41 protein-coding genes (2 of these 41 cut by a window edge) are annotated in these 57,671 nt (G+C 71.1%); 23 read left to right on the top strand and 18 right to left on the bottom strand.

Translation table 11 applies throughout. The features are described 5' to 3' along the window. Together IE212_RS22155 and IE212_RS22160 are read right to left on the bottom strand one after the other, a co-directional pair. On the bottom strand, positions 1-651 hold the beginning of the coding sequence (locus IE212_RS22155) for a SpoIIE family protein phosphatase (protein ID WP_190199640.1). The gene continues 1,758 nt to the left of window position 1, outside the view; 651 of the gene's 2,409 nt are visible here — the first part of the coding sequence; its start codon is at positions 649-651; the stop codon falls past the left edge of the window. Positions 652-799: 148 nt separating this feature from the next. After that, positions 800-1,423 carry a LysE family translocator gene (locus IE212_RS22160; RefSeq protein WP_190199641.1) on the bottom strand — a complete coding sequence of 208 codons (624 nt, stop codon included), beginning with the start codon at positions 1,421-1,423 and terminating at the stop codon, positions 800-802. Between the two features lie 111 nt (positions 1,424-1,534). Between IE212_RS22160 and IE212_RS22165 the strand changes: the two genes are divergently transcribed. The 3 genes from IE212_RS22165 (at position 1,535) to IE212_RS22175 (ending at position 4,082) form a co-directional block, all read left to right on the top strand. Next, a complete protein-coding gene (locus tag IE212_RS22165; protein WP_190199642.1) occupies positions 1,535-1,990 on the top strand; it encodes an Lrp/AsnC family transcriptional regulator in 456 nt (151 codons plus the stop codon). A 143-nt stretch (positions 1,991-2,133) separates the two neighbouring features. Beyond that, positions 2,134-2,970 (top strand): alpha/beta fold hydrolase, encoded by an 837-nt coding sequence (locus IE212_RS22170; protein WP_190199643.1) that lies wholly within the window; start codon positions 2,134-2,136, stop codon positions 2,968-2,970. A gap of 125 nt (positions 2,971-3,095) precedes the next feature. Further along, positions 3,096-4,082, top strand: coding sequence for an AraC-like ligand-binding domain-containing protein (locus tag IE212_RS22175; protein WP_190199644.1), 987 nt, complete (start codon positions 3,096-3,098; stop codon positions 4,080-4,082). 201 nt (positions 4,083-4,283) lie between these two features. On the opposite strand, the gene IE212_RS22180 is transcribed toward IE212_RS22175, so the two are convergent. Beyond that, on the bottom strand, positions 4,284-5,780 hold the full coding sequence (locus IE212_RS22180) for an MFS transporter (protein ID WP_190199645.1): 1,497 nt from the start codon (positions 5,778-5,780) through the stop codon (positions 4,284-4,286). 214 nt (positions 5,781-5,994) lie between these two features. Between IE212_RS22180 and IE212_RS22185 the strand changes: the two genes are divergently transcribed. Beyond that, positions 5,995-7,506: an MFS transporter gene (locus IE212_RS22185; protein ID WP_190199646.1), complete on the top strand. Its 1,512-nt coding sequence runs from the start codon at positions 5,995-5,997 to the stop codon at positions 7,504-7,506. Between the two features lie 33 nt (positions 7,507-7,539). Here IE212_RS22185 and IE212_RS22190 read toward each other — a convergent pair whose 3' ends face one another. Further along, complete coding sequence (locus IE212_RS22190; RefSeq protein ID WP_190199647.1) at positions 7,540-8,055, bottom strand: ATP-binding protein; 516 nt, start codon at positions 8,053-8,055, stop codon at positions 7,540-7,542. Between the two features lie 215 nt (positions 8,056-8,270). Between IE212_RS22190 and IE212_RS22195 the strand changes: the two genes are divergently transcribed. The 3 genes from IE212_RS22195 (at position 8,271) to IE212_RS35010 (ending at position 10,919) form a co-directional block, all read left to right on the top strand. Beyond that, a complete protein-coding gene (locus IE212_RS22195; protein ID WP_190199648.1) occupies positions 8,271-10,007 on the top strand; it encodes a SpoIIE family protein phosphatase in 1,737 nt (578 codons plus the stop codon). A gap of 218 nt (positions 10,008-10,225) precedes the next feature. After that, positions 10,226-10,561: an enolase C-terminal domain-like protein gene (locus tag IE212_RS35645; RefSeq protein WP_373301419.1), complete on the top strand. Its 336-nt coding sequence runs from the start codon at positions 10,226-10,228 to the stop codon at positions 10,559-10,561. Further along, positions 10,455-10,919, top strand: coding sequence for a PfkB family carbohydrate kinase (locus IE212_RS35010; RefSeq protein WP_229864506.1), 465 nt, complete (start codon positions 10,455-10,457; stop codon positions 10,917-10,919). The genes IE212_RS35645 and IE212_RS35010 overlap by 107 nt, the downstream gene beginning before the upstream one ends. 54 nt (positions 10,920-10,973) lie before the next feature. Here the strand turns inward: IE212_RS35010 and IE212_RS22210 are convergent, their stop codons facing one another. Beyond that, a complete protein-coding gene (locus IE212_RS22210) occupies positions 10,974-13,661 on the bottom strand; it encodes a carbohydrate-binding protein (RefSeq protein ID WP_190199649.1) in 2,688 nt (895 codons plus the stop codon). Between the two features lie 243 nt (positions 13,662-13,904). Here IE212_RS22210 and IE212_RS22215 point away from each other — a divergent pair, with 243 nt between their 5' ends. The 5 genes from IE212_RS22215 (at position 13,905) to IE212_RS22235 (ending at position 19,941) form a co-directional block, all read left to right on the top strand. Then, positions 13,905-14,951 (top strand): LacI family DNA-binding transcriptional regulator, encoded by a 1,047-nt coding sequence (locus IE212_RS22215; RefSeq protein ID WP_190199650.1) that lies wholly within the window; start codon positions 13,905-13,907, stop codon positions 14,949-14,951. 134 nt (positions 14,952-15,085) lie between these two features. Next, positions 15,086-16,330 (top strand): sugar ABC transporter substrate-binding protein, encoded by a 1,245-nt coding sequence (locus tag IE212_RS22220; RefSeq protein ID WP_190199651.1) that lies wholly within the window; start codon positions 15,086-15,088, stop codon positions 16,328-16,330. After that, positions 16,327-17,274, top strand: coding sequence for a carbohydrate ABC transporter permease (locus IE212_RS22225; RefSeq protein ID WP_229864508.1), 948 nt, complete (start codon positions 16,327-16,329; stop codon positions 17,272-17,274). Before IE212_RS22220 ends, IE212_RS22225 begins: the two co-directional genes overlap by 4 nt. Next, the gene (locus tag IE212_RS22230; RefSeq protein ID WP_190199652.1) at positions 17,271-18,095 is read left to right on the top strand and encodes a carbohydrate ABC transporter permease; all 825 of its coding nucleotides are present in this window, start codon (positions 17,271-17,273) and stop codon (positions 18,093-18,095) included. Before IE212_RS22225 ends, IE212_RS22230 begins: the two co-directional genes overlap by 4 nt. Positions 18,096-18,138: 43 nt before the next feature. Next, positions 18,139-19,941 (top strand): amylo-alpha-1,6-glucosidase, encoded by a 1,803-nt coding sequence (locus IE212_RS22235; RefSeq protein WP_190199653.1) that lies wholly within the window; start codon positions 18,139-18,141, stop codon positions 19,939-19,941. Here the strand turns inward: IE212_RS22235 and IE212_RS22240 are convergent. The 8 genes from IE212_RS22240 to IE212_RS22275 form a co-directional block, all read right to left on the bottom strand. Further along, on the bottom strand, positions 19,917-21,779 hold the full coding sequence (locus tag IE212_RS22240) for an ABC transporter ATP-binding protein (RefSeq protein WP_190199654.1): 1,863 nt from the start codon (positions 21,777-21,779) through the stop codon (positions 19,917-19,919). The two genes, IE212_RS22235 and IE212_RS22240, sit on opposite strands and share 25 nt — an antisense overlap. Beyond that, entirely contained in the window at positions 21,776-22,213 is a 438-nt protein-coding gene (locus tag IE212_RS22245) for a lasso peptide biosynthesis B2 protein (protein WP_190199655.1), read from the bottom strand. Before IE212_RS22245 ends, IE212_RS22240 begins: the two co-directional genes overlap by 4 nt. After that, entirely contained in the window at positions 22,210-22,464 is a 255-nt protein-coding gene (locus tag IE212_RS22250) for a lasso peptide biosynthesis PqqD family chaperone (RefSeq protein WP_190199656.1), read from the bottom strand. Before IE212_RS22250 ends, IE212_RS22245 begins: the two co-directional genes overlap by 4 nt. Positions 22,465-22,544: 80 nt before the next feature. Further along, the gene (locus IE212_RS22255; RefSeq protein ID WP_190199657.1) at positions 22,545-24,395 is read right to left on the bottom strand and encodes a lasso peptide isopeptide bond-forming cyclase; all 1,851 of its coding nucleotides are present in this window, start codon (positions 24,393-24,395) and stop codon (positions 22,545-22,547) included. 24 nt (positions 24,396-24,419) lie between these two features. Continuing rightward, entirely contained in the window at positions 24,420-24,530 is a 111-nt protein-coding gene (locus tag IE212_RS22260) for a keywimysin-related RiPP (RefSeq protein WP_190199658.1), read from the bottom strand. Positions 24,531-24,986: 456 nt separating this feature from the next. After that, positions 24,987-26,204, bottom strand: coding sequence for a phospholipase D-like domain-containing protein (locus tag IE212_RS22265; protein ID WP_190199659.1), 1,218 nt, complete (start codon positions 26,202-26,204; stop codon positions 24,987-24,989). A gap of 141 nt (positions 26,205-26,345) precedes the next feature. Then, positions 26,346-26,843 (bottom strand): hemerythrin domain-containing protein, encoded by a 498-nt coding sequence (locus IE212_RS22270; RefSeq protein ID WP_190199660.1) that lies wholly within the window; start codon positions 26,841-26,843, stop codon positions 26,346-26,348. Between the two features lie 101 nt (positions 26,844-26,944). After that, positions 26,945-27,826 carry a LysR family transcriptional regulator gene (locus IE212_RS22275; protein ID WP_190199661.1) on the bottom strand — a complete coding sequence of 294 codons (882 nt, stop codon included), beginning with the start codon at positions 27,824-27,826 and terminating at the stop codon, positions 26,945-26,947. Positions 27,827-27,897: 71 nt separating this feature from the next. Between IE212_RS22275 and IE212_RS22280 the strand changes: the two genes are divergently transcribed. Genes IE212_RS22280 through IE212_RS22290 form a run of 3 tightly spaced genes read left to right on the top strand, consistent with a single transcriptional unit; the run spans position 27,898 to position 30,454 of the window. Beyond that, a complete protein-coding gene (locus IE212_RS22280) occupies positions 27,898-29,103 on the top strand; it encodes a thiolase family protein (RefSeq protein WP_190199662.1) in 1,206 nt (401 codons plus the stop codon). Next, positions 29,100-29,795 (top strand): 3-oxoacid CoA-transferase subunit A, encoded by a 696-nt coding sequence (locus IE212_RS22285; protein WP_190199663.1) that lies wholly within the window; start codon positions 29,100-29,102, stop codon positions 29,793-29,795. Before IE212_RS22280 ends, IE212_RS22285 begins: the two co-directional genes overlap by 4 nt. 44 nt (positions 29,796-29,839) lie before the next feature. After that, a complete protein-coding gene (locus IE212_RS22290; RefSeq protein WP_373301420.1) occupies positions 29,840-30,454 on the top strand; it encodes a 3-oxoacid CoA-transferase subunit B in 615 nt (204 codons plus the stop codon). Positions 30,455-30,524: 70 nt separating this feature from the next. Here IE212_RS22290 and IE212_RS22295 read toward each other — a convergent pair whose 3' ends face one another. Together IE212_RS22295 and IE212_RS22300 are read right to left on the bottom strand one after the other, a co-directional pair. Next, complete coding sequence (locus IE212_RS22295) at positions 30,525-33,041, bottom strand: SpoIIE family protein phosphatase (RefSeq protein ID WP_229864510.1); 2,517 nt, start codon at positions 33,039-33,041, stop codon at positions 30,525-30,527. Positions 33,042-33,138: 97 nt separating this feature from the next. After that, positions 33,139-37,410, bottom strand: coding sequence for a HAMP domain-containing protein (locus tag IE212_RS22300; protein ID WP_190199665.1), 4,272 nt, complete (start codon positions 37,408-37,410; stop codon positions 33,139-33,141). Positions 37,411-37,717: 307 nt separating this feature from the next. Here IE212_RS22300 and IE212_RS22305 point away from each other — a divergent pair, with 307 nt between their 5' ends. Then, a complete protein-coding gene (locus IE212_RS22305; protein ID WP_190199666.1) occupies positions 37,718-38,143 on the top strand; it encodes a DUF6003 family protein in 426 nt (141 codons plus the stop codon). 110 nt (positions 38,144-38,253) lie between these two features. Here the strand turns inward: IE212_RS22305 and IE212_RS22310 are convergent, their stop codons facing one another. Beyond that, a complete protein-coding gene (locus IE212_RS22310; RefSeq protein WP_190199667.1) occupies positions 38,254-40,707 on the bottom strand; it encodes an ATP-binding SpoIIE family protein phosphatase in 2,454 nt (817 codons plus the stop codon). A 443-nt stretch (positions 40,708-41,150) separates the two neighbouring features. Here IE212_RS22310 and IE212_RS22315 point away from each other — a divergent pair, with 443 nt between their 5' ends. The 3 genes from IE212_RS22315 to IE212_RS22325 all read left to right on the top strand — a co-directional run bounded on the left by IE212_RS22315 (position 41,151) and on the right by IE212_RS22325 (position 46,748). Next, positions 41,151-42,797, top strand: coding sequence for a glycoside hydrolase family 27 protein (locus IE212_RS22315; protein ID WP_190199668.1), 1,647 nt, complete (start codon positions 41,151-41,153; stop codon positions 42,795-42,797). A 419-nt stretch (positions 42,798-43,216) separates the two neighbouring features. After that, entirely contained in the window at positions 43,217-45,649 is a 2,433-nt protein-coding gene (locus tag IE212_RS22320; RefSeq protein WP_190199669.1) for a SpoIIE family protein phosphatase, read from the top strand. A 397-nt stretch (positions 45,650-46,046) separates the two neighbouring features. Beyond that, a complete protein-coding gene (locus tag IE212_RS22325) occupies positions 46,047-46,748 on the top strand; it encodes a hypothetical protein (RefSeq protein WP_190199670.1) in 702 nt (233 codons plus the stop codon). 239 nt (positions 46,749-46,987) lie between these two features. Here IE212_RS22325 and IE212_RS22330 read toward each other — a convergent pair whose 3' ends face one another. Continuing rightward, positions 46,988-48,457: a non-reducing end alpha-L-arabinofuranosidase family hydrolase gene (locus tag IE212_RS22330; protein ID WP_190199671.1), complete on the bottom strand. Its 1,470-nt coding sequence runs from the start codon at positions 48,455-48,457 to the stop codon at positions 46,988-46,990. Between the two features lie 567 nt (positions 48,458-49,024). Between IE212_RS22330 and IE212_RS22335 the strand changes: the two genes are divergently transcribed. From IE212_RS22335 to IE212_RS22350, 4 genes are all read left to right on the top strand, one after another. Beyond that, positions 49,025-50,455, top strand: a complete 1,431-nt coding sequence (locus IE212_RS22335; protein WP_190199672.1) for an endo-1,4-beta-xylanase — start codon at positions 49,025-49,027, stop codon at positions 50,453-50,455. Positions 50,456-50,555: 100 nt separating this feature from the next. Next, positions 50,556-51,857: an RICIN domain-containing protein gene (locus tag IE212_RS22340; protein ID WP_190199688.1), complete on the top strand. Its 1,302-nt coding sequence runs from the start codon at positions 50,556-50,558 to the stop codon at positions 51,855-51,857. A gap of 324 nt (positions 51,858-52,181) precedes the next feature. Continuing rightward, on the top strand, positions 52,182-55,019 hold the full coding sequence (locus IE212_RS22345) for a ricin-type beta-trefoil lectin domain protein (RefSeq protein ID WP_190199673.1): 2,838 nt from the start codon (positions 52,182-52,184) through the stop codon (positions 55,017-55,019). 29 nt (positions 55,020-55,048) lie between these two features. Beyond that, positions 55,049-56,755 (top strand): ThuA domain-containing protein, encoded by a 1,707-nt coding sequence (locus IE212_RS22350; RefSeq protein WP_190199674.1) that lies wholly within the window; start codon positions 55,049-55,051, stop codon positions 56,753-56,755. A 56-nt stretch (positions 56,756-56,811) separates the two neighbouring features. Here IE212_RS22350 and IE212_RS22355 read toward each other — a convergent pair whose 3' ends face one another. Further along, positions 56,812-57,671: the 3' portion of an extracellular catalytic domain type 1 short-chain-length polyhydroxyalkanoate depolymerase gene (locus IE212_RS22355; protein WP_190199675.1), read on the bottom strand. 91 nt of this gene lie beyond the right edge of the window; 860 of the gene's 951 nt are visible here — the last part of the coding sequence; its start codon lies off the right edge, out of view; it ends in the stop codon at positions 56,812-56,814.

Genomic DNA, 57,671 nt, shown 5'->3' on the forward strand with positions numbered 1-57,671 from the left:
CGCGCCGGTCTCGTCCTTCAGCGGCGACAGGAACATCGACCAGGCGTGCGTCCGGGTCTCGCCCGGGGCCTTGCCGTGCTCCTCGTGGAAGATCATCTCGCCGGTGCGCAGCACCTGCCGCTGGAGGCGGTCGTACTCGTCGAAGGGCGGACTGGGCTCGATCTCCCACAGTGTCAGGCCCTTCATCTCCTCTTCGGACCTGCCCATCACCTGGGTCATGATCTCGTTGGCGGCCACGAGCCGGGCCTCGCGGTCGTAGACCGCCACCGGCACGGGCAGCTGGGCCAGCGTGAGGTCCCACAGGGCCAGAGCCTGGTGCTCGGCCCGCGGGACCGTCGGCGCCGGTGTCGCGCCCGTCACGATCCAGAGCCGCCCGCCGTCCGCTGCCGGCAGCGGCGCGCCCTGCAGCCGGACCACGACCCGGTCGCCGTCCCGGTGCCGGAGCGCCACCTCACTGGCCCACCGCCGTCCGTCGGCCACATGGCGCCGCGTGGACTCGGGCAGGCCGGCCGCGAGCAGGCTGGTGGCCGGCCTGCCCACGATGTCGGCGGGTGCGTATCCGAGCAGCCGGTGAGCGCCGTCGCTCCACGCCGTGACCGCCCCACCGGCGTCGACGACGACCGTCACATCCTCCGGTACGCGTCCCTCCACGGTGCCTCCGCACGTGACGCACCTACGGCTTCCCCGGCCATCATGTCAGGGAAGGGGCCCGGGCACCCTGCCGGGCAGCGCAGGGCTCCCGGCAGCGCGGCTCGGACGCGCCGGGCGCGAGGTTGTGGGCCGGGCCCCGAGGCGGCCGTCATCCTTGCGCGGCCAGGCGTTCCACCAGCAGGAATCCGCCGATGGCGATCATCAGCACACCGGAGGCGCGGGTGACCGCCCGGGCCGCGGCGGGCCTGGTACTCAGAACGGTGCGGGCCAGGACGCCGATGGCGAGGTAGACGGCGGCGCAGGCGGTCATGTGCAGTGCGCCGAGCAGTCCGGTCTGGGTGGCGACCGGCCAGGCGCCCGAGGGGTCGATGAACTGCGGGAACAGCGAGAAGTACAGCAGCAGCGCCTTCGGGTTGAGCCCGCTGGTCCCGGCTCCCCTGAGCATGACCCGCAACCGGGAGGAGCCCAGCTCCCGCGCGGAGGCCGTCAGGGCGGCCGGCTGCCTGAGGACGCCCCAGCCGAGCCACACCAGGTAGCCGGCCCCGGCCACGGTCAGGGCGGTGAGCAGCGTCGCCGAGCTCGCCACGATCACCACCAGGCCCGCGACCGCCAGCAGGGTGTAACCCGCGTACCCGGCCACCAGCCCGGCGACCGCCGGGACGACCGACCGGTCCCTGAGGCCCGCCGCGATCGCGTACGCCCAGTCCGCGCCGGGGGTGAACACCAGCAGCAGATCCACCGCCAGAAACGCGGCCAGGGTCGTCGTGTCCATCGGTGGTTCCCTCTCACATGCCTTGTTGCGAGAGGAAGGGTAGGCCGGATCGGCCCGAAGGTGTTCCCTTGTTTCCCCCTTGATCGCGGTTTCTGGGGCAGAATCTTCTCCATGGATGCCCTGGACCGGAAAATTCTTACCGAGCTCCAGCTGGACGGCCGTCTCACGGTCACCGAGCTGGCCGCGCGCGTGAAGCTGAGCGTCTCGCCCTGCCACCGCCGACTGCGCGACCTCGAACGTGAGGGCGCGATCCGCGGCTACCGGGCGGTCGTGGACCCGGCCGCCGTGGGCCTCACCTTCGAGGCCCTCGTCTTCGTCACCCTGCGCTGGGAGGACGCCGACACGGTCTCGGCGTTCGAGGAGTCGGTGGCCGCCGTCCCGCACGTGCTCCAGGCCCAGCGCCTGTTCGGCGACCCCGACTACCTGCTGCGGGTCGCCACCGCCGACCTGGCCGCCTTCCAGCAGCTCTACGACCAGCAGCTCGCCCGGCTGCCCGGCGTCCAGCGCCTGAACTCCACCCTCGTCATGAAGCACGTCGTCGACGACCGGCCCCTTCCCGAGGCGTGACCGCTTGACGGTCTCCGAACGCGTTCGGTCCCCTGTGCGCTCTCGGTCACGTACCGGTGCGCTGCCCGGCAACCCGCCGTCCGGGGGCCGCCCTAGCGTGGCCCCGTCCCCTCAGCCAGCCATCCGGAACGAGGAAACAGCGCATGCCGTACGTCACCGTGGGCCAGGAGAACTCCACCGCCATCGACCTCTACTACGAGGACCACGGATCCGGGCAGCCGGTCGTCCTCATCCACGGCTTTCCGCTCGACGGCCACTCCTGGGAGCGGCAGACCGCCGCGCTGCTCGACGCCGGCCACCGCGTGATCACGTACGACCGGCGCGGTTTCGGCCAGTCCTCCCAGCCGACGACCGGCTACGACTACGACACCTTCGCGGCCGATCTGAACACCGTGCTGGAGACTCTCGACCTGCGCGACGCCGTCCTGGTCGGATTCTCCATGGGGACCGGCGAGGTCGCCCGGTACGTGTCCAGGTACGGCTCCGCCCGGATCGCCAAGGTCGCCTTCCTCGCCTCGCTGGAGCCCTGCCTGCTCAAGTCCGACGACAACCCCGAGGGGGTCGCCCCGAAGGAGTTCTTCGACGGCATCGTCGGAGCCGTCAAGGCGGACCGCTACGCGTACTACACCGACTTCTACAAGGACTTCTACAACCTCGACGAGAACCTCGGCACCCGGATCAGCGAGGAGGCCGTCCGCAACAGCTGGAACGTCGCCGCGGGCGGCGGCTTCCACGCGGCGGCCGCAGCCCCCTCCACCTGGTACACCGACTTCCGGGCCGACATCCCGGCGATCGACGTCCCGGCGCTGATCCTGCACGGCACCGGCGACCGCATCCTGCCCGTGGACGGCACCGCGCGGCAGTTCCGCAAGGCCCTGCCGGGCGCGGACTACGTGGAGATCGACGGCGCCCCGCACGGTCTGCTGTGGACGCACGCGGACGAGGTCAACTCCGCGCTGCTCGCCTTCCTGGCGAAGTAGGCGAGTCCTTCCCCGGTTCTTCCTGCGATTCCTCCTGGACCGCCCCGGACCGGGACGATGACAATCATCGGGGCCGGCAGCGGAACGCGTGCTGCCGGCCTCGATGACGCCCAGGGGGGAACCGAGTGTCCGTTGTACTTTCCACCGCGTCACTGCCGGCGGCCGACCGGGGTGAGCGCTGGCACCACGCGGTGTCGCGCACCTTCATACCGCTCGATGTGCGGCTCCACGAGGACGATCCGACGCCCGGAAGGATCGTCAGCCACCAGCTGGGCTCCTTACGGGTGGCACATGTCCAGGCGGGCCCGCAGACGGTGACGCGCAACAAGCGGCTGATCCGGGACGGGAAGGAGTTCGTCATCCTCACCCTTCAGCACCGGGGCACCGCCATCAAGGAGCAGGACGGGAGGCAGGCCCGGATCGGGCCGGGGGACTTCTCGCTCTCCGATTCCTCCCGGCTGTTCAGGAAGCAGGTGCAGAGCAGGTTCAGCTTCACCTCGTTCCACTTCCCCCGCGAGGACCTTCGCGTCCGGGACGAGGACCTGCGGGCGCTGACCGCCACGGCGTTCACCGGCCGGGAGGGCGGTGCCGCCCTCGTGGCCACCTATTTCGCGCGCCTGGCCCGCGAGGCGGCGGGGCTCGACGCCCCCGCCGGCCGCCAGTTCGCCGCCACCGCCCTCGACCTGCTGGCGCTGCTGGTCAACGAGCGCCGCGGCCGCCTCGCCCCCCGGGCTCCGGAGGCCGCCGCGGCCACCCTGGTCCGCGTCAAGGACCACATCCTGCGCAACCTCTCCGACCCGGATCTGTCACCACCCGGGATCGCCGCCGCGCACTTCATGTCGGTCCGCTACCTGCACAAGCTGTTCCAGCTGGAAGGGGTGACGGTCGGGGAGTGGATCCGCACGCAGCGACTGGAGCGGTGCAGGCGGGACCTGCTGCTGTCCCCGGCGCTGGGACAGGGGGTCGCGACCGTCGCCCGGCGCTGGGGATTCGTCAGTCCCAGCCACTTCAGCCGTTCCTTCCGGGCGGCGTACGGAAGGACCCCGCGTGAGTGGCAGACGCACGGCCTGTCCGGCGAAGCGCGGACGGAGCCTCGCCGGGGGCGGCGGTGACCTCGGCGATGTCGGCCATGCGTGTGAGCCTCTCCGCGCGGGAACGGTGACCGGATCCGGTCCGCTCCTCACGCCAGGCAGACCACGCGGGCCCCGAGGGGGTTCGGGGCAGGCCGCGCGCGGTGGGGACAGCTGACGTGCAGCGAGGGGCAACGGTGGTGCCGCGACCGCGAGTTCGGCGAGCCCGGACGGGCCAGGACCTCAGAACCTCGGTCGAGGCGCCTGCGCCTCGACGAGCCGCGCCGCCTCCGCCTCCGTCTCGACCGAAGGCGGGGAACCGGCCAGTGGCTTGTTCGCGGTCTCCCGCATGCACAGCACGGCGATGACGCCGATGACGGCGGCCCCCGTGGCGTAGTAGGCGGGCATGAGCGTGGTGCCGAAGGCACTGATCAGAGCGGTGATCACCAGGGGAGTGGTGCCACCGAACACCGAGGTGGCCACGTTGTAGGCGACCGACAGGGACCCGTACCGCACATGGGTGGGAAAGATCGCCGGGAGCGCCGCCGACATCGTGCCGAGCATCGCCACCAGGGACAGGCCCAGCAGCAGCAGGCCCACGGTGATGAGGACGACACCGCCCTGCCGGATGAGCAGGAACGACGGCAGGGACAGGAAGAGGAATCCGAGCATCCCCGCCATCAGCAGCGGCTTGCGCCCGAAGCGGTCCGAGAGCCGCCCCACCTGGTTGACGACGCACATCTGGAGCACCATCACGATGAGCAGGATCAGCAGCCCGTGGTTGGTGCCGTAACCCAGCTCGTCGGACAGGTACGTCGGCATGTAGGACAACAGCATGTAGTCGGTGATGTTGTACGCCGCGACCAGCGCGAGGCACAGCAGCAGCGGCCGCCAGTGGCGGGTGAAGATCTTGCCGAGGTCCGCCGCGGCCGAGGTCTCCACGGAGTCGGCGGCCTCGCTCGCCTTCACCTGGCCGCCCTCCAGTTTCCGGAAGGCGGGCGTCTCGTCCAGCCTGAGCCGCAGGTAGAGGCCGATGAGGCCGAGCGGTGCCGCGACCAGGAACGGGACGCGCCAGCCCCACGCCAGCATCTGGTCGTCACTGAGGAGGCTCTGGAGGACGACGACGAGGCCGGAGGCCCCGACATAGCCGGCGAGCGTACCCAGCTCCAGGAAGCTGCCGAAGTAACCCCGGCGCTTGTCGGGCGCGTACTCCGCGATGAACGTCGACGCGCCGCCGTACTCCCCGCCGGTGGAGAAGCCCTGCACCAGCCGGAAGAAGATCAGCAGGGCCGGGGCCCAGAGGCCTATCACGGCGTGCGAGGGGACGAGGCCGATGGCGAAGGTCCCCACCGCCATCATGATCATGGTGAGGGAGAGGATCCGCTTGCGGCCGACCTTGTCGCCGAGCGGACCGAACACCATCCCGCCCAGCGGACGCACCAGGAAGGCCACCGCGAACGTCGCGAAGGAGCTGAGCAGTTGGGCGGTGTCGTTCCCCGAGGGGAAGAAGACCCTCCCGATGGTCGAGGCCAGATAGCTGTAGATGCCGAAGTCGTACCACTCCATCGCGTTGCCGAGGGCGGCGGCCTTCGTGGCGCGCTTGACCGCGGTCTCGTCGGTCACGGTGATGTCGCTGCGGCGCAGCCTGGGGTTCCGTCGTTTCTCGACCGCCCGGAAGAGCATCCGGTGTCGCCTCACGGCTTCGGGGTCCACCGAGTCTTCGCTGCCGGGCGCCGCCATCACGTCGTTCCTTTCGCCGGTCGTCCTTTCCAAGCACAACGCCTGCACGGATACGGCCCGCTCAAACGAGCCCCTTCGCGCGGCACGCGGGTGACTACCCACGGTGACGGCCGGGTGCTGGGGGGAGCGGCGACCGCCCGCACCCCGGGGTGTGTCCCGGGCATCGGCGGGGAACTTGGTTCGCCGTGGTGCGCACCTGGTGAGAGGAGCCCATGTGACGGCATCAGCGGCGGGCGGCCGGGACCAGGGCGCACAGGAGGCGGGACACGAGCCGGACCCCCGCCGGTGGCGGGCCCTGTGGGTGACGCTGGTGGCCGGCTTCATGAGCCTGCTCGACGTCTCGATCGTGGTGGTCGCCCTGCCGTCCGTCCAGCGCGGCCTGCACGCCTCTCCCGCGCAGGTGCAGTGGGTGGTCTCCGGATACGCCCTCGCCTTCGCGCTGGCGCTGGTCACCGCCGGCCGCCTCGGGGACGCGCTGGACCGGCGCCGCATCTTCCTGCTGGCCCTCAGCGGCTTCGTGCTCTTCAGCGCCGCCTGCGGGGCGGCTCCCAGCATCACGCTGCTGGTGGTGGCCCGGCTCGCCCAGGGACTGGCGGCCGGCTTCATGGCCCCGCAGAACTCCGCGCTCATCCAGCAGATGTTCCGGGGCGGTGAACGGGGCCGCGCCTTCGGCTTCTTCGGCGCCACCGTGGGGATCTCCTCCGCCGTCGGCCCCCTCGCGGGCGGTGTCATCCTCGCCCTGGCCTCCGGCACCGAGGGCTGGCGGTGGGTCTTCTACGTCAACGTCCCGATCGGCATCCTCGCCGTCCTCCTGGGCCGCCGTCTGCTGCCCCGCACCCGGCCTTCCGGGCGGCAGCACGTGGACCTGCCCGGCGTCCTGCTGCTCGGGCTCGGGGTCCTCGCGCTCATGTACCCGCTCGTGCAGGCGGGCGCCGGTGGCATCGGCCGGCTGTGGTGGATGTTCCCCGCCGGCGCCGTGATCCTCGCCGCGTTCGCCTGGTGGCAGCGCCGCCTGGTGGCCCGGGACAGCCAGCCGCTGCTCGACCCGCGGCTGTTCACGACGGTGCGCGGTTACGCGGTCGGTGCGGGCGTCGGCACGCTCTACTTCGTCGGCTTCAGCGGCGTCTGGCTGGTGTTCGCGCTCTTCTACCAGGACGGCCTCGGCTTCTCCCCGCTCCGGTCCGGCCTCGCCGTGACACCCTTCGCCGTCGGCTCGGCCGTCGCGGCCGCCGTCGCCGGCCGACTGGTGGACCGGCTCGGCCGCGTGCTCACCGTGGCCGGTCTCACGGCCGTGATCGCCGGGCTGGGCGGCACCGCGCTGCTGCTCCGCTTCGCACCCCTCGACACAGCGCCCTGGGTCGCCGCCCCGGTGCTGTTCCTCGGTGGCGTGGGCAGCGGCTGCGTGATCTCCCCCAACATCACCATGACACTGCGGGAGGTGCCGGTACGCATGGCGGGCGCGGCGGGGGGCGCCCTCCAGACCGGGCAGCGGCTCGGCGCCGCGGTGGGCACCGCCGCGCTGCCCGGCCTCTTCTACCTCGTGCTCGGCGGCGGTGACGACTACCGCAGCGCGCTCGTCGCCGCGCTGGGCGCCGGACTCGTCGGCATGGCGGCGTCCCTCGCCCTCGCGGCATCCGATGTACGGCGCGACCGCCAACGGTGCCGGCCGCACGCGACCTGCCCGGACGACGTCGCCAACACCCCCGTACACGCCCGGCAGAACTGACCCCCGGCGCTCCGGCCGGGTACCGGACGGAGGTCAGCCGGTCGCCAGCACGGCCTCCTGCGCTCCCTCATGCGCCTCGTCGCGTGCCTCGCATGCCTCGGGGGCCAGCCGCAGATAGGCGGTGATCTGCTTCCCACTGGCGCGGCGTGCCACAGCGACCCGGTCGCTGACCGTGTGCACCAGGTGCAGCCCGTGGCCTCCGACCCGGAACCGGTCACCCTTGCGCACCGTCGGCTCCATTGCCGAGGTGTCCCGCACCGTGATGGCCAGCCTTCCCCGGAACAGCCGGAGGATCAGCTCACACGGGCCCGGAGCGTGCCGGACCGCGTTGGTGACCAGCTCGCTGACGACGAGCTCTGCGTCCCCGGCCAGCGAGGCCGGAATCAGCGAGGGGGCGGTGTGCGGACCATGGGCGAGGAAGGCGCGCAGGGCCAGACGTGCGTCGACGGCGCTCGCTGCGCCGTCGCCCCATGCCGCGCCGAAGCGCAGCATGGCGTGCTCGTCCGCGCCCTGCCGATCTGCCGCCTGCTTCCCAAGCGGAGTGATCATGCGGAGGCTCTTTCGTTGTCTTCGCCCCGGCCGGGGCAGCTTTCGACGTGCGCTTACCCGGGTGCGGATCACCCATACCCGGGCGCCTCCCGAGTGGCCCTACTCACAGGTGGCTGGTTTCGGCCTCAGGGGGCACACGGGAATGACGCCCGAGGGCGTCCGCGGAGGACAAGCCGGCAGTCGGCAGGGCGGGCGATCAGCGAGGAGGCGACGACATGGCAGGGCCGGAGCGTACGGAGACCGCCCCACAGCCCTCCCCGGCCGTAGCCGACGCCTCGCTGACTCGTGTGCTGGAGGCCATCGGAACCGGCGCCTATGTCGTGGACGAGGAAGGCCGCATCCTCGCCGTCAACGCCCGCGCCCAGGACGTGCTGGCCCGGCCCGCCGAGGACCTGCTCGGTCAGGACGCGCACGACCTGCTGCACCGGGACGCCCACGGCCAGCCGCTGCCGAGGACCCGGTGCAGAATGCGGCAGGCCTTCCACGCCGGACGGACCGCCCAGGCCGCGGAGGACCACTTCGCCCGCGGAGACGGTTCCGTGCTGCCCATCTCCTGGCTGATCACCCCGTACGGCACCGGAGGCGACGGAGCCGGCACGCTGGTGCTCTTCCACATCGCCGAGCAGCCGGAAGAAACCGGCCCGGAGCCGGAACCGGTGGCCGGGCCGCTGCCGGAGCTCGAACGGCTCGCCCTGCTGGCCGAGGCCACCGCGCAGCTGACCTCCACGCTCGACGTGGACGAGGCACTGGAACACCTCGTGCGGCTGGTCGTGCCCCGGCTGGCGGACTGGGTGGTCATCGACCTGATCACCGAGCGCGACGAGGTGTGGCGTGCTGCCGTCGTCCACGCCGAAGACGGCACCCTCGTGCACCAGGACGACCTGCAGGGCCCCATGCCGCCCGTCCCGGAGGAGTCGCCGATGCCCCTGTCCCGGGCCCTGCGCGGTGTGGCCTCCACGGTGACGGGGCCCGGCACGTACCGGCGTACCCCGGATTCCGGCATCGCGGTCGAGCAACGCCGGCTGTTCGACAGCACCGGGATGCACTCGGCGGCCATCGCGCCCATCCGCAGCACGCGCGCGGTCCTGGGCGCCCTCACCCTGGGCCGCGCCGAGGACCCCGTCCCCTTCACCCCCGCCGACCTCCCCCTGGTGGAGGACATCGCGCGCCGGGCCGGCCTCGCCCTGGACAACGCCCGTCTGTACCAGCGTCAGCGCAAGGTCGCCGAGACCATGCAGAACCATCTCCTGCCCCAGATGCCGACGGTCCCGGACCTGCAGATGACCGTCCGTTACCTGCCCGCGCCCGACGCCTCACAGGTCGGTGGTGACTGGTACGACGCCTTCCCGCTGTCCGACGGATCCACCGCCCTGGCCGTCGGGGACGTCGTCGGGCACGACCTGGAGGCGGCGGCCGGCATGGCACAGGTGCGCAACATGCTCCGGGCCTACGCCTGGTCCCAGCACGAACCCCCCAGCCGGATCGTCGCACGGCTGGACGAGGCGCTCCAGCACATCACGGACGTCGCCATGGCCACGATGGTCTTCGCCCGCATCGAACCGGCGGCCGACGGCCAGTGGCAGCTGTCCTGGACCAACGCCGGTCACCCGCCGCCCCTGCTCATCACCCGCGACGGCCTGGCGAGCTATCTCACCGAGGGGCACGGCATCGTCCTGGGCGCCGGGGCCGGCGCCCCACGCCCGGATGCCATCACCCTGCTCCCGCCCGGCTCCACCCTCGTGCTGTACACCGACGGTCTCATCGAGGCACCCGGCCACACTCTCGACGAGGGGCTGAACCGGCTGCGCCAGCACGCCGCCGCGCTCGCCCACCGCCCCCTGGCCTCCTTCACCGACCATCTGCTGCGCCGCGTCCGCCCCACCGACAACGACGACGACGTCGCCCTCCTTGCCCTGCGCACCCCCTCCGCCGGTCCACCCGCCCCGCGGTGACCGACAGGCCCCGGGATTTCGTCAGCCCGGGGCCACTCCGCCTCCATCCCCGTACATCAGGAACTGCTGCACGCGGTCGCGGCAGGCGCCCCGGACGCCGCCGCGGCCGCCGTGGAGTCGCTCCTGGCGCAGGCGTCCGACGACCTGGCGGCCGTGCGGGCGCGGGAAGACCCCGGTCGCACGCCGGCGGTATCTCCGAGGTCCGCCGCATCGCCGCCATGGCCGAGGCGCACGACGTCACGATGGCCCCCCACTGCCCCCTCGGCCCCGTCGCCCCGGCCGCCAGCCTCCAGATCGCCTTCTGCGTACCGAACTTCCTCAGCCAGGGACAGATGATGCCCCACGTCGACCTGCTCATAGCGTCCGAGTACGAACTGCCCCTGGTGGCGGCCCGGCCTCAACGAATTCGAAGCCGTGCGGGAGGCGCTGGCCACCGGAGTGGGGGAGGTGGTCGTCAAGCGGGGCGCCCGTGGCGCGACGGGCTTCACCGCCGGCGGGACGACCGACCGCCCCGCCCGGCAGGTCGACGCGGTCGATCTGGTCGGCGCCGGTGACGCCTTCGTCGCGGGATACCTCTCCGGACTCCTCGACGGCGCGGACGCCACGCCCGTCTGCACCGGGCCGTCACCACCGCGGCGTTCGCCGTCGCCACCCGGGGCGACTGGGAGGGCCTTCCCACGTGGGACGAACTCGGCCTGCTCGACCAGCCCGACGGCACGGCCGTTCGCTGAGCCGGGAAATGTGGTCATCGGGACGGTTTCCCCGGCTCAGTTTCGAACCGGGGAAACCTCGCGATGGCAGCTCCCGGGATCCGACCGCCGCGTGCGCTCAACGGTACTCGCCCTCGCAGCGATGGCGTGGCTCCGGGTTTCGGCTCGGTGGCCGCTGACCCGGCCTGGGGGCCGCCGGTGACGCCGGTGCGGTGGCGGGCCGCCGATGTCGATTCCCGGACCCGGGCGTCCGCGGTCACTCCTGGGCGAGCGGTGTGACGGCGATCCGGTCGATGACCGGTGCGTACGGGGACCGCTGGCCGTACCGATTGTAGGTGTCCCCGTCGAAGTCGGGCAGCTCCTGCGCGGTGAAGACGAGCCGGTTCGTTCCCTTCTTCAGGGTCACCGGGACGGTGAGGTCCCAGAAGTTGTTGAAGTGGAAGGTGGTCGGGAACAGCACCCGGCGCGCGGGCCCGCCGTTGACGGACAGGTCCGCGTGGCGGGCGATCGGGTCGGGGTTGTAGTGGGTGGCCGGGGCCTGCTCGGCGTTGGAGTAGCGGATCGTCAGCGCGTGGCGGCCGGGTCGCTCGGCGACGACGTCGATGGTGAGGGCGTTGGCCTTGCCCTTTCCGACACCGGTCACCGCCTTGCCGCCGGAGGCGAAGAGGTAGGCGTCGGTCACTTCGGCGGCGCCGCTGACCGTACCGTCTTCGGCCTGGTAGACCCTCGTCACCAGGGTGCCGCCGGACGGTGCGACGCGCAGGCGGTCGAGCAGCAACGTGCCCGAGGTTCCGGTGACGGTCAGCTTGTTGATGCCGCCGGACAGGAACAGCCGGACGTCGTGGGTGCCCTTCCTGCCGCCCCCGGCTTCGGGCACGTCGAGCCGGTCGCCGTTGAGGGAGAGGCTCGCCCGGCCGCCGCCGAGGTGGTCGACGGACACGGTCGACTCGCCGTCGGCGGGCGCGTACACCCAGAAGGTGGCGGAGGCACCCCTGGCCAGCTTCACCGTGCCGGCGCCGGACGCGGCGGGACGGGTGTAGTCGGGACGGGCGCCGGAGAGCGTCGCGTACTCGGCTTCATAGATCGCGGGCGCGGTCACCTTCTCGTCGCGCAGGGCGAGATCGACCTTGTCGATGATCGCGTCGCCCCGGGTCACGCCGAGGTCGGGGTCCTGCGCGGCGAGCGTGATCCGGTGCTTACCGGCGGTCAGCCTCACCGTGGTGTCGGTGTGCCCCCACACCACCCACTTGTAGCCCAGTGGCAGCCGGAGTTCGCGCGGCTCCCTGCCGTCGACCCGCAGGAAGACGTTGGTGGGGCCCTGTTCCTTCACCAGGTCGTACAGGTTGTAGGAGTTGGCGAAGACGCTCAGATCGTAGCTGCCGTCCCGCGGGACCTCGACGTCGAAGGCGAGTACGCCGTCGGAGCCGGTGCGCAGGCCGCCGACGTCGTAGGCGCCGGAGGTGGCGAACCTGCCGACGTCCTGCGGCGAGCCCTCGGGCCCGTTCTTCGAGTACCCGCGCCCGGTGTAGGTGGCGTTCTCGGCCTCGTACGTCTTCCGCCAGCTCACCGACGGTCCGGCCGGTGCTCCGCCGCTGCCGCCAGGAGAGAGGATGATCTGGTAGGCGGACATCTCGTTCATGCCGGCCATGGGGAGACTCACGGTGCCGTCCGCGCCGACCCTGACCTCCTGGTCCGCGAGCCGCAGCGGTTGCGCCGAGTCGCCGACCTGCCCGGTCCACGGGATCTCCTGCACGGTGGCGCGCACGGTGGTGCCGAACACCTCGGGGTCGACGTTCTCGAAGACGATGTCGGCGTCGCCGCTCTTGCCGCCGAAGAGGGTCCGGGCCTGCCTCTTGTCCTTGTCGAGGGTGGCCACACCCTGGAGGGTGTACTGCTGGTTGGGGTGCGGGGCGGTCACCTCCACGGTGTGCCCGGTCATCTGGCCGTAGGCGTTGAACAGCCACCACTGGCCGTTGCCCTTGTTGGCCTCCACGGCCGAGTCGTTGAGGTTGCCGTCGATGTTCCAGTACGCCAGATCGGCGTCGATCTTGGCCTCCTCGATGGCGGAGACCCACTGGATGACCTGGCCGGGCACGGACAGGTGGTAGTTGTGGCCGTACTCGTTCACGTTGACGGGCAGCGGGCCGACGCCCACGTCCTTCTCCATCCGCCGGTACCTCGCCACGCTGGTGCGGACCGCCGCGGGACTGGACAGCTCGTGCCAGGTCATCACGTCGGGGACGACGTCGTTGGCCTTGGCGTACCGCAGGAAGCCCTCGACCTGGCCGTAGAGGACGCTGGTGTTGGGCCCGGCGATCCGGGCGCCGGGGTGGAGGCTCCTGATGAGCCGGTGGACTTCCTTCCAGGCCGCGAAGTAGTGCCGCGGGTCGTCCAGCCAGGAGACCTTGTTGTAGCTCCACTCGCCGGTGCCGAACATGTTCCCTTCGGGCTCGTTGAAGGGCACGTAGACGACGTGGTCCTTGTACTCGCCCATGGTCAGGACCTGCCGGACCTGTTTCTCGATCTTCTCCTTGAAGTCCGCGAGCCGTGCCGGACCGTCCGCGCCCGGCCACTGGTAGGGGAAGCCGCGGTAGATGTCGGTCATGTAGATGTAGACGTCCCTGCCGCCCGAGTCCACGAACGGCGGCAGGATCTCCAGGGCGTCCGCGCCCGGGTGCTGGGGTCCGTCCTGGGCCTTCGTCGACACCGTGCGGACATGCATGCCCTCCAGGAGGGTGCGGCTGGGCACTCCGTCGCCGTAGATGCCGTACAGCGAGCCGGAGGCACCGCCGTGGAACGCGCCGGTGTCGGTGCCGAGATCCACGACGAGCCGTTCCGCCTCGGCCGCGCCGGCCGTGCCGGGAGTGGTGGCGAGCGCGGTGGCCAGGACCGCCGCCGCCACGGCCGCCGCGCCTGCTCCCGTGGTTCTTCTCCTGCGTCGCACTGGGGCCTCCGTGTCGTCAGTGAGGGGCGAGGCCGGTGAGGACGAACCGGTTCGACGGAAGCTAGCACCGGCGAATCGGAGCGGCAATACTCCGTGCGCGAGGCGCCTCCCCGGTATCCGCTGGGCTTCTGGCGGGTTTCCGGAACATCGCGCCAGGCATTGACACCCTGACGGTCAGCTCCTACGTTCCCCTTCACGCGAACCGGTTCGACGCCGTCGAACGAACTCGACGAAGGAGTGCCCGTGAACATCGGTGAGATCGCCAAGCGGGCCGGTGTCTCACGGAGCACCGTGTCGTACGCGCTGAGTGGCAAGCGCCCGGTGTCGGAGGAGACCCGCGAGAGGATCCAGCGGGTCATCGCGGACCTGGGCTACCGGCCCAACGCCAGCGCACGGGCCCTGGCCAACGGCCGGACCAGCACCATCGGCCTGGTCTTCCCGCCCGCCGGCAACCACTACACCGGGATGCAACTCGACTTCATCGGCAGTGTGGTGGAGGCCGCGGCCGACTACGACTACGACGTCCTGCTCTCCCCGAGCGGTGTGGACAGCGACCGCTCGTTCCAGCGGCTGCTGGGTGAGCGCCGCGTCGACGGCGCGATCCTGATGGAGATCAGACTCCACGACGACCGGGTCGAACACCTCCTGGCGAAGAACTTCCCCTCCGTCTGCATCGGCCGCACCGCGCGGCCGGAGAACGACTGGTGGGTCGGCCTCGACCACACCGCGCTGACCGCGGCCTGTGTCCACCACCTCGCGGACCTGGGCCACCGCAGCATCGCCTTCGTCAACCGGCCGGAGCGTCTCCTGCGCGCCGGCTACGAGTCCGCGCACCGGGGACTCGACGGTTTCACCAAGGCCGCCGCCGAGCGCGGACTCACCGTCCGTACGTACACCTGCGGGGACGACGCACCCTCGGGGCAGGCCTGTGTGGAGCGGATCCTGCACGACGACCCCGCCACCACGGCCCTCGTCACGCTGAACGAGGCCGCGCTGGGCGGTCTCTACCGGGGCCTGGCCCATGCGGGTCGCCATGTGCCGCGTGACTTCTCCGTCACCGGCGTCGTCGCGGCCCGGTGGGCCGAGACGGTGACGCCGCAGCTCACGGCGGCCGACGTGCCGGCGGCGGAGCTGGGCCGGCTGGCCGTCGAACTGCTCGTCGAGCGGCTCGGTCAGCCGGAGGCGCCGCCCCGCCACCAGTTGCTCGCTCCGCCCATCTCTCTGCGTGCCAGCACCGGTCCCGCGGCTGCGGGTGCGCCCGTGAGTCCCGACTCCGCTCCGAGCGCCTGACCGGCTGCCCCGGACTGAGTCACGCCTGTCCCCGCCGGGGACGCTCACGGCCCGCCGTCGTTGATCTATTGACGTGCTCATGCTCATTCTTCGTGTCCATGCAAGCGAGCCCGGACCCTTCTGAAGGACATCCCATGAAGAGACCCACCGGACGCCGTCTCACCGTCACCGCCATGACCGTCGCCGGTCTCGTCGTCGGCGCCACCGCATGCTCCTCCGGTGGCGGCACCTCCTCCTCGCAGGCGGCGGACAGCGGCAGCTACACCGTCTGGGACCCTTACCCGCAGTTCGCCGGGGACTCGGCGTGGGTGAAGCTGCTGGACGGCTGCGGCAGCAGGGCCGGGGTCAAGGTCGAACGCAGGGCCTTCGACACCACTGACCTGACGAACAAGGCGCTGCTGGCCGCGCAGCAGGACAACGCCCCGGATGTCCTCATCCTCGACAACCCGGTGGTGTCGACACTCGCCGAGGCCGGGGTGCTCACCACGACCGACGAGAACAAGGTGGACACCTCGAAGGTGGACCCCAACCTGCTCGCGGCCGGTCAGTCGGGCGGGAAGACGTACGGCACGCCCATCGGCGCCAACACCCTCGCCCTCTACTACAACAAGGACGTCCTGACGGAGGCCGGTGTCGACATCTCCTCGGTCAAGGACTGGAAGTCGCTGACCACGGCGCTGGACAAGGTGAGGAAGGCCGGCAAGAAGGGCATCACCTTCTCCGCGACCGGAACGGAGGAGGGCAGCTTCCAGTTCCTGCCCTGGTTCTGGGGCTCGGGCGCGAAGCTCACCGAACTCGACTCCGCCCAGGGCGTGTCGGCCCTGTCCCTGTGGCGCGACTGGCTCGAGAAGGGGTACGCCCCCGACTCGGTCATCAACAACACCCAGACCACCAGCTGGCAGGAGTTCGCGAGCGGAGAGTACGCGTTCGCCGAGAACGGCACCTGGCAGCTGGCGGGCGCGGAGAAGGCCGGCTTCGACTACGGCGTCCTGCCGATCCCCGGCGCCGACGGGGGCAGCGCCGCGGCCCCGACCGGTGGCGAGTTCGTCACCGTCCCGGTGCAGGGCGACAGCGGCCGGTACGCCACCACACGGAAGCTGGTCTCCTGCCTGACCAGTGCCGAGAACCTCTACGACACCGACACCACTCTGTCCTACGTGGCCCCCACCGCCGGGGTCCGGGCGAAACAGACGGCGGCGAAGCCCGAGTTGAAGCCGTGGGTCGACGCGGTCAAGGCGGCCAAGGGACGGACCAGCGACGACCTCGGCACCAGGTACCCCAGGATCTCGGAGCAGATGTGGAAGGCGGTCCAGTCCGCCCTCAGCGGGTCCCAGTCGCCGAAGGGCGCGCTCACCGCGGCGCAGGACGCAGTCGAGTGACCGTCAGGATCGTGGCCCGGGGCGCGTCGACGAACCGCACGACACGCCCGCCGGACCGGCGCCCTGCCTCGCGGCAGTGGTCCGCCTGGGCCTTCCTCGCGCCGGTGACCCTCTACCTCGCCCTCTTCTACGCCTACCCGCTCTACCGCAACGCCGACCTGAGCCTGCGCGACTACACCGTCCGCTCCTTCGTCCAGGGCGACGCGCCGTTCACCGGACTGGAGAACTACCGCAAGGTCTTCGACGATCCGGCCTTCGGGCCCGCCCTGACGCACACCATCGTGTTCACCGCCGTGTGCCTGGTCTTCCAGTACGCCATAGGCCTGGCCCTGGCGGTCTTCTTCCACCAGCGCTTCCGGCTGTCGGCGACCCTGCGGGCCCTGTTCCTGGTGCCCTGGCTGCTGCCGCTGATCGTGTCGGCCTCCTCCTGGTCGTGGATGCTCAACAGCGATTCCGGCGTCGTCAACGCAGCCCTGCACGTCATCGGCGTCGGCCCGGTGCACTGGCTGACCTCGCCGTCCTGGTCGCTGACTTCCGTGATCATCGCCAACATCTGGATCGGCGTCCCGTTCAACCTGGTCCTGCTGCACAGCGGCCTGCAGTCGATTCCCCGCAACCTGTACGAGGCCGCCGCCCTCGACGGCGCGAGCGCCTGGCAGCGCTTCTGGCGCATCACCTTCCCGCTGCTGCGACCGGTCTCCGCCGTCACCCTGCTGCTGGGCCTGGTCTACACGCTCAAGGTCTTCGACATCATCTGGATCATGACCAAGGGCGGCCCGGCGGGCTCCTCCACCACCTTCGCCACCTGGTCCTACCGGCTCGGCTTCGGCAGCCTTCTGCCCGCCTTCGGCCCCGGCGCGGCCGTCGGCAACCTGCTCGTCGTCGCGGCACTGGCCTTCGGACTGGTGTACCTGCGCCTCCAGCGGAAGCAGGCCCTGTCATGACCCGGGCCCCAGACCGTACGTGGTGGCAGACGGCCGTCGGTCTGCTGCTGACCGCGATCATGCTGTTCCCGGTCTACTGGATGCTCAACGTGTCCTTCACACGCGACCAGGACATGCGCAAGTCACCGCCCGACTGGTTCCCCGTCCACGGCACCCTGGACGGCTACCGTGCCGTGCTCGACCAGCAACTGCCCTACCTCGCCACGAGCTTGGTCATCGCCCTGGGCACGGTCGTGCTGACGGTGGCGCTGGCCGCGCCGGCCGGCTACGCCCTGGCGAAACTGCGCCCACGCGGCGGCGGGGTGCTCGGCTTCCTCCTCCTGGTCGCCCAGATGATTCCCGGCATCATCATGGCGATGGGCTTCTACGCCATCTACCTCCAGCTCGGCCTGCTCCAGTCCGTGCCCGGCCTGATCGTCGCCGACTCCACCCTGGCCGTCCCGTTCGCGGTGCTGATCTTCACCGCGTTCATGTCCGGCATCCCCGGCGAACTGCTCCAGGCCGCGCAGATGGACGGAGCGAGGGCCCTGCGCACCTTCTGGTCCGTCGTGCTGCCGATGAGCCGCAACGCCGTCGTCACGGTGTCGCTGTTCGCGTTCCTGTGGTCCTGGTCCGACTTCGTCTTCGCCAGCACCCTCGCGGGCGGCGGCACCCACGAGCCGATCACGCTCGGCATCTACCACTACATCGGCAACAACAACCAGGAGTGGAACGCCGTCATGGCCACCGCCGTCGTGGCCTCGCTGCCCGCCACGGTGATCCTCGTCCTCGCCCAGCGCTACGTCGCCGCAGGCGTCACGGCCGGAGCCGTCAAGGACTGAGCCGCTCGCCGACCACCACCGCCCAGGAAACGAGAGCCCCTTGATGACCGCCGACCGATCCGGCCCGGCCTTCTCCGTCCACGACATCCCGTTCAGCACACACGGCTCCTGGTTCGGCCTCTCACCCGTGGTCGCGGAGAAGACCTACGCCGGCGACCTCCACCTGGTCTCCCACCAGAACGGCATGCACGCCGTCCTGAGCCTGGTGCCGCTCGACCCGGCGACGGGCGACCGGGCCGAGACCCGGACCGAGACGACGCCCGGCCTGCTCAGGTGGGCTCACCCGGACGGGAGCATCGGCTGCGCCTACGAGTCCCCGGACACCGTCCGTCTCCGCGGTGAGGGGCTCGGGCTGCGCATCACGGCGGCCGCGGAGACCCTCACCCCTTTCACGGGCACCTACTTCCACCGCGATCCGGTGGCCGGCGGGTACGTCTTCACCTCGTACGAGACCGGCCGCCGCTACCGGATCACCGTGCTGTCCGGCTCTCCCACCGAGGTGTCCGGCAGCCAGGCCCTCGGCAGCGGCGACCGCGGCCTCACCATCACCGCGGACGCCGGCGGGGCCTGGGAAGCGGCGGTGGAGGAACTGGACAGCGCACGGCGCCCCTACACCTCCACCCAGACCTTTCACCGGATCGTGGAGGCCGCGGAGCGTGCCTTCACGGCCTTCGCCGACGCGGTCGCCCCCTGGCGCTCGCCCGGCACACCGGCCGCCGAACTCGCCGCGTACGTCCTGTGGTCGGCGACGGTCCGCCCGGCGGCCCTTGTCACCCGGTCCGCGGTGCTGATGTCCAAGCACTGGATGGACAAGGTCTGGAGCTGGGACCACTGCTTCAACGCCCTCGCCCTGGCACCCGGAGCGCCCGCCCTGGCCTGGGACCAGTTCTCGCTGCCGTTCGACCACCAGGACGAGAGCGGGGCCCTGCCCGACTCGGTGACCCACTCGGAGGCCCTGTACAACTTCGTCAAACCACCCATCCACGGCTGGACCCTGAGCCACCTGCGCCGAAGGCTCCCCGGCCCCCTCGACCGGGCGGAACTCACCCAGGCCTACCGCAGGCTGGAACGCTGGACGGACTTCTGGCTCACCATGCGCCGCGCACCCGGCGCCGCCCTGCCCCACTACCAGCACGGCAACGACAGCGGCTGGGACAACGCCACCACCTTCGACCCCGAGCGCGTGATCGTCACCGCCGACCTGGCCGCGTTCCTCGTACTCCAGCTCCATGAACTCGCGGCCCTGGCCACCGAACTGGGTCTTCCCGACGAGTCCCGCCGCTGGACGCGCACCGCCTCGGACACCCAGGCCGCCCTGCTCGACGAGCTGTGGACGGGAGAGCGGTTCGTCGCCCGGAGCGTCGAGACGTCGCAGACCTGGAGCACCGCCGGCCTGCTGGACCTCATGCCGGTGGTGCTCGGCGAGCACCTGCCCGGGAACGTCTCGGCCGCGCTGGCGTCCCGTATCGAGGCCCACCTGACTCCGCACGGACTGGCCACCGAACTCCCCACCTCCCCGCACTACCTCCCCGACGGGTACTGGCGCGGCCCGATCTGGGCACCCGCCACCGTCCTCATCGAGGACGGACTGCGCCGAGGCGGCCACGACCGCCTCGCGGACGAGATCAGCGCCCGCTTCCGGGCCCTGTGCGAAACCCACGGCTTCGCGGAGAACTTCGACGCCCTCACCGGCGAGGGCCTGCGCGACCGGGCCTACACCTGGACCGCGGCCTGCTACCTCCTGTTGGCAAAGGCGCACGCGCTCCGGGAAACGACGGCCCGCTCACACCCCGGAACCCGCCCCGGCGGCGACGGTTCCCCTCAACCGGTCCCCCTTCGGGACTGACCCGGGGCAGCGCCGTACGGCTCCCCGCCAGGCCGGAGCATCTGGCTCTCAGCCAGCTCACGGTAGAGGACACTGCCGGAGAGCAGCTCCTCATGGCTTCCCGCGGCAGTGGTGCGACCGTCCTGCAGCACCACGATGTGGTCCGCGTGCTGCACGGTGGACAGACGGTGGGCGATGACCAGCAGGGCGCACTCCTGGGAGATGTCCTTCATGACCGTGGTGAGCGCCGATTCGTTGATCGCGTCGAGGTGGGAGGTGGGCTCGTCCAGCAGAAGCAGCGACGGGCGGGCCAGCAACGCGCGGGCGAGGGCCACGCGCTGACGTTCGCCGCCGGAGAGGGTGCTGCCCCGTTCGCCGATGACAGCGGACAGGCCGCCGGGCAGCCGGTCGACGACCTCTTCCAGCCTGGCCAGTTCGATGACGCGCCGGATGTCCGCTTCCGAGGCGCCGGGTACGGCGTAGGCGATGTTCTCGCGCAGCGTGCCGTGGATGACGTGGGTGTTCTGGTCGACGACGGCGATCCCTCGGCGGCACTCCTCACGGGTGAGGCTTGCCGCGGGCCGGCCGTCGAAGAACACGGCGCCCGCGTCCGGCTCGTAGAACCGCGCCACCAGGGCGAACACCGTGCTCTTGCCGGCTCCGGACCGGCCCACCAGCGCCACGTACCGCCGGTGCGGGACGGCGAGTGAGACACCGCGGAGGACCGGCCGCCCCGGGGCGTAGGAGAAGTGCACGTCGTGCAGGGCGAGGGCGGGCTGCTCGCCGGGGAGGGACGGCCCGGCCGGCCGCGCGGTGGACGTGCGGTCCCTCGGCGCCGGTGGCGCGGTGGGCTCGACCGGCAGGCGGAGCGCCTCGTCGATGCGCTGGTAGGCGCCCATCCCGCGCTGGACGAGTCCCACGGCACGGAAGACCGAGGACAGCGGCAGAACCAGGTACGAGGCGTACAACAGGAAGGCGACGAGGTCGCCGAGAGAGCCGTTGTGGCCGCTCACGCGCAGTCCGCCGACGACCAGGACGATGAGGAAGGAACCCTGGACGGCGAGTTCCACGGCGGAGCTCATGACAGAGGCGAGTTTCGCGGTGCGTACCCCCGCGCCGTAGGCGGTGTCGACACGAGTGCCGATGGCCGCCGCCTCGCGATCCTCGGCGCGGTGCACACGGACCATCGGCAGGGAACCCAGGGCGCGCTCCAGGTCGGCGGCCACGGCACCGACCGAGTTCTGTGTGTGCTCGGACGCGCATCTGATGCCCGTGAGCAGCGAGGCGACGACCGCGGCCGCCGCTGCCACGGTGACGGCGACCAGGAGCAGCAGCACCGGGTCGAGCCACGCCATGAGGATCACCGCCCCGGCGGCCACGAGGCTTCCCGCCACCAGGTCCACCAGGGCCTGCGACACGACCTCCCGGAGCAAGGTGGTGTCGGCCGTCACCCGGGAGATGAGGTCGCCGCCCCGGTGCCGGTCGTACTCCCTCATCTCCAGCCGGAGCAGCCGCCCCACCAGCCCGTGACGCAGCTGCCGTACGACTCCTTCGCCCATCCGCTCCAGAATGAAGCGCCCGGCGGCTCCCGTCGCCGCCTCGACGAGGAACAGCGTGCCGAGAGATACCAGCAACGGCCAGACGACCTCTCCGCGGCCGGTGGCGTCGACCACGTTCCGGGCCACGAGCGGCTGGGCCAGGCCCAGCGCGGAAGCCAGGAGGGTCAGCACGACGGCGACCGCCATGGCGCTCCGGTGGCCGGTGGTGAGCCGGTACATCGTCACCACCGCGGCCCGGGTGGACTTCTCGCCGCCGGTGACCGCGGTACGGCCGCCCCCCGGGACGGTCGCGCCGCTCATCGGTCCGTCGGCCGTGACGGCGGGCCGACGGCCACCAGCCGGGCGAAGTAGCCCTCCGGTACACCCTCGCCGACGGGACGGCCCTCCGCCTCGACCCAGGCATGCGCGGTGAACGGCGGCACGACGCGCACGCCGGTGCACCAGGTCGGCCACGTCCCGCGGAGCCGGCACAGCAGAGCCGCCCCCAGGGAACGCGGCAGACAACCCTTCGGGCCGGCGCAGCGCAGGCTGGCCGCGCACATGGCGTCACGCGCGGCCTGCGCCTGCGCCGCGGTGGCGGGCGCGGCACCACGGCGCACAACGCCGAGTACGGCGCGGATGCGGCGGGGCGGCAGCAGGGCGAGGGCGACGGCGGGGAGCAGGACGAGGCGGGCGGCCAGGCGCCGGGACAGGGGTACGCCGCTCGGTCGTTCCAGTGCGCTGGGCGTCGTCATGAGGCGAGACCCGAGGTGCGCAGCTCCCCGACGAGCGTCTCGACGTCCCGCAGGGCCTGCGCCTGGTCGATGTCGAACTCCCGGACCAGGGCGGCGGCCGCGTCCCCCGCCTCGCCCCCGTCCAGCAGCGTCCGCACCACCAAGCTGGCCGTCGGGTTCAACTCCCAGTAGCGTCCCGACTGTTCGTCCAGCAGTACGGTGCCGTAGCCGGTCTCGGCCGTGGAGACATGGTCGCCGAAACACAGGGGCATATGAGGCCTTTCTGATGCGTCTGATGTGTCTGATGCGTCCGACCTGGCCGGCGTGACCGAGGTGGCCGACGGTGAACGGGTCAGGGGACCCGGACTCGGGTGTGGCCGCGGGCCAGTCCCCGCAGCCACACCTCGGCGGCGATCGTCGAGTAGAGGATGGCCTCGGACAGCCCACGTGAGGCGGGCCGCAGAGCGAGGCGGCGCAGCTCGGCGCCGTCCACCAGGCCCAGCTCCGCCAGCCGCGAGTCCTCCCACAGGGCCAGCAGGTCGGCGCGGTGTTCACGCAGTCCGTCCGCGGCGTCCCTCGAGGCCGTGGCCTTGTTGCTGCGCCGCAGGCACTCCTCGGGCACGATCCCGCGCATGGCCGTGGTCAGGACGGGCTTGTACCGCCAGGGCGAGACCCGCTCGCCCGGACGTACGGCGAGACAAGCCTCGATGACGCGGTCGTCGAGGAAGGGAGAGGCCATCGGCAGGCCGGCGCGGGCCGCCATCCGGTCCCACTGCCGGATGATGCGGGTGGACGAGCGGATCTGTTCCAGGTCCGAGTGCAGTCCACGGTCCGGATGGAGCGGCGAGGCGGTCGGGGCGGCATCGAGCAGTGCCCGGCGAGCCATCCGTTCCGTCTCCGGTGTCATCCAGCCGAACAGGCGCGGGGCCCTGCCCCAGCCGAGACCCGTCGCGACGGACGAGGGCGAGGGGTCACGCAGACGGTGGGCGGCGTCGGTGAGCCACTTTCCGTACGGCCGTGAGTCGGCGAGAGCGCGGACCGTGCCGCCGAGTGGCCAGTGCCAGAGAGCCCGGAACCCACGCAGCTGACGCAGGGCGAACAGGGGCCGGGTGCGCAGCAGCCGGTGGTAGTAGGCCTCGGAGCACCATGCCACGTGGTCACCGCCGATGCCGGTCAGGTGCAACCGGCTGCCGCGTGCGGCGAGGCCGGGCAGGTGGTGCAGGACCCGGGAGCGGTCCATGACCCCGATGGTGGGTTCGTCGAGAAGGTCGTCGATGCCGAGCAGGTCCTCGTAGACCAGCGGCGTGGCATCGGGGTCCCAGACCACGTGCTCGACGTCCGGGAGGTGCCCGATCGCCCGCTCGGCCCAGTGCAGGTCGGTGTCCGCCGGATCGCGTCCCGGCCAGGTGCCGGCCACGACACGGGCGGGGGAGCGGTCGGCCAGGAAGCAGACGGAGGTCGAGTCCAGGCCGCCTGAGAGGTCGCAGCTCACCACACCACCCTGACGGGTACGTGCGCCGACGGCCTCCTCCAGCGCTGTCCGGATGAGCGGTGCCGCTTCCCTGAGCGGCCGGTCCGGCTCCGGCGGCGTCCACCACCGGGTGTGCCGTACGGTGCGGCCGTCCGCGCCGACGATCACGGCGTCCTGCGGGGGAACGGCGGTGACCCGGCGCCACATCGATGTCTCGAACAGCGGATACGGAGCAGGCCACAGCAACCTCACGGCCAGTTGTTCCACATCGGGGTCGAGGCCCAGAACGGTGGCGAGCGTGTCGGCCCGGGTCGCGGCCACGCGCACGCCGTCGATCTCGGCGTGGAAGACGAGGCGCAGCCCGGAGGCGGTGCCCTGCACTCTGACGCTCCCGTCGAGGGCGCCGACGAGATGGAAACTGCCGGGCAGGGAGCGAGCCAGTGCGTCGAGCTCCGCCAGGTCACGCAGCCGTGCGGCACGGCGCCGCAGTTCCTCGGGATCGGCCGGGCAGCAGCCGACCACGGCGACTGAGGTGCCGCCGGCGTGAGCGACGAGGACGTCGTCGTCGTGCCAGTGACCGACCAGCCAGGGCCGGCCCGACGCGTGGGTGAGGGTCCGGCTTCCGGGGCGGGCGAAGGAGCGGGCCACGGCGGCCGCGTCCGCACGGTCCGTGAAGACCGCGAAGTGCGCGTCGCCGGGGCCCGTCCCCGCACTTTCGTGCAGTTCAGTCATGACGTCGGGTCAAGGACCGTCCCGTCAGTTCTTGCTCAGCATGAGCCGGTCGTTGCCGGAGTTCCCGAGGAGCCCGGTCTCCTTCCGGAAAGTGCCGAGCCGGACGAGCGTAGGTGCCTCGTAGGCCTTCTTCATGACTACTCCTCACATACGGGTTGCCGGACCGCTCCCCTTGCCGGTCCGGGCTCGTCGGGAGCCCGGGCCAGGAAGCGGCGGCAGCACCAGTCAGCTTCGGATCGCCAGGCCGATGCAAGAGCATGCGAGAAGGTCGGATTATGTGCATAATCCGAACGCCCCGGGGCGTGCGCCCCTTTCACTCCGGCATGTACCGGCGTACCCCCGGGTTGCGCGGTCCGGTCGCGCGGACGCGGGGAATCGTTTCGACGTGGTGCCCCGTCGTCGACGGCCGGCTGTGCCGGACGCGTCTGCCCGCGGCCCGGAAGGGAGCGGCGCCCGGGGCGCTCTCCTCGCTACCGGGAGCAACCCGGGCGTGAAAAAACAGCCGCGTGAAGCGGGGGACACGGAAGGTCGCCGCGTGGCGGATCGGGTGTGGGGCCACGTGGGAGAAGCGGGGCGACGGGCGGCTCCGGATTACAGGAAGCGCCGGATGGGCCGGACGACGGCCTCACGGGCCCGCTGGATCACGGCGCGCCTCTTCCAGCGGCCCGCCCGGATGAGTTCGGCGGCCTCCGTGTCGGCGTCGAAGTGCGCGTCCAGGGTCGCGGTGAACTCCTCGTCCAGGACGGCGAGCATGACTTCCTCGTCGTGGTCCAGGGAGCGCCGGTTGAAGTTGGTCGACCCGACGAGGGCCGCCGTGCGGTCCACGGTGATGACCTTGGTGTGGAGCATGGTCGGCTGGTACTGGTGGATCTTCACTCCGCAGGAGAGCAGTCTCTCGTAGAAGTGGTGTCCGGCCAGCTGGCACACCCGCTTGTCGGTGTGCGGCCCGGGCAGCAGGATCTCCACCGCCACCCCGCGCCGGGCGGCGGCGCACAGCAGATCGACGAAGTAGGCGTCCGGGGAGAAGTAGGCGGTGGCCAGCCGGAACCGCTCCTCGGCGGACTCGATCATGACCCGGATCAGGGTCTGCATGTCCTGCCAGCCGAATCCGGCCGAACCGCGCACCACCTGCACCACCGCGTCGCCCTGGCGGTCATGGCCGTTGAACCGGTCGCGTTCGTCGAAGAGTTCGTCGTGGCACTCCGCCCAGTTCTGCGCGAACGCCGCCGCGATACCGTCCACGGCCGGCCCGCGCACCTTGACGTGGGTGTCCCGCCACTCGTGCGGGTTGCGGGCGTCGCCGCACCACTCCTCGGCGATCCCCACACCGCCGGTGAAGGCCACCTCCTCGTCCACGACCAGCACCTTGCGGTGGCAGCGGTGGTTCTGCTTGAGCGGCGACAGGTACAGCGGCTTGCGGAACCAGGACACCTGGACGCCAGCCCGGCCCATCTCCGCCAGCAGGTCCTTGTCGATCAGCCGGCTGCCGAAGCCGTCCAGCAGCAGCCGCACCCGGACCCCGGCCCGGGCGCGGTCGGCCAGCGCGTGTGCGAAATCCCGGGCGATGTCGCCCTTCCAGTACACGAACGTCATCATGTCCACCGTGTGACGGGCGGAGCGGATGGCGTCGAGCATCGCCGGGAAGATCTCGTCCCCGTTGCGCAAGGCGACCAGCGCGTTTCCCTCGGTGGCGGCGACGCCGATCAGACGCTCCAGCCGGCGCCGTATGCGTTCCGCCCGCTCGGCGGGGGTGGCTTCGGCGTCCGCGCCGCGGACGGGTGACGACGGTGCGTCCTGGGTGCTGGTCATGCCTTCCCCCCTCGGGAAACCGTGTGTGCGACGAACCGCTGACCGCGAACGGCACGGCAGCTTCGAAGGCGCTGGGGACGGCGGCCGCGAGGGTCGCCTCGGCGGGCCGCCGCCGCTCCGTGACGCCGGTGACGAAGAAGATCAGTCGTCGGCGGAGGCCACCAGCTTCCGCACGTTCTCGACACTGCCGCAGCCGGCCTCAAGGTACTGGGAGCGCGACTGACGGAACATCCGGCCCAGCTCGGCCCGGCGGTCGTCGCCGACGTTCTGCCGGGCGTCGTTGAGGAGGGTCCGCTCCTCCTCGTCCGCGTGGTGGTTGACGGCCGTGACCAGCTCCTCCAGCTTGTCCTCCCACTCGGCGGACGCGGTGTCGTCCACCTCCAGCAGGGCGAGCAGCGCCGCGTTGGCTTCGTGATGCTCGTGGACACCGTGGTCGACATCGTCGCCGTCCACGTTCTTGTAGCGGCGCAGAGCGGGGTAGACCTTGTCCTCCTCGGCCGAGGCATGCGCGATGAGCAGGTCCGCGAACTCCTCCAGCGCGGCGGCGCGGTCGGCTTCGACGTTGCGCATCGTGCGGAAGAGCTCTTCCATCCGGCGGTGGTCCTGCAGGATGAGCTCGACGACGTCAGCGGACGGCACGGTGACTCCTCTGTTTCGAACGGCTATACGGCACGCTTCCCCCGATACCCCCGTTCGCGCAGGTGATACAGGCGCGCGTCGTGCCCGCACGCGGCCGGCGCTCAGAGTGCCGCCCGGATGACCCCCACGGTGCGCTCCAGGTGCGGCTCCGAGCGGTCGGCGCGGTGGGCGACGGCCAGCTCCACCCGTGCGTCGGCCCCGGCCAGCGGCAGGTAGACGACCCCGGCGAGCGCCAGCGCGGTCACGGGCTCGGGCACAACGGCGATGCCGAGGCCGCCGGCCACGAGCGTGACCAGCGTCGAGGTCTCGCCGACCTCGTGGCGGATGCGCGGCTCGACCCCGGCGTCGCGCAGGAGGCCCAGTACGACGTCGTACATCACCGACCGGCGGCCGGCGGAATGCACGATCAGTTCGGCCCCGGCGAGGTCCGCGGCACGCAGCCGTGCCCGGCGGGCGAGAGGATGGTCGACGGGTACGGCGACGACGAGCCGGTCCTGTCGCAGGGTGTGCACGGCGAGAGAGAGGTCGGCCGCCGGCGGGCGCAGCAGCGCGACGTCGATCGCGCCGGTGCGCAGCGCCTCGACCTGGTCGGGTGCGAGCATCTCACCGCGGAAGGAGAAGTCGACGCCCGGGAGCTCCTTCGTGAGCCGCCGGGAAAGCGCCGGCAGGAGGCTGTACGTCGCCGAGCCCACGCATCCGATCGCGAGGTGCCCCACCGAGCCGGCCGCGACGCGGCGTGCGTGGTGGGCGGCCTCGCCGACGTCGGCGAGGATCGCGCGAGCCCGTTCCAGGTAGGCCCGGCCGGCCTCGGTGAGGTCGACGCGGCGGGTGGTGCGGTGGAGCAGCTCGACGCCGAGCTCGGCCTCCAGCTGGCGGATCTGCTGGGAGAGCGGCGGCTGGGCCATGTGGAGCCGCTCGGCGGCGCGGCCGAAGTGGCGTTCCTCGGCCACCGCCACGAAGTACCGCAGGTGACGCAGATCCATATGTCGTCCATATCAATCGGCTCTGATATGCGTACTTCAGAATATCGCGGCCCGGGGCTAGCGTCGCTGCCATGAGTGCTTTCCTCTACGCCGCGACGCGCACGCCGTTCGGCCGCCTGGGCGGCGCGCTGGCCGGCGTCCGTCCCGACGACCTCGCCGCCGCCGTGATCACCTCGACGCTCGCCCGGGTGCCGGGCCTCGACCACTGTGCGATCGACGACGTGGTGTGGGGCAACGCCAACGGCGCCGGCGAGGAGAACCGCAACGTCGGCCGTATGGCCGCGCTGCTCGCCGGGCTGCCGGTGAGCGTGCCCGGCACCACGGTCAACCGGCTCTGCGGCTCGAGCCTGGACGCGGCGATGATCGCCGGCCGGGCGATCGAGTGCGGCGACGCCGACGTGGTGCTGACCGGCGGCGTGGAGTCGATGACCCGCGCGCCGTGGGTGATGCCCAAGCCGGCGAAACCGTTCCCGGCCGGCGACGTCACCGCGGTCTCCACCACCCTCGGCTGGCGGCTGGTGAACCCGCTGATGCCGAAGGAGTGGACCGTCAGCCTCGGCGAGGCCAACGAACAACTGCGGGAGCGGTTCGGGATCTCCCGCGAGCGACAGGACGAGTTCGCCGCCCGATCCCACCAACGCGCCCACGCGGCGTGGGAGTCGGGCTTCTACGACGACCTGGTGGTGCCGGTCGGGGGCGTGGACCTCACCCGCGACGAGGGCATCCGAGCCGGCTCCACACCGGAGGTACTGGCCGGACTAGAGCCGGTCTTCCGCGCACCGGAGCAGGGCGGCACCATCACCGCGGGCAACGCCAGCCCGCTCAGCGACGGTGCCTGTGCGGTGCTGCTGGGCAGCGAGAAGGCCGCGGCCACGATCGGCGCCGACCCGATCGCCCGCATCGCCGGCCGCGGCGTGACGGCGCTGGAGCCGCAGGCCTTCGGCTACGCCCCGGTGGAGGCGGCCGACCGCGCGCTGGCCAGGGCGGGGATCGGCTGGGACCAGGTGGGCGCGGTGGAGCTCAACGAGGCCTTCGCCGTGCAGTCGCTCGCCTGCCTCGACGCGTGGAAGGTCGACCCCGCCATCGTCAACCAGAAGGGCGGGGCCATCGCGATCGGCCACCCGCTGGGTGCCTCGGGTGGCCGCATCCTCGCCACGCTGGCCAAGGTGCTGCGCGAGTCACGGCAGCGCTACGGCGTCGCCGCGATCTGCATCGGGGTCGGCCAGGGGCTGGCCGTAGTACTCGAGAACTGCGACGCCACGGAGGTGGGCCGGTGAGCAGGGCGCGCATCCTCGAAAGCACCGACGCGGCGGTCGCCGGGATCGAGGACGGGTCCACCGTTCTCGTCGGCGGATTCGGCCTGGCCGGGATGCCGTTCGATCTGATCGACGCGCTCATCCGGCAGGGCGCGAAGGACCTCACCGTCGTTTCCAACAACGCCGGGAACGGCGACGTCGGGCTGGCCGCCCTGCTGGCCGCCGGCCGGGTGCGCAAGGTGCTGTGCTCCTTTCCGCGCCAGGCCGACTCCTGGGTCTTCGACGGCCTCTACCGCGCGGGGAAGATCGAGCTCGAGGTGGTGCCGCAGGGCAACCTCGCCGAGCGGATGCGCGCGGCCGGTGCCGGCATCGGCGCGTTCTACTGCCCGACCGCGGTCGGCACGCCGCTGGCCGAGGGCAAGGAGCAGCGCGAGATCGACGGCCGCACGTACTTGCTGGAGTACCCGATCAAGGGCGACTACGCGCTGATCGGCGCGCACGCCGCGGACACGATGGGCAACCTCGTCTACCGCAAGACCGCCCGCAACTTCGGGCCGGTCATGGCAACGGCCGCGACCACGACCATCGTCCAGGTCGACCAGGTAGTCGAGGCCGGGAAGCTCGACCCCGAGGCCATCGTCACTCCGTCCGTCTACGTCGACCGGGTCGTCCAGGTGACGGCCCGTCACTACACCGTGCGGGGGGCACGATGACCGGGTACGCGGGGGCGCCGACAGGCGCCGGACACCGACTCTCGATGGACGAGCTGGCCGCCGTCATCGCACGCGACATCCCGGCCGGTTCCTTCGTCAACCTCGGTATCGGGCAGCCCACCAGGATCGCCGACCACCTGCCGGCCGACTCCGGGGTGGTGCTGCACACCGAGAACGGCATGCTCAACATGGGGCCGAAGGCCGAGGGCGACGCGATCGACCCCGACCTGACCAACGCCGGCAAGGTCCCCGTGACCGAGCTGCCGGGGGCGGCGTACTTCCACCACGCCGACTCCTTCGCGATGATGCGCGGCGGGCACCTCGACGTCTGCGTCCTGGGCGCGTACCAGGTCGCCTTCGACGGCGACCTCGCCAACTGGCACACCGGCAAACCCGGCGACATACCCGCCGTGGGCGGCGCCATGGACCTCGCCATCGGCGCCAAGGAGGTCTACGTGATGATGACGCTCTTCACCCGCTCCGGTGAGCCGAAGCTCGTGCCGCGGTGCACCTACCCGCTCACCGGCGCCGGTTGTGTGAGCCGCGTCTACACGGACTGCGGTGTCTTCGACGTCGGCCCCGACGGCGTACGCATCCGGGAGACGTACGGCGTCGGCGCCCAGGAGCTGGCGGAGCGGCTCGGCATCACGCTGCCGTAGCCGGGTCCGTGACGGCACGCGGCCTCCGCCTCGCCGGTGGTCGTGACGGCCGCCAGGGCACCTGTGCCGACTACCCGACCCGGATGCCGACGATGCACGTGTCGTCGTCCGTGTCCGACTTGCTGTAGGTCAGCAGGCGGTCCAGTTGCTGGTCGAGGCTGGCGGGTGCCGTGCGCGCGGTGGTCAGCAGATGGGTCAGGGACTCCTCCACGGGCCGGTCGCGGCGTTCGATCAGACCGTCCGTGTACATCAACAGGGTGTCCCCCGGTGCCAGTTGGATCTCTTCCTCCTCGTACGTGGCATCCGGTACGGCGCCGAGGAGCAGTCCCTTGACCAGGGGCAGGGGAGTGGCCTCGGAGTCCCGGACGAGCACGGGCGGCAGGTGGCCGGCCCTGGCCCAGCGCAGCGTCCGCCGCACGGGGTCGTAGAGCCCGCACACCGCCGTCGCGGTGACGGCGCCCGTCAGATGGTGCGCCACGATGTTGAGCCAGGACAGCAGCTGGCCCGGCCCGGCGCCGGTCACGGCGAGGCCGCGCAGCGCGTTGCGCAGGACGACCATGCTGGTGGCGGCCTCGATGCCGTGCCCCGCCACGTCCCCCACACACAGCAGCACCAGCCCGGACGGCAGCACGACGGTGTCGTACCAGTCGCCGCCCACCAGTTGCTCCGTCTCGGCGGGCCGGTAGCGGACGGCCACCTGAAGACCGGTCACCTGCAGCGGCGCCTGCGTCGGCGGCATGATCGCGTGCTGCAACTGCAGCGTCAGCCGGTTGCGTTCGGTGGCCTGCTGCTCGGTGTGCGCCAGCTGGTCGCGGGTGGCGGCGAGCGCCACCTCCGTCCAGTGCTGGGACGAGATGTCCTGGCAGGCGCCGCGGAGCAGCAGCAGCCGGCCGTCGGTGTCGAGCACGGGCTCGGCGACGATCCGGATGTGACGGGTCACCCCGTCCGGCCGCTGCAGCCGGAACGCCGCGGCCGCCGGCCGCCGGTGGTGCAGCAGCGTGCGCAGGAAACGGCGGATGGAGACACCGTCGTCCGGGTGCGCGTGGGACGGCAGCTCCTCCAGGGGCACCGGGGTGCTCGACTGCGGGCGCCCGTAGAGATCGAAGAGCTGCCCGTTCCAGGTGATCTCGCCGGTCAGCACGTTCTCCTCGAAGCCGCCGATCCGGCCGAGACGCTGGGCGTGCTGCAGCAGGCTCGCCAGGCGTGCCGTCTCGTCCTCGATGCGCCAGATCAGCAGGACGGCGCTGCCGTGCCTGCTGATGCTGATGTCCGCGACCGCGGAGAGGGGAACCTGGTCGACCAGAGCGGTGAGGTTCATCCGGCGGGTCCGGAACGGCTCACCGGTGGCGTAGACACGCTCCACACGCTGGAACAGCTCGCTGTCCCCGGCGGCCATCGGGTAGGCCTCCAGCAGCAGAGCGCCGCTCACGACCGCCCGGGGCCGGCCCGCCGGGTCCAGGAAACGGCTGTTGACGTGCTGGATGCGGAAGTCCGCCAGATGCCCGTCACCGTCCAGGTGCGGCACCAGGACCAGGGCGGGGTCGTGCAGCCCGTCGGCCAGGTCCATCAACTCCGCCGCGTCCGGCAGGACCCTCGGCTCCTGGGCCCCTGGCTGCGGCGGCGTGTACATCTCCAGGGTGTGCGCGCACAGTTCGGCAAGCGCCTCCACCTGACGGACGATCTGCGGCGGCTGCGGCTCCAGGGGAGCGGGCCAGGCGATCTCCAGCACCCCGTGCACACGCCCGCCCGTGCCCGCGGGCAGGGCGACCCTGCCGCCGTCGGGATGGTGGTGCAGGCCGATGCTGGGCAGGCCGGTCTCCCCGAGGGCGGTGATCCACTGCCCGTCGCGTTCGATGAGGCCCCGCCGTGCCACCGTCACCACGTCCGGCGGGACGTAACGCCAGCGCGTGGCCTCGGCCGGCGAGAAACCGGCACTCCCCGCCAGGGTGAGCGACCCGTCGGCACCCGCGGCCCATATGGCCACCGCCACCGCGCCGAGCGGCCGCAGCGCCTGTTCCAGCAGGGCGTCCGCGACGGCCTGGGTGTCGTCCGCCGCCAGCACACCGCTCTCGGCCGCGCGCAGGCGCACGGCGGCCGACTCCGGCTCCGCCTCGTCGGCGGCCCTGGTGGCGGCGAGGAACGCGTCGGTCACCTCGGACATCCGGTCCCGGGCGGCCTGGTTGATGACGTCGACGGCGAGTTCCAGCGGGCTGACCTGGGCCTGCTCGGCCAACTCGGCGAGCTGCCGGGCCGCCTGGGCCGGCCCGCACTTCAGCCGCTCGACCAGGACACCCTTGGCGAGCTCGATCAGGGCCCGCCCCTCGGCCTCGGCCTGCGCGACCCGCACCTCACGGCTGAGCCGTTCGACGGTGGCCGCGAGCCTGCCGACCGGGGACGCCGGTGGCAGGCCCTCCAGGTCCGCGGACGGCCCGTCCTCCGTCACCGGCCGCCCCTCGGCGGACGTCGAGGAGCCGTCGGACGGTACCGACGGCACCGACGGCGACGGAGAAGACCCCGGCCCGGCGGCGGAGTCGGGCTTCGGCTCACCGTCCTGACCCGGCTCACGCGACTGCTCGGACATGCTCACGGTGTGGATGCTCCTCGGCTGGAGCGCCCTGGGGCGCGGGACGACGGGCGCTGCGGGGCGCCCGGCCCGCCGGTGTGCGGGACGGGCACCGGGGACCTCATGCGGGAAGCCAGCGGCGTACGCAGGCGATGAGGTCGCGCGTGTCGACGGGCTTGGTGACGTAGTCGCTGGCGCCCGAGGCGAGGCTCTTGTCCCGGTCGCCGGGCATCGCCTTCGCCGTGACGGCGATGATGGGCAGCTCCGCGTACTGCGGCATCCTGCGGATCTCGGCCGTCGCGGCGTAGCCGTCCATCTCGGGCATCATCACATCCATCAGCACGATCGCCACGTCCGGGTTGTTCAGCAGCGTCTCGATGCCTCTGCGTCCGTTCTCGGCGTGCAGCACCCGGAAACCGTGCAGCTCCAGGATGCCGCTGAGCGCGAAGAGGTTCCGCGCGTCGTCGTCGACGACGAGGACGGTGCGGCCCGCCGTGCTGTCGTCGACGGAGGGCGGCGCCAGCTGCTGCGGCCCCTCGGGCCGGACCAGGGACAGCACGTCACCGGGTTCCTCGGCGGACAGGTGCAGGGCGATGCGCTCGCGCAGTTCGTCGAGGCTGGACAGCAACTCCAGTGCCCCGCCCGCCGAGCGGGACCGCAGGGTCTCCTCCAGGGCGGGGTCCGTGGGGTGACTGCTGTGCACCAGCACCGGGACGCTCGTCAGCGCCGAGTCGCCCTCCAGGGCCTGGAGGAAGCGGGAAGCCTCCTCGTCGCGCATGCCGAGTTCCAGGACGACGCAGTGGCACGGCTCGGCGGCCAGGGCGCCGGCGGCCTCCTGCGCACCCACGGCGGTGATGATGTCGACCTCCGGCCGCTGCCCGCCGTCGGAACGGCCGTGCGACAGGTCGGCGACCACGCTCTCCGCGACCAGGGTCAGCAGACCACGCGAGCGCTCCTCCACGACCAGCAGCCGCCGGGGCCGCGGCCCGGGCCCGATCTGGGGTGCCGGCGCCGACGGGGACGATCCTTCGGGCAGGGGGGCGGGCGAGGTCCGCTCCAAGGCTCTGCCGTGCCGGAGCAGCTCCTCGAAGTCGGGCCGGGCCACAGGCAGGAAGAGCGTGAACGTGCTGCCCTGGCCGGGCGTGCTGTGTACCGTGACGGCGCCGCCGAGCAACTGGGCGATCTCCCGCGTGATGGACAGGCCCAGGCCGGTGCCGCCGTACTTGCGGCTCGTCGTGCCGTCGGCCTGCTGGAAGGCGCCGAAGATCGTCTCCAGGTTCTGCTCCGGGATGCCGATGCCGGTGTCCTTCACGCGGAAGGCCACCACGGCGCCGCCGCGGAGCACGCCCTCGGGCACCTCGTCGTCCGCCGCGGGCTCGATGCTCAGCTCCACTTCGCCCTGCTCGGTGAACTTCACCGCGTTCGACAGGAGGTTGCGCAGCACCTGTCGCAGCCGGGAGTCGTCGGTCAGCAGGTCCGCCGGGGCGCCGGGCGCGGTCGACACCGTGAACTCCAGGCCCTTCTGCGTCGTCATCGGCCGGAAGGTGACCTCGACGTACTCGATGAGCTGGCGCAGCGCCACCCGTTCGGGCGTGACGTCCATCTTGCCGGCCTCGACCTTCGACAGGTCGAGGATGTCGTTGATCAGCTGGAGCAGGTCCGAACCGGCGGAGTGGATGATCTGCGCGTACTCGACCTGCTTGGGCGTGAGGTTGCGGGAGGGGTTCTGGGCCAGCAACTGGGCGAGGATGAGCAGACTGTTGAGCGGGGTGCGCAGCTCGTGGCTCATGTTCGCCAGGAACTCGGACTTGTACTTCGAGGCCAGCGACAGCTGCTGGGCCCGGGTCTCCAGCTCCTGCCGCGCCTGCTCGATCTGCAGGTTCTTCGCCTCGATGTCCCGGTTCTGGGCCACCAGCAGTGAGGCCTTCTCCTCCAGTTCCGCGTTCGAGCGCTGGAGTTCCTCCTGCTGTACCTGCAACTCGGTGGAACGGGCCTGGAGTTCGGCCGTGAGGCGCTGCGACTCGACGAGCAGCTCATCGGTGCGGGCGTTGGCCACGATGGTGTTGAGGTTGACCCCGAGGGTCTCCATCAGCTGCTCGAGGAAGTCCCGGTGGATCTGGGTGAACGGGGTGACCGACGCCAGCTCGATGACACCGAGGACCTGGCCCTCGACCACGATGGGCAGCAGCACCAGCGCGGTCGGCACCACCTCGCCGAGACCCGAGGAGATGGTCACGTAGCCGGGCGGCACCTCGTCCACGAGGATGGTGCGCCGGCTGCGCGCGGCCTGGCCGACCAGGGTGCGGCCGAAGGCGATGCGGGTGGGACGGCTGCTCTCCTCCGGGTAACCGTAGGAGCCGACCAGCCGCAGTTCCGGCCCTTCGTCGCCGTCCTCGGCGAGGTAGAAGGCGCCGTACTGGGCCGACACCAGCGGGACCAGCTCGTCCATGATGAGCTCGGCGACCACCGGCAGGTCGCGGTGCCCCTGCATGAGGCCCGAGATCCGGGCGAGGTTCGTCTTGAGCCAGTCCTGCTCCTGGTTGGCCCGGGTGGTCTCGCGCAGGGACTCCACCATCGAGTTGATGTTGTCCTTGAGCTCGGCGACCTCGCCGGACGCCTCCACGTTGATCGAGCGGGTCAGGTCGCCCTCGGCGACGGCGCTGGTGACCTCGGCGATCGCGCGGACCTGCCGGGTCAGGTTGCCCGCCAGCTCGTTGACGTTCTCCGTCAGGCGCTTCCAGGTGCCGGAGACGCCCTCGACCTCGGCCTGGCCGCCGAGGCGGCCTTCGGTGCCGACCTCGCGGGCGACGCGGGTGACCTCGTCGGCGAAGGCGGAGAGCTGGTCGACCATCGTGTTGATCGTCGTCTTCAGTTCGAGGATCTCGCCCCGGGCGTCGACGTCGATCTTCTTGGACAGGTCACCCTTGGCCACCGCGGTGGTCACGAGCGCGATGTTGCGGACCTGGCCGGTGAGGTTGTTGGCCATCGAGTTGACGTTGTCGGTGAGGTCCTTCCAGGTGCCGGCGACGTTCGGCACGTGCGCCTGGCCCCCGAGGCGGCCCTCGGTGCCGACCTCGCGGGCCACCCGGGTCACTTCGTCGGCGAAGGCCGACAGCGTGTCGACCATCGTGTTGATGACCTCCGCCAGCGCGGCGACCTCGCCCTTGGCCTCCACCGTGATCCGCTGCGACAGGTCGCCGCGCGCCACGGCGGTGGCGACCTGGGCGATGGAGCGGACCTGGCCGGTCAGGTTGGAGGCCATCACGTTGACGTTGTCGGTGAGGTCCTTCCAGGTGCCCGACACCCCGCGCACCTGCGCCTGGCCGCCGAGGCGGCCTTCGGTGCCGACCTCGCGGGCGACGCGGGTGACCTCGTCGGCGAAGGCGGAGAGCTGGTCGACCATCGTGTTGATGGTGCTCTTGAGTTCGAGGATCTCGCCGCGCGCGTCGACGGTGATCTTCTGGGAGAGGTCGCCCTTGGCGACGGCGGTCGCCACCAGGGCGATGTTGCGCACCTGGCCGGTGAGGTTGCCGGCCATGAAGTTCACGGAGTCGGTGAGGTCGCGCCAGGTGCCCTTGACACCCTTGACGTCCGCCTGGCCGCCGAGGCGGCCTTCGGTGCCGACCTCGCGGGCGACGCGGGTGACCTCGTCGGCGAAGGCGGAGAGCTGGTCGACCATCGTGTTGATGGTGCTCTTGAGTTCCAGGATCTCGCCGCGCGCGTCGACGGTGATCTTCTGGGAGAGGTCGCCCTCCGCCACCGCCGTGGTGACCTGGGCGATGGAGCGGACCTGGCTGGTGAGGTTGCCCGCCATGTGGTTCACGGAGTCGGTCAGGTCCCGCCAGACCCCGGCCACTCCGGGCACCTGCGCCTGCCCGCCGAGCCGGCCCTCGCTGCCGACCTCGCGGGCGACGCGGGTGACCTCGTCGGCGAACGCGGACAGCTGGTCGACCATCGTGTTGACGGTCTCCTTCAGCTGAAGGATCTCGCCCCGGGCGGGCACGTCGATCTTCTGCGAGAGGTCGCCCTTGGCCACCGCCGTCGCCACCTGGGCGATGTCGCGGACCTGGGTGGTCAGATTGCCCGCCATGGCGTTGACCGAGTCGGTCAGATCGGCCCAGGTGCCCGACACGCCCGGCACCTCCGCCTGCCCGCCGAGCGTCCCCTCGGTACCGACCTCCCGGGCCACCCTGGTGACCTCGGAGGTGAAGACGGACAACTGGTCCACCATGCCGTTGAAGACCTTGGCGATATCGCCCATGAGGCCGTCGGCGTCGTCCGGCAGCCGGGTACCGAAGTCCCCGTCCCTTACGGCCGTCAGTCCGGCCAGGAGCCTTCTCAGCTCCTGATCGCCAGGCACCGCGTCGACGACCCCAGTGCTGTCGCTGGTCATGCGCATCCTCGTTCCGCTCCCCAAGAGCCCTCCCGACCGAGGACCCGGAACACCCCCCGGACCGATGAGCCGGCCCGGCCTCCGTGCGTGCATTTCCGCTGTCACGGATCTGCGCGATGAGAAATACGACGCAGGTTAACCCAGGTTTCGAGTCCCCCACAAAGCACGGCTCGAACGGCCTCCGGTGGGGGACACGCTGCATTTCGTTCCGCGTCTCATCCCCCCTATGGCCTACACCAGCCTGCGCTAATCCCGGAGCGACGGGGTAAATGGGGCGTCATCAGCCCCCGTTGAGAAGGAGACGAGGATGACCGACGACGCCTATCTGTTCCTGCTGGACGACGCCTCCGCGCCGCTCGGCGTGGCCCCCGTCGCCGTCGGTGATCTCGCGTGCATGGAGACTCCCGCGGTACGCGCGTGGCTCGACGCTCAGGGAAGCACACCGACCTCCCCGCACCTGCGCCTGCTGCCACCGGAGGAGACGGCGGCGATTCCCGAGGGGGCGGAACGGCTGCCCGTCCCGCTGAGTGACGAGGAGCTGAGCCGGGTGCGCCACCGGATGGTGCCGGAGCCACTCGCCCGGCTGGAGGAGGAGCTGCTGGCCTACCGGGACTGCGCGGAGGGCCGGGACGGCCTGATCGGACGCGCACTGGCCGCCGGTGTGCCACCGCACCGCATCGTCGAACTGACGGGGGTGGCTCCCGCGACCGTCACGGCCGCGGCGGACGGCTGACCGGGCCGGTGGCGCCGGCTTGGCGACGATGGTCCTGGACCGCTCCTGTGACGATTGTCATCGGCGGATCCTGCGCCGAGGGACGCCGTCACGGTCCGCGGGGCCGGATCTCAGTGCGGTTCGGGCCGGGAGAGGTGCTGCGCGCACCAGATCGTCTTGCCGTCGGTGGTGTGCCGGGTGCCCCATCCCTGGGTGAGCTGGGCGACGAGCAGCAGGCCCCGGCCGCCCTCGTCGAAGGCCCGGGCCCGGCGCAGGTGCGGAGCGGTGTTGCTGCCGTCGGAGACCTCGCAGATCAGCGAAGTGTCGCGGATGAGCCGCAGCCTGATCGGCGGTGCGCCGTACCGGATGGCGTTGGTGACCAGCTCGCTGACGACCAGCTCGGTGACGAAGGCCGCCTCCTCCAGGCCCCAGGCGTCCACCTGGTCGACGGCGAACTTCCGGGCGTGCGGCACCTGCGCGGTGTCGGGCTCGACGTCGCAGTCGGCGACCTGGTGGCGAGCCAGCGCGCGAGTGCGGGCGAGCAGCAGGGCGGCGTCGTCGCTGCGGCGCTCGGGGAGCATGGCCTCCATCACCGCGTCGCACTGGGCCTCCAGCGACCCGGCCGAGCGGTGCAGGACCCGCTGCAACGCGGCGATCCCCTCGTCGACATCGCGCTCGCGGCTTCGCATCAGTCCGTCGGTGTAAAGGGCGAGCAGGCTGTCCTCGGGCAGCTCCAGCTCGACGGCCTCGAAAGGCAGGCCTCCGATGCCGAGCGGTGGTCCCGGAGGTGCGGCCACCGGCGTCGTGGTGCCGTCCGGGAAGACGATCAGCGGCAGGGGATGGCCCGCGCTCGCCAGGGTGAGGTGCCGGGAGACCGGATCGTAGACGGTGTACAGGCAGGTGGCCCCGGACTCGCCGGTCGGCTGGAAGTGGCCGGGGGGCTGGAGGTCGTCGGCGAGGTGCAGGACCAGGTCGTCCAGATGGGTCAGCAGCTCGTCCGGCGGCAGGTCCACGTCGGCGAGGGTGCGGACCGCCGTGCGCAGCCGGCCCATGCTGGCCGATGCGTGCAGGCCGTGGCCGACGACATCGCCGACGACCAGGGCTACCCGGGCGCCGGACAGCGGGATGACGTCGAACCAGTCGCCGCCCACCTCCGTACCGGTTCCGCCGGGCAGGTAGCGGGATGCCACCTCGACCGCCTCCTGGCTCGGCAGCCCCTGCGGCAGCAGGCTGCGCTGCAGGGTCAGCGCGGTCGTCCGCTCACGTGAGTACCGGCGGGCGTTGTCGATGGCGACGGCCGCCTTGGTGGTCAGCTCCTCGGCGAGGATCAGGTCGTCGGCGGTGAAGGCCTCGGGGCGGTCGCGGCGGGAGAAGGCGACGACACCGAGCAGCGCGCCGCGCGCCCGGAGCGGCACGGTGATCCGGCCGGTCAGCCCGTCCCCGGCGATGGACTCGTCGATCAACGGGTTGCCCGGCGGCCAGTGGGCCGGGTCGGCGGCGAGTCCGGGACCGAAAGCCCATTCGCCGCCCTGGCCGGGTCGGGCGGCGAGCTGGACGGTGGACCTGCCGGTGGCCATGCAGCGGGTGGTGACGGAACCGGGGGCGTGGCTGACCGGCGTCGTGGCTCCGGGAGGTTGGTCGCCGTCCTCTCGCGCGCTGTGCCGGGCGGCGCGCCGGAGCGCGATGGTGTCGCCTGGGGTGAACGCGGACGCCGGGGGCGGTTCCTCTCCGCGCAGCACCTCGTCGAAGAGATCGACGGTGACGAGGTCGGCGAACCCGGGCACCGGGGTGCCGGCCAGTTCCTGAGCGGTGCCGATCACGTCGAGTGTCCGGCCGATGCCGCCGCCGGCCTCGTTGAGGATGAGCAGGCGCTGCCGGGCCCAGTACTCGGCGCTCATGTCGAATCCCCAGTTGGCGACCGCCCGGACCCGGCCCTCGGCATCCCGGACGGGCCATATGCTGGTCGCCCAGGCATTGGCGTAATCACTGCCGCGCGGGCGGAACACGGTGATGAGACGCGCGGGCTCGCCCGTCCTCGCCACCTCGGCGAGCTTGTCGGTATAGGGCTTGTCGTCCCTTTCGGGAAACAGCGTGCGGTCGAATTCGGGAAGCACCTCGCGGTACTTCCTGCCGAGCACCTGCTCCTCGGAGTGCGCTATCACCCGGCCCGAAGAGGTGTTGATCCACAGGAACCGCAGTTCAGGGTCGTACACGCCGAGAGCGAAGGGACACTGCTCGAAGGCCCGGTCGGCGATCACCGGGCGACGTCCCCAGCGCTGGACGGTCACCACGTGCCCCAGGGCCTGCCCTTCGGACCCGGACAGTGGCTGGGCCGTCACGACGGCGTCCACCGTGGAGCCGTTCCGGTGGCGCAGGGAGACGCACCCCGTGGGGTCGGGGCCGGTGCCGTAGCCCTCGGGGAAGCCGGGCGGCGGGGGATCGGCCAGCAGATCGGCCACCGGGCGGCCGATGACGTCCTGCGCGGTCCAGCCGAGCAGCAGCCGTCCTCCCTCGCTCCAGCCGCTCACCATGCCGTCCGGGCCCACCACGGCAACGGCAGTGGGCGCGTCCTTCGTGCCGGCCATCTCCACGCGCCATGCCTCCGTCCGGATTGCCGGGCCGTCAGGGCTGGTTTCCAGCGGCTGCTTCCAGACTAGATCCGCCTCCACCGCGTGGCGCTCCGGCCCGTGTGGGCGGGCTGCCGGGAACCGATCGATGTGAGCCACGCATGGTTCGGTTCCCGTTTCGAAACATTCGACGGTCGAGGTCCGGCCCGGATCGCCGGACGGACGTCCGGGGCGCACGGACCGGCGTGGAGCGCTTTCGGCCGTCGGGGCTCGCACGCCGGACTTCCAGGAGGCTGACGGTGTTGACATGTCCGGGCGCCTCCCTAGTATCCGAGACGCCCGACTTTCCGAATGGTGTTCGAAACTACGACCGAGACACCGTGTCCTGCTTCATGACATGCACCTGACATCAGCCTGCGTGGCACCCGCGCACGGCACCCCTTCGGCAAAGGAGCCCCCGATTGCCCGGACGATCAGCCAGACGACTGCTCCGCCTCCTGGCCGCCGCCGCACTGACGGTCACCGCGTCCGTGACCGCCTCCTCGCACTCCACCGCCTCGGCCGCGCCCGGCAGCCCGGCGCTCACCCCGCCGCTCGGCTGGAACAGCTGGAACAGCTTCGGGTGCCAGATCACCGAGGCCCAGGTGCGCCAGGCCGCCGACGCGATGGTGTCCTCGGGCATGCGCGACGCCGGCTACCGGTACGTGGTGGTCGACGACTGCTGGTTCGATCCGCAGCGCGACACGGCGGGGAACCTGCGCTCCAACCCGACCAAGTTCCCGAGCGGGATGAAGGCGCTCGGGGACTACATCCACAGCAAGGGCCTGAAGTTCGGGATCTACCAGGTGCCGGGCGAACGCACCTGCGCGCAGACCACCGGCGCCTATCCGGGTGCGACGGGCAGCAGAGGGCACGAGGCCCAGGACGCCGCGACGTTCGCCTCGTGGGGCGTCGACTACCTCAAGTACGACTGGTGCTCCTCCAGCGGCACCCGCGACGAGCAGGTCGCGCGGTTCAGCCTGATGCGCGACGCCCTGCGCGCCACCGGGCGGCCGATCGTCTACAGCATCAACCCCAACAGTTTCCACGCCATCACCGGCGCCACGTACAACTGGGGCGAGGTCGCCGACCTGTGGCGGACGACCGAGGACCTGCTCGACATCTGGCAGAACGGCAACACCAACAGCTATCCGATGGGCGTCGGCAACGTCCTTGACGTCACCGCGCCGCTGGCGGCCCAGTCGGGCCCGGGGCACTGGAACGACCCCGACATGCTGGTCGTGGGCCGCCCCGGCCTGTCACTGACCGAGTCCCGCTCCCACTTCGCACTCTGGTCGCTGCTCTCGGCCCCCCTCATGGCCGGCAACGACATCCGCACCATGTCCGCCGACGTGAGCGCGATCCTGCGCAACCCCCGGCTGCTGGCGGTGAACCAGGACCCGCTGGGCGCGGGCGGGCGCAGGGTGCGCGACGACGGCAACACCGAGGTGTTCGCCAAGCCCCTGTCCGACGGATCGGTCGCCGTGGGCCTGTTCAACCGGGGAGGGAGCACCGCGACGGTCACCACCACGGCCGCACAAGTCGGCCTCTCCGGCGGGCAGTTCACGCTGACGGACCTGTGGACCGGCGGTACGTCCAGCACGTCCGGGCCGATCTCGGCGAGCGTCCCCGCGCACGGCGTGGCCGTGTTCCGGGTGCACGGTGGCAGCCCGCTGACCGCCACCACCTCGCGGTTGCGCGGCAACGCATCCGCACGCTGTGTGGACGTGGACAACGCCTCCACCACGGCCGGGGCCACGGTCCTGCTCTGGGACTGCCACACGGCCGCCAACCAGCTGTGGACCACGTGGGCCGGGGGCGAGATCCGCGTCTACGGCGACAAGTGCCTGGACGCCTACAACCAGGGCACCACCCCGGGCACCCGTGTCATCACCTGGTCCTGCAACGGCCAGGACAACCAGAAGTGGACCGTCGGCGCCGACGGGTCGATCCGGAACGCCCACGCCGGGCTGTGCCTCGACGCCGACCGGGCGGGCACCGCGAACGGAACCCCACTGGTCCTGTCGACCTGTAACGGCCAGGCCGGCCAGAGGTGGACCCGCGTGTGACACCGCCCCCGACGGGCCGGGCCGAGCGTGGCGGCGATGCGTGACCACGGAGTGCCTGGACGAAGCCGTCGGCGAGACCGAACGCCTCGCCTCCGAGGGAGACGAACGCGCCCGGGGAACCGGGCGCGTCGTGCGGTCCCTGCACTGTCCGCGGTGGGGTCTTCGCCGCGGACGGTGCTGTCGTGACGCCGGGCGGACTTTCGGAGGTACGGCGAGGGGGTGAGGCGCCCCGCGCCGCTACGCTTGAGAGCGCTCCCACGGACTGTCTGCGACGGACTGCAGGACGTCTCCTCGTCCCCGACAAGCCTGTGGGCGGCCGGGGCCGGTTGAGCGAGGTGGGCCGCGGCGGGATGCTGAAGGCAGCGCCCTTCACACGTGACGCAGGCCGTGCAGGCGCGGGAGCGAGGTCGGGACACCTCATGGACAACCAACCCGGCAGGACCACAGGGACAGGCGGCGCGGCGGTGCCCGAGGACTTCGCCGTCGTCATCGACGCCCGTGGCGCCGTGATGGTGTGGAGCGCGGGAGCCGGGCGGCTGCTCGGGTACGAGCCCGAGGAGGTGGTGGGCCGACCGGCCGCCCACCTCCTTTCCGTGCGGCTGCCCCTCGCCATGCGGCGCCACGTGGCCGCCGGCGAACCGTGGACGAGTGATGTGGGGCTGCGGAAGCGGGACGGAGACCGTGTCAAGGTGCAGCTGCGGGGCACCCCGCTGGCGGACGCGGACGGCAGGACGGCCTGGGTCGTCACTCCGGCGGCCGTGACATATCCGGCCGGGCCGGCCGACACGGAGACCACGGAGCTGTGGGACCTCACACTCGCCCAACTCCCACTGCCGGTGGCCGTCTACGACCGTGAGGCGCGGTTCGTGACCTGCAACCAGGTGATGAGCCGTGCCATGGGGCTCACCCAGGAGGAGATGAGAGGCAAGACGCTGTGGGAGATCTATCCCGCCCCGCCCCTGGACGAGATCGACCGCCTTCAGCGGCAGGTGGTGCGCACCGGCGAGACGATCGTTCGCGAGGAGCAGCCCTTCCGGGCCTCCGGTGAGATCCGCGATCACGCGTGGTCGGTCTTCCTCTCCCCGCTGAAGAACCGGGCAGGGGAGGTGCTGGGAATGTCGGCGCTGGTGATCGACATCACCGGGCAGTACTGGGCCCGGCGCCGCCTGGCGGTGCTCAACGACGCCAGTGCGCGTATCGGCAGCACCCTGGACGTGGCCCGGACGGCCGCAGAACTGGCCGAGGTGGCGGTGGACGGGTTCGCCGACTTCGTCACCGTCGACCTGCTGGAGTCGGTCGTCCAGGGCCATGAGCCGCAACCGATACCGCCCGGCACCAGGGTCGTCTTCCGCCGCACCGCGCAACGGTCGGTGCTGCGGGGCTGTCCGGAATCCGTGGTCCCGGAGGGTGACACCGACGTCTACCCGCCCGGTTCGCCACCTGCTCAGGCACTGACCACAGGCCGGGGAGCCTACTACCGGGTGGGCGACCCGCTGCTGCGCGAGTGGTCGACGGCCCACCCGGCACGCGCCGAAAGCGTGCGCAGATACGGGATCCACGCGGTGATGATGGTGCCGCTGCGTGCGAGGGGCGTCACCCTGGGCGTGATGCACCTGCTCCGGCACCGCACCGCGGATGCCTTCGGTGAGGACGACCTGGTGCTCGCCGAGGAGATCGCCGCACGGGCTGCGCTGAGCATCGACAACGCCCGCCGCTACACCCGCGAGCGCCACACCGCCATCACCCTCCAGCGCAGCCTCCTGCCGGCGGGGCCACCCCGAGCGCCGGCGCTGGACCTCGCCCACCGGTACTTCCCCGCCGGTTCCGGGAACGAGATCGGCGGCGACTGGTTCGACGTCATCGCACTGTCCGGCGGCCGGGTCGCGCTGGTGGTGGGCGACGTCGTGGGCCAAGGGGTGCACGCATCGGCCACGATGGGCCGCCTGCGCACCGCGGTACGCACCCTCGCCGACGCCGACTTCGCGCCCGACGAGCTGCTCACCCGGCTGGACGACCTGGTCATCCGCCTCGACCGGGAGGAGGGCCCGGACACCCGAGGGCAGGGAGAGGAGACCTCGGGGGAGGTCGGGGCCACCTGCCTCTACGCCGTCTACGACCCCGTCGCCGGCCGGTGCGACATCGCCCGGGCCGGGCATCCGCCACCCGTCCTGGTGAGACCCGACGGGACCGCACACGTCCTGGACCTGCCCGCCGGGCCGCCGCTCGGCCTGGGCGGACTGCCCTTCGAGGCCGCCCAGTTCGACGTGGACGAAGGCTGCACGCTCGCCCTCTACACCGACGGCCTGGTCGAGACCCCGGGGCGTGACATCGACGTCGGACTGGAGCTGCTGAACGAGGCGCTGCGGCGCCCGTCCGCCGACCTCGAGGAGGCCTGCGAGGAGGTGCTGCGCAAGGTGCGTGCCGAACCCGCGGCCGACGACATCGTCCTGCTCCTGGCCCGCCCCCGTCGTCTCGGGGCCGACCAGGTACGTGTCTGGCAGCTGCCCGTGCGGCCCACGGCCGTCGCCGGGGCCCGCCGGATGGCGAGTGAACAACTCGCCGCCTGGGGACTGGCCGAGCTCGAGTTCACCACCGAGCTGATCGTCAGCGAGCTGGTCACCAACGCCATCCGGTACGGCAGCGCACCCATCGAGCTGCGGCTCATCCGCGCCGGGGTACTCGTCTGCGAGGTCTCCGACGGCAGCAGCGCCGCCCCGCACCTGCGGCGGGCCAGGGTCTTCGACGAGGGAGGACGCGGACTGCTGCTCGTCGCCCAGGTCGCCGAGCGCTGGGGCAGCCGTCATACCCCGGCAGGCAAGACGATCTGGGCCGAACAGCCCTTGCCGGATTGACGGCCCCGGCGCTGCCGGCGCAGTCGGTGTCCAACGGCGGGGCCGAGCGACTCGCGTACCGGCCGAGGCCGCCGAAGCAGTGGCTTGCGCATGACGAGGCTGACGACCGTGTCGACCCGGTGGGGCAAGGGGATCGCCGGAATGAGCGCCTGCTGCGTGCCGCCGCCGGCCGTTCCGGCCGCGTCCTCGGGCCGAGGTGCAGCCAGGGCCGGGCCCGGCGACCATGGAGATCAGGGACAGTGCCGGGAGGAGACACACGCACCGGGAAGTCCGCCCTCCACCGTCACCTGGTTGCAGGCGCGCGCTGAACCGACGAGTTCGGCGCACCGGTTTCCTCCCCCCATCGCCCCGGGCCCGCCGACGGCAGGCCCTCCCCTCGGCCACCAGGGAGGAAGCAATGCCCGCGCAGTGCACAAGCCGACAGCGGCCGGTGACCCGGCTGCTCCCCTTCGCGGCAGCCTCCGCCGGGCTGGCGCTCTACGCGCGGTGGATCCGCCCGCGTCTGCTGACCTGGGGTGCGACCCGGGACGAGATCGCCGACGCCTACCCCGGCGACGAGCTCGTCCCCGACCCCGACGGCACGTCGACGATGGCCACGACCCTTCCGGCCACCCCCGAGACGGTCTGGGCCTGGCTGGTGCAGATGGGATACGACCGCGGCGGCTGGTACAGCTGGGACTGGCTGGACCACTACGGGGAACCCAGCGCCGACCGCATCGTGCCCGAGTGGCAGGACCTCGAAGAGGGACAGCGTCTGACCACGGCCCGCGGCAGCCGGTCCTGGTTCACCGTGGCCCGACTGGAGCCGAACCGGACCTTGGTGCTGCGGTCGGATCTGGACGTGCCTTCCGGCCGCTCCTTCGATCCGCAGACCGACCCGCTGCCGCGGGCCCGGGTCGACGGGATCTGGGGATTCCATCTGCGGCCGACGTCCGACGGCGGAACCCGTCTGATAGTCCGCACGCGCGGTACGGGCCGCCCACGGCCGCTCACCCGGCCGTTCGACCTGCTGCTGTGGGAGCCCGCGCACTTCATCATGCAGACCCGTCAGTTCCACAACTTGCGCACCAGGGCCGGCGGGGAATTGCTCGTGGCCTGACGAGCCGCCTGCGCGCCGGTGCTGGGCGCAGGCACGGCCATTGCGGCCTCCAAGGGGGCCGCAATGGCCGTACCCAGTTGCACCATGTGGCGTGCCCGGTGGCGATCTTGCCCCGACGAGCGTTGCCCGGCGGCGTTCAGTCGCCGTATGAGCGCCGGCGTCGCCGTCCTACCGGGCGGGCCCGGTCGTCCGCCGGGCCCGCCACGCCGGCTCCATACCGCCGGACCAGTGTCATGCCGTCAGCGCTGCTGAGTCAGCAGACCCGGACGGTAGGGCAGGAGGCCGTAGTCGCCGCCCGAGTTGGGGCTGCGCCCCTGGTAGAGCAACTGCAGACGGCACGGATCGACGGTCATGGTCTGGTCGGGGCCGGTGCGGATCAGTTCACCGTGGCTGATGTCGTTGGTCCAGGTGGCGCCGCTGTTGGCCTTGCCGGCGAAGGGATTGCTCTCGGTCGCGGCCTGAGGTGTCCATGAGCCGTTCAGACTGGTGGCCGTGAAGGATCGGAAGTAGCGGTGGCCCTGTGCGCCGATCGCCTCGACGATCATGAGGTAGCGGTTCTGGCCCTGCAGCTTGTAGACCTGCGGCGCTTCGAACAGGTTGTTGGTGGTGTCGCTCATGACCACTGTCGAGGACGCTCCGAAGCTGCCCGGGAAGTTCCCGATCGGCATGCTGGCCCGGTAGATCTTGCCGTTGTCACCGGCGAAGAACAGGTACATGTTCGTCCCGTCACCGATGAGCGTCTGGTCGATGGGTCCGGTGCCGGAGCCGGAGATGCTTCCGGAGAAGAGCACCTGCTGGGGCGACCAGCCATTGGGGTTGGTGGGGTCGCTCGACGTCCGGTAGGAGAAGGCGGTCCCGCCCCACTGGTAGGCGAGCACCCAGATGTTCTTCGGCGCGAAGTAGAAGAGCGTGGGCGCGACGGTGGATGCCGACATCGTGTTCTGGCTGGCCGAGGCCATCTCCGACCAGTTGGTGAACAGGCCGAAGTTCATCGAACCCCACTTCGTCCCCGTGTCGTGCGTCGTCGCATAGACGAGTTGCCTGCCGTTGTAGGGGACGACGGTGAAGTCCTTGAGCGAGACCCACCCCGGCTTGGGCTGCGCCAGCGCGCCCGTCGAGGTCCAGCGGTAGGTCGACGGAAGGTCACACGCCCCGGGGGTGTCGGCGCCGACCTTGACGAGCTGCCACTGCTGGTTGGCGCCGCCCCAGTCGTCGTACTGGACGATGTTCGCGTCGTCGGCGGTGGCTGCGCCCTGTACTTCGAGGGCCTTGTTGCTGTGGCGCGCGATGAGCCTCACATAGCCGTCCGAGCTGTCGGCCAGCCGCCACTGCTGGTTGGTGCCGTTCAGGTCGGCCCACTGGACGATCGAGGCACCGTTCGCGGTGGACCGGCTCTGGACGTCCAGCACCTTGCCCGAGTGGCGGGACTTGATGCGGTAGTAGCCGCCCCCGGAATCGACGAACTGCCACTGCTGCTGGCTCTGATCGTTCCTGGTCCACTGGGTGATGCGGGCGCCGTCGTTGGTCGCCATGTTGTACAGATCCAGGGCCTTGCCGCTGTTGCGGTTGACCAGCACGTACGAGGCGTTGGGGTCTATGGTCGCCGCGCCGGCGGGCTGGGCGCCGAGGAAGGTGGCGACGAGCAGCAAGGGCGGGAGGACGGCGAGTAAGCGTCTTGGGCGGACCGGGGGTGCGAGGCGAAACCGCATCAGAGGGGCCTCCTTGGGGCGGGTGAGGTGACGCCGGTGAACCGGGAGCGGCCGTTCCTGGGGGCAGTGTCGAAACTTTCGGATAACTGTCCGAACCTTTGAGGCCACAAGCTAGGAACGCGGCGCCCACTGGTCAAGGCCTGTCGCTGATCTGTCCGCAAACAGTTCCTCCCGGCACTCCGGGAAGATCGCGATGGGCACGCGACCCCATGGGTTCGAGGGATTCCGAAAGTTGCGTATGTCGAGCGGAAACTTTCTCCGTGGGGAGTATTGACGACTACCGTCAATCCCTCAATCATCCGTCACTGGGTGAACGACGACCCGAGTCAGAGATTCCGAATCCGCATCTGCGCCGCGTCGGCGCTGAGCGAACTGTGCTGCACGGCGGATCCACGCACCGAAGCACCTGCGCCACCCCCCACGTTCCGGTGAGGACGTCGAAACACCGCCACCCGCCGTACCGCGCTGCCCGGGTTCCGGCCCACCCCGTCCGTCTGCCGAAGGGGACGGACGACGCGTCCCCCTGCGCTTCAGTCCTTCCGCGATGTCTACCTTGGAGGCACAGTCATGGGCTCGTATGCCCTTACCAGACCCCTGATCGGCCGGAAGATCCGCGGCTTGCTGCCGGCGCTGGTCGTCGGCGTACTCGGTGCGGCCGGCGCCCTGGTCGCGCCGCCGGCCGCCAACGCCGCCGAGAACACGCTCGGCGCCGCGGCGGCGCAGAGCGGCCGCTACTTCGGCACCGCCATCGCCTCGGGCAGGCTGGGCGACTCGGCGTACACGGCGATCGCGAGCCGTGAGTTCAACTCGGTGACGGCCGAGAACGAGATGAAGATCGACGCCACCGAACCGCAGCGGGGTCAGTTCAACTTCGCCGCCGGTGACCGGGTCTACAACTGGGCGGTGCAGAACGGCAAGCAGGTGCGCGGCCACACCCTGGCCTGGCACTCCCAGCAGCCCGGCTGGATGCAGAGCCTCAGCGGCAGCGCACTGCGCCAGGCGATGATCGGCCACATCAACGGCGTGATGGCCCACTACAAGGGCAAGATCGCCCAGTGGGACGTCGTGAACGAGGCCTTCGCCGACGGTAATTCGGGAGCCCGGCGCGACTCCAACCTGCAGCGCACCGGCAACGACTGGATCGAGGTCGCCTTCCGCACCGCGCGCGCCGCCGACCCGGCCGCCAAGCTCTGCTACAACGACTACAACGTCGAGAACTGGACCTGGGCCAAGACCCAGGCCATGTACGCCATGGTCCGGGACTTCAAGCAGCGCGGCGTACCGATCGACTGCGTCGGGTTCCAGTCGCACTTCAACAGCGGCAGCCCCTACAACAGCAACTTCCGCACCACCCTGCAGAACTTCGCCGCCCTCGGCGTCGACGTGGCCATCACCGAACTCGACATCCAGGGCGCCCCGGCCACGACCTACGCCAACGTGACCAACGACTGCCTGGCCGTCCCGCGCTGCCTCGGCATCACCGTCTGGGGTGTGCGCGACACCGACTCCTGGCGAGCGGAGCAGACGCCTCTGCTGTTCAACGGCAACGGCAGCAAGAAGCCCGCCTACACCGCCGTCCTCAACGCCCTCAACGGCGGTACCACCACGCCTCCTGCGGATTCCGGGCAGATCAAGGGCGTCGCGTCGGGCCGCTGCCTGGACGTGCCCGGCAGCAGCACCACCGACGGCACCCAGCTCCACCTGTGGGACTGCCACAACGGCACCAACCAGCAGTGGACGTACACCGCCGCCGGTGAACTCAGGGTCTACGGCGACAAGTGCCTGGACGCCGCCGGCACGGGCAACGGCAGCAAGGTCCAGATCTACGGCTGCTGGGGCGGCGACAACCAGAAATGGCGCCTCAACTCCGACGGATCCATCGTCGGCGTCCAGTCCGGCCTCTGCCTCGACGCCGTCTCAGGCGGTACCGGCAACGGCACCCTGATCCAGCTCTACTCCTGCTCGAACAGCGGCAACCAACGCTGGACCCGCACCTGATGGGACCTGCCACCGACGAAAGGGTGAATCGATGAAGGACTACGGTGCGGTAGCCCCCGCCCCTCCACCCCGGCATCGCTGGTGGTCCCGGGTCGCCGGCCTGGTGGCGTCGACTCTGGCGATCGGCATGCTCACCGCGGTGAATCCGGAGCCCGCCGAGGCGGCGACCGTGGACACCAACGCCTGGTACGTCCTGGTCAATCGCAACAGCGGCAAGGCGCTGGACGTCTCCGGCACGTCCACCGCCGACGGCGCGCGGGTCGGCCAGTGGACGCGCCATGACGGCACGAATCAGCAGTGGCAGTTCGTGGACTCCGGCGACGGCTTCTACCGCCTCAAGGCCCGGCACTCGGACAAGGTCCTCGACGTGGCGGGCGCCTCCACCGCGGACGGTGCCGCGATCCAGCAGTGGACCGACCACGGGGGAGCCAACCAGCAGTTCCGCCTGGCCGACTCCGACGGGGACCACGTCCGGCTGATCAACCGCACCAGCAGCAAGGCGGTGGAGGTGCAGGGCGGCTCCACCGCCGACGGAGGCAACGTCGTCCAGTACACCGACCGGGGCGGCGCCAACCAGCAATGGCAGATGGTCAAGCTGTCGTCCGGTGGCGGCGGCGGATGCGGCAGCGCACCGGCTCTGGCGAGCGGTACACACACGATTCAGAGCGGCGGCAAGGCCCGCAGCTTCATCCTCAGGGTCCCCGCCAACTACGACAACAGCCGCCGCTACCGGTTGATCTTCGCGTTCCACTGGCGGGGCGGAACCGCAGGCGACGTCGCCTCGGGCGGCACGAGCGGGACCGCCTGGTCCTACTACGGCCAACAGGAACAGTCGAACAACTCCGCGATCCTCGTCGCCCCCCAGGGCCTCGGCAACGGCTGGGCGAACACGAACGGTGAGGACGTCACCTTCGTCGACGACATGATCCGGCGCATCGAGGGCGGCCTCTGCGTCAACCCGGCACAGCGTTTCGCCACGGGATTCAGCTGGGGCGGCGGTATGAGCTACGCACTCGCATGCAGCCGCGCGAACGTCTTCAGGGCCGTCGCGGTGATCTCCGGCGCCCAGATCAGCGGGTGCAGCGGCGGTACCCAGCCCATCGCCTACTTCGGGATCCACGGCGTCAGCGACTCCGTCCTCAACATCGGTCAAGGACGGTCCCTGCGCGACAAATTCGTCGGCAACAACGGCTGCACGCCCCAGAGCCCGCGCGAGCCCGCGCCGGGCAGCCGGACGCACATCACCACCACCTACTCGGGCTGCCGTGCCGGATACCCGGTCCAATGGGCCGCGTTCGACGGCGGCCACGGGCCCGGCCCGGTGGACGGATCCCCCGGCGAGAACGGTGTCACCACCTGGACCAAGGCTGAGATCTGGAGGTTCTTCGCACAGTTCCAGTGACATCCGCGCACCACGGAGTGGAGCCGGGATCAGCCTCGCTCCACTCCGTGGACGTCTGCCAAGGGCCCTGGAAGAAGCCGGAGTGTGGACACATTGAGCTGAAGTCTTCTAGCCTTGTCGGCAGACCGTCACGGTCGTCGATGTGACCCGACAGCGCGGTAGCCATCGACTTCTACCCTTTCCGAGCTGTTGCCCCCGCTCGGCGTAGTGGCCCGCTGGAGGACACCCAGCGGGCCGAAGAGGCGACATCCCGCTACGGCATCGGCGCGGCAGCGCGCGCCCCAAGCCTGGCAGCCACCTGTTCAGGAAGGGGACTGCATTGTCATGTTCATGAAATTGCCTGCAATCGCGCGTTGGCAGGCCATCGGTTCGGCTCTGCTCCTGATCGCGGCCGCTCTCGTCGCGGCCTTGTCCAGTGCGTCCCCGGCCTCGGCGCACCCGATCAACCCCGCCGACTTCCAGCAGGTCCAACTGGCCCGCGGGGTCCCGGAGGTCGGGGAGCCGATGTCGCTGGCCGTACTAGCCGACCGGTCGGTGCTGCACACCGCTCGCAACGGGACCGTGCGCCGCACGGAGGCCAACGGCACCACCACGGTGATCGGCACCATCCCCGTGTACACGCACGACGAGGACGGCCTGCAGGGCATCGGCATCGACCCGGGCTTCGCCACCAACCGGCACATCTACCTCTACTACGCCCCGCCCCTGTCCACGCCGGGCGGCGACGCACCGACCACCGGCGGCAACTGGTCGGCGTGGCAGGGTGTCAACCGGCTTTCCCGGTTCACGCTCAACGCCGACTTCACGCTCAACCAGTCAAGCAGAGTGGACATCCTCGACGTGCAGGCCGACCGCGGTATCTGCTGCCACGCCGGCGGAGACATCGACTTCGACGCGGCAGGCAACCTGTACCTGTCCACAGGCGACGACACCAACCCGTTCGAGTCCGCCGGATACTCCCCACTCGACGAGCGGACCAACCGCAACCCGGCGTTCGACGCGCAGCGCACCGCCGCCAACACCAACGACCTGCGCGGCAAGATCTTACGCATCAAGGTGAACGAGAACGGGTCGTACTCGATCCCGGCAGGCAACATGTTCCCGCCCGGCACGGCCAGGACCCGGCCGGAGATCTACGCGATGGGCCTGCGCAACCCGTTCCGGATGAGCGTGGACAAGGCCACCGGCGTCGTCTACGTCGGCGACTACGGCCCCGATGCCGGCGCCACCTCGGCGCGCGGGCCCCAGGGCCAGGTCGAGTTCAACCGCGTCACCGGCCCGGGCTTCTACGGCTGGCCGTACTGCACCGGCACGAACACGAGCTCCGAGACGTACGCCGAGTGGGACTTCGCCACCAACACGGCAGGCGCGAAGTACAACTGCTCGGGCGGGCCGACGAACAACTCGTTCCGCAATACCGGCTTGAGCGCGCTGCCCCCCGCCAAGGCTGCCTGGATCCGCTACGGCGGCGAGGCCGGCAGCCCGCCGGCGTTCGGCGGCGGCTCGGAGTCGCCGATGGCGGGCCCGGTGTACCGGTACGACCCCGACGCCGGCTCGCCCACGAAGTTCCCGCAGTCGTTCGACGGGCAGTTCTTCGCCACGGAGTTCGGCCGCGGCTGGATCAAGCCGATCCACCTCAACGCCGACGGCTCCCCGGGGACCATCGACAGCTTCCCCTGGACCGGCAAGCAGGTGATCGACTCGGCGTTCGGCCCGGACGGCTCCTACTACGTGCTGGACTACGGCGCCGGGTCCTACCAGGGCGACCAATACTCTGCCCTGTACCGCTTCGACTACGTCGGCGGCGGCAACCGGGCGCCCACGGCGATGGCCGGCGCCAACCGGACCTCCGGCGCGGCGCCGTTGACCGTGACCTTCTCCTCGGCCGGCTCCTCCGACCCTGACGGTGGTGCACTGACCTACGCGTGGAACTTCGGTGACGGCACCAGCTCCACCGCCGCCAACCCGACGAAGACGTACAACACGAACGGCGATTACACGGCCCGGCTGACCGTGCGCGACCCGCAGGGTGCCACCGGCACCGCCGACGTGCGGATCACCGTCGGCAACACCGCGCCGACCGTGACCATCGACAGCCCCGCCGCGGGGGAGATCTTCGCCTTCGGCGACACCGTGCCGTTCCGTGTCACCGTGGCGGATCCGGAGGACGGCACGGTCGACTGCGCCAAGGTCAAGCTGACGTACATCGTCGGTCACGACAGCCACGGCCACCCGATCACCTCGAAGACCGGCTGCTCCGGCACGGTCACCATCCCGGTCGACGGTGAGCACGACGACGCGGCGAACATCTTCGGGGTCTTCGATGCCGAGTACACCGACAACGCCGGGCTCACCACGCACACGCAGCACATCCTGCAGCCGAAGCACCGGCAGGCCGAGCATCACAAGACAGCGTCCGGCATCGCCGTCTTGGACAAGCCGACCGCCGAGGGCGGCAAGTCCGTTGGTGACATCGAGAACGGCGACTGGATCGCATTCGAGCCGTACAAGCTGAGCAACGCCACGTCGTTCAGCGCCCGGGTGTCGTCAGCCGGCGCGGGCGGCACGCTGCAGGTCCGGGCCGGCTCGCCGACCGGCACGGTCCTCGGCTCCGCCACCGTCCCGGTCACCGGCTCGTGGACGAACTTCACCACCGTGGGCGGCTCGATCTCCGGTGCACCGGCGGGCACCACCAAGCTCTACCTGACCTTCGCCGGCGGCTCCGGATTCCTCTTCGACGTCGACGCGTTCACCTTCGATCCCGGTGGCGGCCCGGCACCCGGCGCGGGTCCGGTCGTCGGGCTCGCGGGCAAGTGTCTGGATGTCCGTGACGGCAGCTCGGCGGATGGGACGGCGGTGCAGATCTCGTCGTGTACGGGCTCGGCGGGGCAGCGGTGGACGGTGACGCCGGGCTCGACGGTCAAGGCGTTGGGCAAGTGCCTGGACGTCAGCGGCAACAGCACGGCGGACGGGGCGAAGGTCCAGTTGTGGTCCTGCAACGGTGGCGCCAACCAGAACTGGCAGGCGCACCCGGACGGGTCGCTGCGCAACCCGCAGTCGGGCAAGTGCCTGGACGTGTCGGGCGCGAGCTCCTCGGACGGCACCCTCGTGCACCTGTGGACCTGCCACGGCGGAGCCAACCAGAAATGGACCCTGCCCTGATTTCTGTCACCAGGAAGAGAGCGACGGACATGCGCAGACAACCCCGAATGCTGCTCGGCGGGGCGGCCGCGACACTCGCCGCCCTGGCCCTCCTCGGGCAGCCCCACCCCGCCAGTGCCGCGGACACGTCCTACGACGTCCTCGTGTTCTCCAAGACGGCCGGTTTCCGGCACGACTCGATACCGGCGGGGATCCAGGCCATCCGCGACCTCGGCGCCGCGAACAGTTTCACGGTGACGGCCACGGAGGACGGCAACCACTTCACCACCGGCAACCTGAGCCGTTACGAGGCGGTGATCTTCCTCAACACCACCGGCGACGTTCTGAACGACGCCCAGCAGTCGGCGTTCCAGTCGTACATCGGCTCAGGCGGCGGCTTCGTCGGCGTCCACTCGGCGGCGGACACGGAGTACAACTGGCCGTTCTACGGTGATCTGGTCGGCGCCTACTTCGCCTCGCACCCCGCCGTCCAGCAGGCCAGGGTCAAGGTGGAGGGGCGGGCGCACGCGGCGACCGCCCACCTGCCGCAGACATGGACCCGCACCGATGAGTGGTACAACTTCCGGACCAACCCCCGTACCACCGCACGTGTGCTCACCACGCTGGACGAGTCGTCGTACTCGGGCGGCTCCATGGGCGCCGACCACCCGCACACCTGGTGCAAGGCCTACTCGGGGGGCCGGTCCTTCTACACCGGCGGCGGGCACAGCCAGGCGTCGTACGCGGACCCGGCGTTCCGGGCTCACCTGCTCGGCGGCATCCGGTACGCGGCGGGCCGGACCAGGGCCGACTGCCGGCCCGAGACCGGTTACACGACTCTCTACAACGGCTCGACCACGGGCTGGTCGCAGGCCGGCCCGGGCGGCTTCACCAACTCGGACGCCACCCTCGCCTCCTACGGCGGCATGGGCATGCTCTGGTACAGCGCCCGGCAGTTCACCAACTACTCGCTGAAGCTGGACTGGAAGATGCCCGGCGACGACAACTCCGGCGTGATCGTGGGCTTCCCACCGTCGAGCGACCCGCAGTCGGCACTGGACGACGGCTACGAGGTCCAGATCGACGCCACCGACGCGCCTGACCGCACGACGGGCTCGATCTACGCCGTCAAGGCCCCGGACACGGCTGCCCGGGACACGGCGCTCAACCCACCGGGTGAGTGGAACACCTTCGAGTTGCTGGTGGAGGGCGAGCGGCTCCAGGTCTGGCTCAATGGCGTGAAGATCAATGACTTCACCAACACCGACCCCGCCCGCTCGCTCGCCGGCCACGTCGGCATCCAGAATCACGGCACGGGGGACGACGTGTCGTTCCGCAACGTCCGGATCAAGGAGCTGGGCGGCGGCCCGGCACCCGGCGCGGGTCCGGTCGTGGGGCCCGCGGGCAAGTGTCTGGATGTCCGTGACGGCAGCTCGGCGGATGGGACGGCGGTGCAGATCTCGTCGTGTACGGGCTCGGCGGGGCAGCGGTGGACGGTGACGCCGGGCTCGACGGTCAAGGCGTTGGGCAAGTGCCTGGACGTCAGCGGCAACAGCACGGCGGACGGGGCGAAGGTCCAGTTGTGGTCCTGCAACGGTGGCGCCAACCAGAACTGGCAGGCGCACCCGGACGGGTCGTTGCGGAACCCGCAGTCGGGCAAGTGCCTGGACGTGTCGGGCGCGAACTCCTCGGACGGCACCCCCGTGCACCTGTGGACCTGCCACGGCGGAGCCAACCAGAAATGGACCCTGCCCTGAGCTGACGCGGCACGCCGGAAGGGCCACCTGCACCTGTGCGGTGGCCCTTCCGGGCTCTATCGAACGCTGGGGTTGACGTTCGTGGGCGGCGTCGCGTCAAGGCCGAAGAAGCGGATGGTTTCCGCGGCCTCGTCCGGCAGACCGTGCCCACGGCCTTGCAGGCTGATCGCCTCGACCGGCGCGGCGCCGCCCGTACCGCCGTAGCGGGTGCGGGTGTAGCCGGCCTTCGGCGAGTCGGTGAACACGGGCCTCTGGCCGAGGCCGTGCACGTTCGTCCACTGCTTGACCTGCTCCCCGAAGTTGGGGTAGCGCAGGACGTCGTCGTTGGTGCCGTGCCAGATCTGCATCCGGGGGCGCGGCCCGGTGTACCCCGGGTAGGCGCCCCGCACCAGGTCACCCCACTGCTGCGGGGTCTTCGTGATCCGCCCCTGGGCACAGTCGGCGTTCCACTCCGAGCCGTTGGCCGTGGCGAAGCAGGCGAACGGCACGCCGGCGATCGAGGCACCCGCGGCGATCACGTCCGGATAGAGGCCGAGCAGGACGTTGGTCATCATCGCCCCGGACGACTCACCGACGGCGAAGATCCTGGTGGGATCCACGGGGTACCGCTGCTTCACGTAGCCGACCATCGACATGATCCCGACCGGGTCACTGCCTCCGCCGCGCCGCAGCGCCTGTGGCGACGCGACGTCCCAGCACTTGCTGCTGCGCGTCACCGACGGGTAGATCACGATGTAGCCGTACCGGTCCGCCAGCGAGGCGTACCGCCTTCCGTTGTGGAAGGCCGGGCCGCTTCCCCCGCAGTAGTGCGAGGCGACCATGACGGGTGGCCGCGCGGCCAGGCGGTCCGGCACGTACAGGTACATGCGCAGGTTCGTCGGGTTGGCGCCGAAGTCGGTGACCTCGACGAGCGAGG

Source organism: Streptomyces djakartensis, from assembly GCF_014651075.1.
Taxonomy (GTDB): domain Bacteria; phylum Actinomycetota; class Actinomycetes; order Streptomycetales; family Streptomycetaceae; genus Streptomyces; species Streptomyces djakartensis.

Bases quoted from the DNA above. Each gene is read 5' to 3' on its own strand.
- IE212_RS22275 (WP_190199661.1), bottom strand. From the start codon at position 27,826: ATGGATCTGCGTCACCTGCGGTACTTCGTGGCGGTGGCCGAGGAACGC.
- IE212_RS22240 (WP_190199654.1), bottom strand. From the start codon at position 21,779: ATGAGCGGCGCGACCGTCCCGGGGGGCGGCCGTACCGCGGTCACCGGC.
- IE212_RS22195 (WP_190199648.1), top strand. From the start codon at position 8,271: ATGGCAGGGCCGGAGCGTACGGAGACCGCCCCACAGCCCTCCCCGGCC.
- IE212_RS22260 (WP_190199658.1), bottom strand. From the start codon at position 24,530: ATGAAGAAGGCCTACGAGGCACCTACGCTCGTCCGGCTCGGCACTTTC.
- IE212_RS22180 (WP_190199645.1), bottom strand. From the start codon at position 5,780: ATGGCGGCGCCCGGCAGCGAAGACTCGGTGGACCCCGAAGCCGTGAGG.
- IE212_RS22235 (WP_190199653.1), top strand. From the start codon at position 18,139: ATGACCGCCGACCGATCCGGCCCGGCCTTCTCCGTCCACGACATCCCG.
- IE212_RS22265 (WP_190199659.1), bottom strand. From the start codon at position 26,204: ATGACCAGCACCCAGGACGCACCGTCGTCACCCGTCCGCGGCGCGGAC.
- IE212_RS22165 (WP_190199642.1), top strand. From the start codon at position 1,535: ATGGATGCCCTGGACCGGAAAATTCTTACCGAGCTCCAGCTGGACGGC.
- IE212_RS22160 (WP_190199641.1), bottom strand. From the start codon at position 1,423: ATGGACACGACGACCCTGGCCGCGTTTCTGGCGGTGGATCTGCTGCTG.
- IE212_RS22255 (WP_190199657.1), bottom strand. From the start codon at position 24,395: ATGACTGAACTGCACGAAAGTGCGGGGACGGGCCCCGGCGACGCGCAC.
- IE212_RS22245 (WP_190199655.1), bottom strand. From the start codon at position 22,213: ATGACGACGCCCAGCGCACTGGAACGACCGAGCGGCGTACCCCTGTCC.
- IE212_RS22330 (WP_190199671.1), bottom strand. From the start codon at position 48,457: ATGCGGTTTCGCCTCGCACCCCCGGTCCGCCCAAGACGCTTACTCGCC.
- IE212_RS22220 (WP_190199651.1), top strand. From the start codon at position 15,086: ATGAAGAGACCCACCGGACGCCGTCTCACCGTCACCGCCATGACCGTC.
- IE212_RS22325 (WP_190199670.1), top strand. From the start codon at position 46,047: ATGCCCGCGCAGTGCACAAGCCGACAGCGGCCGGTGACCCGGCTGCTC.
- IE212_RS22305 (WP_190199666.1), top strand. From the start codon at position 37,718: ATGACCGACGACGCCTATCTGTTCCTGCTGGACGACGCCTCCGCGCCG.
- IE212_RS22320 (WP_190199669.1), top strand. From the start codon at position 43,217: ATGGACAACCAACCCGGCAGGACCACAGGGACAGGCGGCGCGGCGGTG.
- IE212_RS35645 (WP_373301419.1), top strand. From the start codon at position 10,226: ATGGCCGAGGCGCACGACGTCACGATGGCCCCCCACTGCCCCCTCGGC.
- IE212_RS22170 (WP_190199643.1), top strand. From the start codon at position 2,134: ATGCCGTACGTCACCGTGGGCCAGGAGAACTCCACCGCCATCGACCTC.
- IE212_RS22250 (WP_190199656.1), bottom strand. From the start codon at position 22,464: ATGCCCCTGTGTTTCGGCGACCATGTCTCCACGGCCGAGACCGGCTAC.
- IE212_RS22335 (WP_190199672.1), top strand. From the start codon at position 49,025: ATGGGCTCGTATGCCCTTACCAGACCCCTGATCGGCCGGAAGATCCGC.
- IE212_RS22350 (WP_190199674.1), top strand. From the start codon at position 55,049: ATGCGCAGACAACCCCGAATGCTGCTCGGCGGGGCGGCCGCGACACTC.
- IE212_RS22345 (WP_190199673.1), top strand. From the start codon at position 52,182: ATGTTCATGAAATTGCCTGCAATCGCGCGTTGGCAGGCCATCGGTTCG.
- IE212_RS22310 (WP_190199667.1), bottom strand. From the start codon at position 40,707: ATGGCCGGCACGAAGGACGCGCCCACTGCCGTTGCCGTGGTGGGCCCG.
- IE212_RS22290 (WP_373301420.1), top strand. From the start codon at position 29,840: ATGGACGAGCTGGCCGCCGTCATCGCACGCGACATCCCGGCCGGTTCC.
- IE212_RS22300 (WP_190199665.1), bottom strand. From the start codon at position 37,410: ATGACCAGCGACAGCACTGGGGTCGTCGACGCGGTGCCTGGCGATCAG.
- IE212_RS22190 (WP_190199647.1), bottom strand. From the start codon at position 8,055: ATGATCACTCCGCTTGGGAAGCAGGCGGCAGATCGGCAGGGCGCGGAC.
- IE212_RS22280 (WP_190199662.1), top strand. From the start codon at position 27,898: ATGAGTGCTTTCCTCTACGCCGCGACGCGCACGCCGTTCGGCCGCCTG.
- IE212_RS22230 (WP_190199652.1), top strand. From the start codon at position 17,271: ATGACCCGGGCCCCAGACCGTACGTGGTGGCAGACGGCCGTCGGTCTG.